This window comes from Myxococcus sp. MH1, from assembly GCF_059738865.1.
Window position 1 is genome coordinate 1,425,887 of sequence record NZ_AP026947.1, and the last position, 57,671, is coordinate 1,483,557.

A 57,671-nucleotide genomic window follows, 5' to 3' on the forward strand; every position below is an offset into this window, starting at 1 on the left:
CCATCGCAGTGACTTGGACTACCCGGACCGGGAGGCCATCTACGACCGGCCGCTCGAGGAGATGTGGCCGGAGGTCCAGGGATTCTTCACCCGCAACCAGCTGCCCTTCCGCGAGGACAAGGGCAGCCGGGTGCTGGAGACGGAGTGGCGGCAGGAGTTCGGAGGCTCGAAGATCTCCGGCTTCTTCCACCGCTACCTGGTGGTGGGCCGGCGCGAGACGCCCACGACGAGCAAGCTTCAAATCTTCCGCATCACCAAGAGCCGGAACAAGACGCTGCAGAACCCGGCCGTGCAGATCGACTGGGGGGTCAGCCGCAACCTGAACGGCGGGGCCGACTCGGAGACGCCCGGCCTGAGCTCGGAGGACTTCGAGGACCGGCTGGCGGAGCCTCGTGGGGAGAACGCCTTCTTCGCCGAGTCCGCGCAGGGCCAGCGCGACATGGTGATGGAGTGGCGGGTGTTCCGCGAGGTGGCGCCGCTCCTGTCGAAGGAAGAGAACGCGCCCAAGCAGGTGCAGGTGGCCAAGGCCCCCAACGCGAAGGAGGCGCCGTCGCAGATGGCGGTGGAGTGCGGCCTGCCCATCATCGGCCTGGGCAAGAAGGCGAAGCCCGGCACGGTGATGCTGCTGGGCGAGATGCACGGCACGCAGGAGGTGCCGCGCTTCGTGGCGCAGATGGCGTGTCAGGCGGTGGTCGCGGGGCTGCCGGTGACGGTGGGACTGGAGCTGCCGCTGGAGAACCAGGGCCGCGTGGACACGTTCCTGGATAGCCCGGGCGGCGAGGACGACTGGCTCAAGCTGATGGAGGCGCCGTTCTGGCGCAGCCCGTACCCGGATGGGCGCGGCAGCGCGGCCGTGGCGAACATGCTCGAGCACCTGCGCCAGCTGCGCTCGCAGGGCCTGGACGTGGATGTCTTCGTGTTCGACCACCCGAAGGCGAACGGGCAGCAGCGTGAGGACGCGATGGCGGCCACGGTGGCGCTCCAGGTGGAGGCGGGACCCAAGCGCTTCCACGTGGTGCTGTCGGGCAACATCCACTCGCGCACGAAGAAGGGCCTGCCGTGGAACAAGGACCACCGGCCCATGGGCTATCTCTTGAAGGAGAAGCTGGACGACGTGGTGGCGCTGGACATGGCGTACGACAGCGGCACGGCGTGGATCTGCTCGGTGGACAGCAAGGGCGTGCGAGACCGCCTGGACTGCGGCGTGCGCGACGCGAAGGGCAAGAACAACGGCGAGCGCTACTTCGTGCACACGTGGGACTCGGCGAACGCGGAGGGTTACCACGGCGTGTTCTACGTGGGCGCGGTGAATGCCTCCGCGCCGGCCATCCGCGTGGGTGACAGCGGCCCTGGCAAGGAGGGCAGCAAGAACCCCTTCACGCCCGAGGCGGGGAAGGTCGCGTCGTCGAGGTAGTGCCGGGCGATATGTCCGCCCTCCCGCTCGCGTTTCCCGCTCTGGAACGTGATGTCGGGAGGGTGGATGCGCTCGGTTCTTTACGCGGTGTTGTTGTTGTCGACGTGGGTGGGGCTGGGGTGCGCGGCCCACCGCAGTGACCTGGAGATTCCGGACCGGGAGGCCATCTACGACCGTCCACTGGACGAGATGTGGCCGGAGGTCCGGGAGTTCTTCACCCGCAACGAGCTGCCCTTCCGCGAGGACAAGGGCAGCCGGGTGCTGGAGACGGAGTGGCGGCAGGAATTCGGAGGCTCGAAGGTCGCGGGCTTCTTCCACCGCTACATGGTCGTCGGCCGGCGCGAGACGCCCACGACGAGCAAGCTTCAAATCTTCCGCATCACCAAGAGCCGGAACAAGGCGCTGCAGAACCCGGCGGTGCAGCTCGACTGGGGCGTCGGGCGTGGCGTGGGGCTCAAGGGCGGGGACGGTGACATGGGGGCCACGGACGGAGAGAGCTCGGTGCTGACCAGCACCGAGGACTGGGAGGAGGTCATCGCGGAGCCGCGTGGTGAGAACGCCTTCTTCGCCGAGTCGGGGCAGGCGCAGCGTGACCTCCTGATGGAGTGGCGGGTGTTCCGCGAGGTGGCGCCGAAGCTGGCGAAGGAAGAGAACGCGCCCAAGCCGGTGCAGGTGGCCAAGGCGCCCAAGGCGAAGGAAGCGCCGTCGCAGGTGGCCATCGAGTGCGGCCTGCCCATCATCGGCCTGGGCAAGCAGGCCAGGCCCGGCACGGTGATGATGCTGGGTGAGCTGCACGGCACGCAGGAGGTGCCGCGCTTCGTGGCCCAGACGTCCTGCCAGGTGACGGTGGCGGGAACGCCGGTGACGGTGGGATTGGAGCTGCCGCTGGAGAACCAGGGGCGCGTGGATGCGTTCCTCGACAGCCAGGGCGAGGAGGGTGACTGGCTCAAGCTGATGGAGGCGCCGTTCTGGCGCAGCCCGTATCCGGACGGGCGCGGCAGTGAGGCGATGGCGAACATGCTGGAGCAACTGCGTCAGCTGCGCTCGCAGGGACTGGACGTGGACGTCGTCGTGTTCGACCACCCGAAGGCGAACGGGCAGCAGCGCGAGGACGCGATGGCGGCCACTCTCATCCACCAGGTGGAGTCGGCGCCGAAGCGCTTCTATGTGGTGCTGTCGGGCAACATCCATTCGCGCACGAAGAAGGGTCTGCCGTGGAACAAGGACCACCGGCCGATGGGCTTGCTCCTGAAGGAGAAGCTGGACGACGTGGTGGCGCTGGACATGGCGTACGACAGCGGCACGGCGTGGATCTGCTCGGTGGACAGCCAGGGCAAGAGGGACCGGCTGGACTGCGGCGTGCGTGAGACGAAGGGCAAGAACAACGGCGAGCGCTACTTCGTGCACACGTGGGACTCGGTGAACTCGGAGGGCTACCACGGCGTGTTCTATGTGGGCTCGGTGAACGCCTCCGCGCCCGCCGTGCACCGGGGGCTGGGGCGTCCGGGCGCGGATGACAACTCGAATCATCCGGCTCCCGACGAAGGCTGGAAGCTGGCGGAGTTCGGGCGCTGACAGCGACGCGGGCGGACCGCGTCACGGCTGCTGCGTGGCCCGGTCCGCTGACGTACGCTCGGCGGGGTGAGCGACATCACTGTCTACCAGCCGGACTTCCTGTACGTGGGAGGCCGGCTCATCGAAGGGGGCGCCCTGGCCGTGGGCGCCGATGGCCGTATCCTCGATTCGACCGCCGTGCCCGCCGGGGCGAGCGTCGTGCGGCTGCGAGGCCGCGCGTTGTTGCCGGGGCTCGTCAATGGCCACTCCCACGCGTTCCAGCGGCTCATCCGCGGGCGCACCGAGTACGTGGTCGCCGGGCACGAGGCGGATGACTTCTGGAGCTGGCGCGAGGCCATGTATCGCGCCGCCGAGTCCCTGGGGCCCGACGACGTCTACGTGGCCTCCCGTCAGGTCTTCGTGGAGATGGCGCTCGCCGGCATCACCACCGTGGGCGAGTTCCACTACATCCACCACCAGCAGGACGGCACCCCGTACGCGGACCGGAACGTGCTGGCCAAGGCCGTCATCCGCGCCGCGCGGGACGCGGGCCTGCGCATCTGTCTGCTCCGCGTGGGCTATGCGCGCGCGGGCTTCCAGGTGGCACCCAATCCCCGGCAGCGGCGCTTCATCGACCCGGACGTGGACACGTTCCTCGCGTCGGCGGAGTCGCTCGCGAGCGAGGTGAAGGGGGACGCGGCGGTGAGCGTGGGGCTCGCGCCCCACAGCGTGCGCGCGGTGCCGAAGGGCTGGCTGTCCGCCGTCGCCAAGGCGCGAGGCTTCCCCGTGCACATGCACGTCGCCGAGCAGCCCAAGGAGATTGAAGCGAGCCTCGCGGAGTACGGCCGCCGGCCCGTGGAGCTGCTGTCGGACCTGGGGCTGTTGGGGGCGGGCTTCACCGCCGTGCACGGCGTGCACCTGACGGACGAAGAGGTGTCCATGCTGGGCGCCGCTGGCGCGACGGTGTGCGCGTGTCCCTCCACGGAGCGCAACCTGGGGGACGGCATCGTCCCCGCGGACGCGCTGGTGAAGGCGGGAGCGCACATCAGCCTGGGCTCCGACAGCCAGGCGCACGTGGACCTGCTGGACGAGGCCCGTCAGCTCGAGGGGCACCTGCGACTCTCCCGGCTGCGGCGCTCGGTCCTGGACCCGGGAGGTGGACAGGTCTCCGGCCTGGGCGCGCGGCTGCTGGACATGGCCACCTTGGAGGGCGCGCGCTGTCTGGGGCTGTCCACGGGGGCGCTGACGCCGGGTGCGCTGGCGGACTTCTTCACGGTGGACCTGGGCCATCCGTCGCTCGTGGGCGCGGGGCCGGAGTCGCTGCTCGTCTCCATCGTCCTGGGCGCGGAGAAGGCGGCGGTGCGCGAGGTGGCGGTGGCCGGGCGGCTGGTGGTTCGGGACGGCGTGCATCCGCTGGCGGAGGAGAGTGGACGCGCCTTCCAGACGCTCGCGCATTCGCTGTATCGCTGACGGGGGCTGGCGCCTGATGCCGGGCGATGGCATGACGCCACGACGGAGGAAGTCTTCATGAGCGACACGCTGCCCGCGCTGCGGGCCACCCTGGCGGAGCTGGTGGCGATGGACACCACGTCCGCGCGCCCCAACGCCCCGCTCATCGACTATGCGCAGGCGCGGCTGGAGAAGGCCGGGTTCAGCGCGGAGCGTCAGCGCTACACGGACGACGCGGGCGTGGAGAAGGTGAACCTGGTCGCGGTGAAGGGCGGCACGGGCCGGGCGACGCTCGCGCTGGTGGGGCACTCCGACTGCGTGCCGTATGACGCGGCGTGGACGGACGCGCTGAAGCTGACGGAGAAGGACGGCAAGCTCTACGCGCGCGGCGCCTGTGACACGAAGGGCTTCATCGCGTGCGCGCTGCACGCCGCCGAGCGGGCCGAGAAGCTCTCCGCGCCGCTGATGGTGGTGCTCACCGCGGACGAGGAGATTGGCCTCATCGGCGCGAAGAAGCTGGTGGCCGCGGGGCTGGGCCGCGCGCGGCACGCCATCGTCGGTGAGCCCACCAAGCTCACGCCAGTGCGCGCGAACAAGGGCTACTGCCTGGCGGAGGTGGAGGTGCTCGGCAAGGAAGGGCACAGCGCGTATCCGGACACGGGCGCGTCGGCCATCTTCCGCGCGGGCCGCTTCCTCAACCGACTGGAGCAGCTGGCCACCACGGTGTTGCGCGAGGAGCTCGACGAGGGCTTCCAGCCGCCCTTCACCACGGTGAACGTGGGCGTCATCCAGGGTGGCAAGGCGAAGAACATCCTGCCGGGCTCGTGCCGCTTCACGGTGGAGTGGCGGCCGATTCCAGGGCAGCCCACCGAGCGCGTGTCCGAGCTGCTGGAGTCCATCCGCCAGGAGCTGGTGCGCGACGAGCCCGCGTACGAGGCGCGCATCCGCGTGCTGCGCACGGACCGGGGTGTGAACACGCGCGCGGACGCGGAGGTGGTGCGCTTCCTGGCCGAGGCCAGCGGCAACGCGTCCACCACGGTGCCCTTCGGCACGGAGGCGCCGCAGATGACGGAGCTGGGCGCGGAGGCCGTGGTGTTCGGCCCCGGCGACATCCGCGTGGCCCACCAGACGGGCGAGCATGTCCCCATCGAGGACCTGATTCGCTGCGAGGCCGTGCTGGCCCGCGCCGTCGCGCACTTCTGCGGCAAGTGAGCCTGGGGCCCGTGCGAGGAGCGACCGCCTTCGTTATGAAGGCCCGGTCGCTCCTTCTCCTGGACCTCCGTCATGCACTCCCGTCGACTCCTCTTCCTGCTCTCCAGTGCCCGTGAGAACGGCAACGCGGAGCAGCTCGCCCGCAGGGCCGCGGAGTCCCTATCGCCCGGCACGGTGGCGGAGTGGGTGAACCTGGAGCGCTACCGAGGGGAGGTCTTCAAGGACCTGCGGCACTCACCCGGCGGCTACACGCAGCCCTTGAGTCCCGAGCTGTGGGACCTCGCCCAGCGCACGGTGTCCGCCGACGAGCTCGTCTTCGTGGCGCCGGTCTACTGGTATGGCCTGCCCGCCAACGCGGTGTCCTATCTGGAGCACTGGTCCCACTGGTTGAGAATCACCGAGCTGCGCTTCCGCGAGCGCATGCGCGGCAAGGTGCTCTCGCTGGTGACCTCCCACTCGTCCGAGGAGGACGACGCCGTCGCCCAGCCCCTGCTCCAGAGCCTCCAGCTCAGCGCGGACTACATGGAGATGCACTGGCGCGGCGCGCTCATCGGCCACGGCAACACGCCCGGTCAGGTGCTCCAGGACACACGCGCCGTCACGACCGCGCGCGACTTTCTCGTGCGTCCCGTGGTTGTCGCGAAAACCGAAGCTGCCTGAGTCTGTCCCCCGCACCGGCGCTGATTTGACGCGTGCTCCGACGCGCCGCTAGGTTGCCGCGCCTTTCGGCCCGGGAGGCCCGCCGCGCCTGTGCGTCGAGCCGCGCGCGGCATCGTCAGCCTCGCTGAGGCTTCACGTCCCTCCGGCCGATTGTGTCTGGAATCCCTGGAGGGGGAGCTCAATGCAGTGTCGACGTGGGTTGTTCGCGGTGGTGTTGCTGGTGGGAGTGAGCGCGTGGGCCCGGGCCCCCGAGCAGCAGGAGGCCGCCGAGGCGGCGGAGGTGGCGGCCCCGGCATTGCCCGAGCTGCACCCGCGCACCGGCGTGGTGGTGCTGGGCAACGGCCTGGCGAAGATGAACGTCCCCTCCAACTTCGGCTACCTGTCGCCCGAGGACGCGGAGAAGGTGCTCGTGGAGGTGTGGGGCAATCCTCCGGGCACGAAGACGCTGGGCATGCTGGTCCCCTCGGACGTGAGCGTGGACGCGCCGGAGGGCTGGGGCGTCGTCATCCAGTACGACGATGACGGCCACGTGGAGGACAAGGACGCGGCCAGCATCGACTACGCGGAGCTGCTCGAGGAGATGCAGGAGGGCACGCGCGAGGAGAACAAGGAGCGCACCCGCGCGGGCTTCGAGGCCGTGGACCTGGTCGGCTGGGCCGCCACCCCGCACTACGACGCCAGCACGCGCAAGCTGTATTGGGCGCAGGAGCTGGCCTTCGGTGGCTCCAAGGAGCACACGCTGAACTACGCCGTCCGCGTGCTGGGCAAGGAGGGCGTGCTGGTCCTCAACGCCGTCTCCAGCATGGTGGCGCTGCCCCAGGTGGAGACGGACATGAAGCAGGTGCTGGCCTTCACCGAGTTCCAGCAGGGCCACCGCTACGAGGACTTCGACCCCAGCACCGGCCGCGTCGCCGCGTACGGCGTCGCGGGCCTGGTGGCGGGCAAGGTCGCCGCCAAGGCGGGGCTCTTCAAGGGCCTGCTCGCCGTGCTGCTGGCCGGCAAGAAGGTCGTCATCGCCGGCGTGGTGATGCTGTTCGTCGCGCTGGGCAAGCTGTTCAAGCGCGGCGGCAACAGCGACGGCACGCCGTAGTCGGCTCCGCGAGATGAATCCAGGAGGCTCGGGACTTCGTGTCCCGAGCCTCTTCGCGTTCAGTTCCTCGGCAGCGAGCAGTGGTCCAGGTCTCGGAGCACCTTGCGCGCCTCGGCGATGAGGTCGTGCCCCTGGGTGCCCTGCGCCACGCGGGCGATGAGCTTCATGTCCGGCGTGAGGCGGTAGTATCCCTTCGAGCGCTGCACCAGCCCCGCGACCTTCGGTCCGTCGAGCAGCGCGTCCGCGCCCAGCGTCACCACCAGCCGCTGCGGCCCCACCTCCAGGCCGCGCAGCCGGAGGTCGCGCATGTCGATCTTCAGCAGCGTCAGCTCGGACAGGTGGTCCACCTCGTCCGGGGCCTCGCCGTAGCGGTCCACCAGCTCCGCGCGCAGGTCCGTGACCTCGTCCGGGTGGCTGGCCTGGCTGAAGCGCTTGTAGAAGACGAGCCGCTGGTGCACGTCCGCCACGTAGTCGTCCGGGATGAGCGCGGGCATGGGCAGCGTGACGTCCGGTTCAATCTGCACCTTGGGCGGCTGGCCCTGCAGCTCCGCGACGGCCTCCTCCAGGAGCTGCGCGTACATGTCGAAGCCAATCTCGGCGATGGCGCCGGACTGCTTCTCGCCCAGCAGGTTGCCCGCGCCGCGAATCTCCAGGTCGTGACTGGCGATGGAGAAGCCCGCGCCCAGCTCGGTGAAGTTCTGGAGCACCTCCAGCCGGCGCTGCGCGTCGCGCGTCACCGCCCGGCGCGTGGGCACCAGCAGGTACGCGTACGCGCGCTCCTTGGAGCGGCCCACGCGACCTCGCAGCTGGTAGAGCTGCGCCAGACCGAACTGGTCCGCCCGATTGACAATCATCGTGTTGGCGCTGGAGATGTCGATGCCGCTCTCGATGATGGCCGTGCACAGCAGCACCTGGTGCTTGCGCTCGGTGAACTCCAGCATGACCTTCTCGAGCTGCCCCTCGCCCATCTGGCCGTGCGCCACGCCGATGGACAGCTGAGGCACCAGCTCGCGCAGCTGCTGCTCCATGGAGGGCAGCGACTCGACGCGGTTGTGCACGAAGAACACCTGACCGCCGCGGGCAATCTCGCGCTCAATCGCCTCCTTCACCACCTGCGGGTCGTACTTCATCACGAAGGTGCGGATGGCGCGCCGGTCCTGCGGCGGCGTGGCGATGATGCTCATGTCGCGCACGCCCGACATGCTCATGTGCAGCGTGCGGGGGATGGGCGTCGCCGTCAGCGTCAGCACGTCGATCTGGGAGCGCCACTTCTTCAGCGACTCCTTCTGCTTCACGCCGAAGCGCTGCTCCTCGTCGACGATCATCAGCCCCAAATCCTTGAAGGCCACCTCGCCGCCCAACAGCTTGTGCGTGCCGATGAGGATGTCGACCTTGCCCTCCTTGGCGCGCTTGAGGATTTCGCGCACCTCCGGCGGCTTCTTCAGGCCGGAGATGACCTCCACCGTGACGGGGTAGTCCTTGAAGCGCTTCTTGAAGGAGAGGAAGTGCTGCTGCGCCAGCACGGTGGTGGGCACCAGCACCGCCACCTGCTTGCGGTCCAGAGTCGCCTTGAAGGCCGCGCGCATGGCGACCTCCGTCTTGCCGTAGCCCACGTCGCCGCAGACCAGCCGGTCCATGGGCTCCGGCTTCTGCATGTCGGAGAGCACGTCCTCAATCGCCTTGGCCTGGTCCGGCGTCTCCTCGAACTCGAAGTCCGCCTCGAACTGGGCGAAGTAGCGGTCAGGCGCGCTGAAGGCGTGTCCCGGGTGCGCGCGGCGCGAGGCGGCGATTTGCAGGAGCTCCGCCGCCATCTTGAGCAGCTGCTCCTTGACGCGCTTCTTCGTCTTCTCCCAGCTCGTCGTGCCCAGCTTGTCGAGCTGGACCGTCTCCGGGTTGCCTCCGGTGAACTTCTGGATGAGCCGCATGCGGCCCACCGGCAGGTAGATTTTGTCCCGGCCCGCGTACTCCAGGACGAGGAAGTCCCCGGGCACGCCGTTCACCTGCATCTTCGTCAGGCCCGAGTAGCGGCCGATGCCGAAGTCGGTGTGGACGATGAGGTCGCCTTCCTTCAGGTCCTTGAAGCCCGCGGCGAACGCGTCCAGCTTCTTGCCGCGCTTGACGCGCCGACGCGCGCGGACGCCGAAGATCTCCTCGTCCGACAGGAGCGCCAGCCCGCCCCCGCCGTCCACGAAGCCCTGGCTCACCTCGCCCGTGAAGAGGTGCGCCCAGACGGACGGCTCGTACAGCGCCGACGCGTCCTTCATGGGCTCGGTGTGCACCTTCACCATGACGTTGCGGTCGAGCAAGAGCCGCTTGAGCCGGTCCGCCTGGCTCAGCGTGCCGCACGCCACCGCGCACGCCACGCGCGAGTCGCGCCAGCGCTGCAGCCGCTCGACCAGCGGTTGCAGCGCGCCCTCCTCGCCATGGTGCGCGAGGATGGCCTCCCGCAGGTCCTGCGTGCCGCCGAACTGGAACAACACCGGCGGCTTCTCCGACTGCGTCAGCGACAGCCCACCGCCCTCGACGACGCGATAGGCGGACAGCTGCTGCTCCACCGCGTCGCGCGACAGGAAGTGCTCGGCTGGCGGGCACACCAGGTCCTTGCGCTCCTCGGCCTGGGCGAAGGTGCGCTCCAGCTCCTCCCACAGCGCGTCCGCCGCGCGCGACAGCTCCAGCGGATCGTCCAGGTAGAAGACGGGCCCCTCGGGGCTCCACGCGCGCAGGAAGTCGAACACCGTGGCCAGCCCACCCTCGAACAGCCCGGGGAGCAGCCCCTCCAGCCCGAAGCCGGGCAGGCCCTCGCGCAGCGCGTCCAGCCGCTCGCGCAGCTGGATGGTGGGCAGGTTGATGCGGTCGGCGACGGCGCGCGCGGCGGCCTCCGCGCGGGGGCGGGTGTCCTCGGTGAGCAGGAGCTCCCGCGCGGGCACCAGGTCCACTTCCTTCAGCGCGTCCACCGTGCGCTGCGACTCCGGGTCGAAGGCGCGGATGGAGTCGATGGTGTCACCGAAGAACTCCAGGCGCACCGGCGTGTCGTAGAGCGGGCTGAAGACGTCGAGCAGCCCTCCGCGCACGGAGAACGTCCCCACGTCCTCCACCATGGGGCTGTTCTGGTAGCCCATGCGCGAGAGCTTCCGCGCCAGCGCGTCGCGGTCGTACTCCTGGCCCACCGTCACCCGGTCCGTGAGCCGGGCCATGACGTCCGGGCGCAGCATGCGGCGGTACAGCGCGCGCAGGGACAGCACCAGCACCGGGAAGCGCGTGCCCCGCGCCAGGTGGTACAGCGCGCCGATGCGCTCGGTGACGACGGCCGCGTCCGGGGACAGCTCGTCGTAGGGGAGCACCTCGTCCGCGGGCAGCCGCAGCACCCCCGGCTCTCGCAGCGTGCCCGTTCCGCCCAGGAAGAAGGCCAGGTCGGAGGCCAGGCTGTCGGCCGCCTCCTCGTCCGCCGCCACGCACACCAGCGGCGCCTTCGCCTCGCGATGCAGCCGGGCGAGCACGTGGCCCCGGGCCGCGCCCTTCAGGCCCTGGGTGCGTGTGCGCTGGCCTGCGCGCAGCTCCCCGAGCAGCCGGGAGAAGGTGTCCGCGGCCACGAGAGGCACGCCACCGTCCCGCGCCGCCTCGCCATCCAACCTCTGTGTGTAAGGACTGTCCATGAGTGGACCCCTGAGGGCCCCGGGGTAATTAGGGGCGCGCCCCTGACAGGTCAACGACAGAGCGCGTCGCCTGTCGTGTGTCGGAGCCGACGCGGCCCGGAGTGCTGTGTCCGCCACGAATCAGCCGTACCGGGGCTGGGTTGGCCGCATGCCTGGGGCAGGGCCTACTCTTCCTCAAGGCATCGCTGGGGGGTGCCACACGCCAGCCATGCAATCCGGCCGTTGGAACAGGGTGATGAGCGGGGCGGGCGCGCCCCCCTCCGAAGCCGTGGTGGTGCTGCGCAGCGTCCGTTCCGCTGAGCAGGGCATCCTGGACTTCGAATGCGTCTCCGCGAACGTGCACGCGGAGCGCTGGTTGGGGCGCGAGGAGCGCTCCCTGGTGCGCCAGCGCCTGCTCGAGGAGGCCGCGTGGGTGGGCGAATGTGGCCTCTTCGCCGCGTGTGTCCGGGTGGCCGTGCGGCGCGAGCCGGAAATCATCCGCGTCTCGCGCCAGTCCTCCGTGGGGCCGGTGTGGCTGCTCGCCCGCGTGTCCCCGTGGGAGGACGGCGTCGTCGTCTTCCTGGAGGATTTGACCGAGCGGATGGCCGCCGAGGAGACGCTGCGAAGAGACCATGACCTGCTGCACGCGGTCATCGAGAGCGCCACCGACGCCATCTACGTGAAGGACGTGGACGCGCGCTACGTGCTCATCAACCCGGCCACGGCGCGCGCCTTCAACCGGGCGCCGCAGGACATCCTGGGGCGCACGGACCTGGAGCTCCTGGGCCAGGACATCGCCGGGCCCACGCTGGCGCACGACCGCGCGGTGATGGAGTCGGGCGTCACCGCCACGTACGAGGACTCCGAGGGCGGCCCGGGCAGCGACCGCATCTGGCAGACGACCAAGGGCGTGCTGCGCCGGGGCGACGGCACCGTCTACGGCCTGTTCGGCATCAGCCGGGACGTCACCGCGCGGCGCCGCCAGGAGCTGGAGCGGGACGAGGAGGCGCGCTTCCAGGAGCGCTTCATCGGCGTGCTGGGACACGATCTGGGCAACCCGCTGGCGGCGGTGCGCCTGTCCGCGGCGGCGCTGCTCGCCCAGCCGACGCTGACGCCGGAGGTGCGGCGGGTGGCGACGCGCATCGACGGGAGCGCCGAGCGCATGGCGCGGCTGGTGAAACAGCTGCTCGACTTCACCCGCGCGCGCATGGCGGGCGGAATCCCGTTGCGTCCGCGCGAGGTGTGCATGGAGTCGGTGTGCCGGCGCATCATCTCCGAGCTGGAGCCGGCCCATCCGGACCAGCGCGTGGACCTGGAGGTGGTGGGGGACTCGCGCGGCGTCTGGGACGAGGAGCGGCTGGGGCAGGTGCTCTCCAACCTGGTGGGCAACGCCCTGCAGCACAGCCCCGCGGGCACGTCCGTGCGCGTGCGGCTGGCGGCGAGCGAGCCGCTCTTCCAGCGGGTGGAGGTGCACAACGTGGGGCCGCCGATTCCGGAGTCGCTGCGCCCGCGCCTGTTCGCGCCCTTCCACCGCGGCACGCCCGAGCCGGGCATGCCCAGGCCGCATCGCCACGGGCTGGGGCTGGGGCTCTACATCGTGTCGCAGATCGTCACCGCCCACGGTGGGTGGGTGGACGTCGCGTCCTCGCAGGAGGCGGGCACGTGCTTCGCGGTGACGCTGCCCCGGGTGGCCCAGTCCCAGGACGAGGCCCAGACGCGCTGGGCCTGAGGGACGAGGCCCAGACGCGCGGTGGTGTCGGTCAGTACCGGGCGTAGCGCGCCGCGGCGCGCAGGCGCAGCATGTCGTTGAGCGCGCCCGGGTCCACCAGCTCCAGCGCCGCCGCCCCGCGGAGGCCGCGGTAGCGGTAGTCCTCCTCGTCCTCTTCGCCCTTGTCCTTGTCCTTGTCCTTCCCGTCGCCCTTGTCCTTGCCGTCATCGGGGCGCAGGGACAGAGGCTCGGGCCGGGAGAGTCCCGGCTCGATGCGCGGGGTGCTCAGCGCGTGGGCCTGCACGGAGGTGAAGACGCCCGCGAGGGCCAGGCAGAAAACGAAGAGGGTCGAAAGGGTCTTCATGAGGGGGCTCCGTTTCTCTTCTCGGCAAGACGCGAGCCCGAAACGGTTATTCAGCCCCGAGGCCCGTCCCTATTTGGCCTTCATGGTGCGGATGTATCCCACCAGCGCGTCGATCTGCGCGGCGGTGAGCTTGTCCTTGAAGGCCTTCATCTTCGTGTTGCGCGGCGAGCCGTCGGCGATGGCCACGCGGATGTCCGCGTCGGACTGGGCCGCCTGCCAGGCAGGCTGGCTCATGTCGGTGATGGACTCCTTCTTGCCCATCTTCGTGTCCGCCTTGCCGGTGTCGCCGTGACAGGACTTGCACTTGGCCTTCCACACCTCGACGACGTCGTCGGCCGCGTGGGCGGCGGGGGCCAGACACAGGCTCATCATCAGGGCGAACCGCTTCATCATCGTCACTGCCTCCTTGGGAGGCCCTGACTGTGACACGGAACGCTGGCTTCAGGGAGTGCACCCGGCGGCGGTGGGCTGAAGCTCGCAGTCCATCAAGGTCGGGTTCCCGGTGAGTGCGTCCACCTGGAGCACGCGGTCCGGCACGGCCGGGTCCTGAGGCCCGCGCTTGCGCAGGATGCGCAGCGAGCCCGTCACCGGCGCCGTCCCGTCCGGGTCGCACATGGTGGCGCCCCGCGCAGCGACGGGGCGCGCGGTCTCTCCGAGCCAGCACAGGCCGTGCAGGCTGGAGACGTCCAGCTCGGGGGACACCGCGAACGCGTCCCCCACCTGCGCGCAGGTGCAGCCGGACGTGCCGCACGCGGCGGTGAGGCACTCGGTCCGGGGGCACTGGGAGCCCCAGGTGTCCCCGGGCGCGCAGTCGGGCTTCTCCCAGCGCAGGGCGGGCTGGCTGACGCCGTTCTCCACCGTGGTGGTGCGCATGAGCCGCACCGCCTGCCGCGTGCTCCGGGCCTGCTGCCGGGCCTCCTGCGCGGCCAGGAGGATGGAGCGCGAGGCGGCGCCGGCGCGTTGGTTGCGCGTGAGCGCCTGGTAGCCCGTGGTGGCCAGGGCCGTGAGCAAGCCGAGGATACCGAGCGCGACCATCAGCTCGATCAACGTCATGCCGTGTCGTCGTCGTGTGACTTGCATGGTGGTGTCAGCCCCCGGCGTAGCCGAAGTTGCGCGGCGTCACGCGGATGAGGAAGTGGCGTCGCTTGTAGCCGTCGTCGGGGTTGCCCTCGTCGTCGTCGGGGAGCGTCCCCGCGTCGGGCGACCCGCGCGCGGCCTCCCGGTCCGGCCGCGCGGAGCGCGCGGTGATGAGCAGCTCCACCACGCGCACGCGTCGCATCAGCTCGTCCCGCGCGCTGCCCGGTCCGTGGTCCAGCGCGCCCATGGTGCCCGCGTCGCCGGGGATGAGGCCCCAGCACCGGGTGTTGGTGCACTGGTCGATGGGCGGACGCTCGGTGTCCGGGTCCGGGAAGTAGCGCAGCGGGTCGCTCGGGTTCTCCAGCGTGGCGACCCCCAGGCGGACACGGAGCTGTTCAATCTCCTCCGACAGCACCCGGAACTCCTCGGGGCCCAGCGAGCCGTCCGGGTCCAGCTCCAGGGCGGGCCGCCCCTGGCGCCAGTTGACGCGGTAGATGCGCGAGGTCACCGGCATGAGCATCGCGTCGTCGTCGTTGCCGACCAGCCACAGCGGCGCGCTGTTCCCCGCCGTGGCGGTGCAGTAGCTGTTGACGTCGAACGCCGTGGCCCCAGGGGCTCCAGGGAGCCAGGCGATGTTCTTGGCCTCGGTGTCGGGAAGGACGAGGAGGTTGCGCTGGGCCTGTGCCACTCCCACGCATGCGCCTCGGGCAGACGGATCCGCCGCGACGAGCGCGCTCCCCGTGGGGATGCCCGCGTCGGTGCCGGGGGGCGCGGCCACCACCAGGCATACCTGCGTGGTGGCCGTCAGGCGGGCGTCCGTATTGCCGCCGGCGCAGCCCCTCATCCTCAAGGAGCGCGCGCTGTCCGCCTCGAAGATCTCCAGCACATCCGAGCGGAGGGTCGCGTAGGCGCCACTGGGCGGCACGTATCCGGCGGAGGCGCCCGCCGCGCTGGTCACGTTGATGGCGTAGCGCAGCTCCCCGGGGGCTCCGCCCAGGTAGAGCGGTGAGCTGCCGAAGCCCTCTCCAGCGCGCTGGAGCGAGGGGGTGAACAAGTCCCGCGCCGCGCGGGCGGCGTTCTGCGTCTCCATGGTGCGCTCCTCAAGGAAGCCGCGCCGCTGGAGATAGGTGCCCGCGGACACCGCGCCGGCGATGACCACCAGCGCGATGGTGCTGGCCATCATCAGCTCGATGAGGCTGAAGCCACGAGTGTGGGGCGCGCGGCTCATGGCGTCATCCGGGTCTGCAGGGCCACCGCGCGCAGGACCTTGTCCGGGTCCTGCCAGCTCACGGTGACACGCACGTTGACGACGTTGGGCAGCCTGACGCCAGGGATGAGGTCGCGGGCCAGCACGGGCGTCCCCGCCTCTTCGCCCTCCATGGGCGGGTCCACGTCCACCGCGACGTCGTACTTCATCCGCACGGGCTCGCCCGCGGCGGGCGCCAGGTAGCGCGGCGTGCCGTTGGCGCTCCACCACACCTCATGCCGGTCCCGGTCCAGCGCCTCGATGTTCTGGCAGGGGCGGCCGGGCGCGGGGGTGACACACCTCATCGCGGTGATGCGCTCCAGCTCCTGCTCCGCGATGAGGCCCGCCTGGGCCTGGATGAGGTTGCGGCGGTTCTGCTTCGCGGCGGCGAGCACCGCGAGCGCGATGCCGAGGATGCCGAACACCACCACCACCATGGTGGCCATTGCCTCCAGCAGCGTGGCCCCCCGGTGAGCGCGACGAAGGGCCCTCATGGGACCACCCCCTGGATGTTGCCGGTGGTCTTCACGTCCCAGATGAGCGTGCGCGCCGTGCTCCCCTGGCCGTTGCCTGTCTCGTTGTTGAAGACATCCGAGCCGTTGTTCATGAGCTTGAAGCCGTTGTTGGTCTGGATGACGACCTTCTTGTCGAAGATGAGCGGCTGGGTGAGGCTGTGTCCCTCCAGGCTGGCGTCGCTCGAGGGCTGGGGCGCGCCGTTGCTCCCGTTGAAGGCGTAGACCCGGCCGCTCTCGTCGGCGTCGAGGCTGCACTGGTTGGCGGAGGTGCCCACGGCGGTGGCCGTGTGGACGACGCCGTCTTCGTCCACGGAGACGCCGCCCCAGACCACCTGCCTGGGTCCGAGCTTCTGCACCCAGGCGACGCTCCGCCCCGAGCACCCGGAGGCCAGCGGGTTTGCGTCGACGAAGGCCATCACGTGGTAGCGGGGACGCGGGTCTCGGTCCACGTCCTCGTTGTCCAGGTCCGGGTTGTTGCCGGTGCCCATGTAGATGCGCACGGAGGTGCCGGAGCCGGAGCGCTCCTGGCTCACCGCTATCTGCGAATAGAGGCCCTGCTTCGCCGCGTCGTCGATCACCTGATTGGTCGCGGGGTCCCGGTCGTTGCGTGCGTCGGCGATGATGCACGATGGGACGACCGACCCCATGGGGCGGGTCGCGTCGACGTCACGCAGGTTGACGCGGAACACGCGGGCCTTCGTCGTGGGGACGTAGACGACGTCGTAGTTGCTGTCGCCGTCCACGTCGATGGCCACGGGCGCGCCACCGACGCCCTCGCCCTCGTCACCCAGCACCACCACGCCCGCCAGCTTCCGCTTGAGCGCGGTCTGCCCGGCATGGGCCACCTGGATGGGCAGCCCCGTCTTCACGTCGATGAGATACAGCGTGGCGCGGCCGCCCGCGTTCCTGGGTGAGTAGTCGGACGCGAACGCCGCCACCCACTTCTTGCCTCCGCGCGTGCCGAAGTCCATGCGCACCAGGAGCGGGTTGTGCCGCGAACCGCTGGTGTCGGGGCGCAGGGAGAAGTGCTCCTCCAGGAGCTTGCAGGTGCTGCTGGTGCTGGTGCACGGGTCTCCCGAGGTGTTGAAGCGATCTCTCTGGACGTCCAGTTCCCAGAGGACGCCGGGGTAGTTGGCCGCGGTCTCCGTGGGACGCGTGACGTCCAGCGCGAAGAAGACGCTCTGCTGGGGGCCGGTGGGGCTGACGAGCACCGTCTTCGCGTCGGTGCGCTCGTTGGGCTGGGTGCTCAAGCGCCACTGGGTGCCCGTGGCGGGGTTGTGGCCGGTGTCGGGCTGGTACTCGTTGCCCGAGCGCAGGTCCACCACCGTCACGGCCGGAGACGCGTCCACGGAGGCGCGCTTCGCCTTGTCGTTGCCGCGCACGTAGTTCTCCGCGAAGAAGCGCAGCAGCTTGCCGGGTATGTAGGCGTACAGTTCGCCGCCCGTGCCATACTCGCGGCCCGCGGAGCAGCCCGAGTCGTGGGCGAAGTACCCTCGGAAGTCCCGGAAGGACGTGCAGGAGTCATCTCCGGCGCGCAGCTCACCGAGCGACAGGGCGTGCAGGAAGCCCGAGGTGCTGCCGATGAAGGCCGCCGCGCCACGGGTCTTCATCACCGTGTTGCCGATGAAGCTGTTGCTGCGGTACGCCGCCTGCTCGCTGAGCGACGCCCGCTTCACCCAGGTGGGCTCGCTGGCGGGGCCGACGATGGCCGCCGTGGACAGGTTGATGCCGCCCATGGGCCAGGTGCGCCGGGTGACGGGGCCGGAGGCGAGGCTGTTGTCCTCCCACCCGTACAGCCAGTTGCGCAGGGCGTTTCGGTCCAGCTTGTCGCACAGGCCATCCTGGTTCAGGTCATACCGGCGGCCCAGGGTGGATGCGCAGTAGTTGCGAGCCTCGTCGTTGGTGTTGGCGACGGTGGGGAACAGGGGGCTGTTGTTGTCGTCCTGTCCGGCCTGGGAGGCCACCGTGACGCGCGAGGTGGGCGTCGTCGCGGGGGCGCTGGTGAAGAGCTGGCGGTCATTGGGCGAGGCCGTGCGAATCAGGCGGTTGAGCTGCTCGCCTCCGTCCCACTGGTTCCAGTCGTCCGCCTCCGTGTTGGCGCGGTTGGGCTGGTCCGGTTCGTACAGTCGCCGCAGGTAGACGTGGCCCCGCTCGGCCACGTCCAGTCGCTGGTCGTAGACGCGCTTGGAGGGATAGAGCGGGTTGCCGGAGGACTGCTCGTACCAGGGCTCGGGCGTGTACCAGGTCCGCCCCGGCGTCTCCGACACCCCGAGGATGACGGTGTTGGCCACGCCCAGGCTCGCGGCGCGGCCGTACTGGCCCGCCTTCTGCGCCTTGTAGGAGATGTTCACGTTGGCGATGGTGGGCTGGCACGACTCGCCGGGGCTCTCGAAGACCGCGCGCCAGCACAGCTGCGAGCCGGTGAAGCCCTGCTCCAGGAAGTCGTTCACCGTCCGGGTGATGTTCACCCGAGTCCCCGGATTGGCCGTGGCGTCCGGGAAGGGCATCGTCACCCAATGGGGCGCGGGGTTGAGCTGGAAGTCTGGGTCGGTCGTGTTGCACCGGTCCACGCACACCTTGCAGTCCAGCGACACCTGATAGGTGATTTGCGGCTTGGGCTGCACGTAGCCGTCGGGTATCGGGTTGGGCGCTGGCGGCTGGCAGTCACTGGTCTGGTTGTTGAACCGGTAGTAGGGCTGGTCGTCGATGGTCATCTCGACGGAGGTGATGGTGTAGTCCTGGGCGACATCGAGCGGGATGCTCGACACCAGGTCCGACTTGTAGATGCCGTTGTTCTGCTTGTTGATGAGGATGACGGTGTCGTCGTAGGTCCGGTTGCCGCCGGAGTTCTGGTCCTCCCACCCGAGAATCCAGACGCGGGGGTTGTCCACGGGCGCGCCCACCAGCGTGTGCGCGGCCCGCCGGAAGTAGGATTTGACCTCCTGGTTCTGGTTCGTGTTGAAGCGGACCTGGCCGTAGGTGGGGGAGCGCAGGCGGTCATAGGCGACGCCGTCGAGCCAGCCGTTGCGCAGCTCCTTCACGGTGACGATGTCGTCCTTCGTCTGATGCAGGTCCAGGTTGAGCAGTGTCTTGGTGAAGAAGACGTTGATGTCACCGTGGCCCCACAGGTCGCACTGCAGCCGCGCGCCGCCGCCCTGGGACGCGGGCCAGGTCGTCATCTTGGTGATGAAGCAGGTGTCGGTGCCGTCGTAGATCTGCTCCACGTACGTGACGAGGAAGAAGACGATCTCCCGCTGTCCCTGGATGACGCCCATCTTCTTGCGGCGGTCCTCCTCGTTGGGGGCATCGAGGGGATTCCTGCCGGGGATGAGCACGCCCCGGTCATCGAAGGCGCTGGCCTTGTAGTCGGGCAGACCATCCTGTCCCGTGGCCAGGCGGCTGTCCCAGACGGGCCCCACGGCGGTGCGCACGCCGTTGACCTCGCGCCATGCCATGCGCGGCTGGAAGCACTCCGAGGTGGGTGAATCGCCGGAGATGTTGCCCGTGGGGCAGTGGTTGTCATCGTCGTCCGTGGCGAGGAAGACGAGGTGCCCGATGCCCCGGTTGCCATTCTCCTGGGACCTGGGCTCGAGCAGGTTGGGGATGTGTGGGAAGAGCCCCCGGTCGCTGAAGTAGCTGTCGACGTTCGTGGGGTTGGTCTGCATGTTGTCTTCGCCGTTCAACACACCCGCGGGGTGGTCCATCACCCGGGCGCCCACCACGCCGCCGCTGGGCTTGGTGCCATAGGCGTCCTGCCAGCGGCGCGGTCCCGCCGTGGCGCTGTAGGTGCTGGCGGCGTTGCAGGGGCCGGTGAGCAGGTCCGGTTCGCGCAACGTCACCGTGGTGTTGTCGGCGCGCTTGTGTTGGAAGGTCTTCGCTTGGTTTCCGCAGCGGGGCCCGTCGCCGATATAGGTCTGCGGGTCGAGGTTGTAGAGATGCTCGTGGAAGTCCGGCACGCCGTTGCCGTTCTTGTCGAGCAGGACGTCGTCGTTGGGGTTGTCCACGTCCTTCGGGTCGATGTACCCGCCGGCGATGAGGTCGTCGTAATAGAACCAGCCCAGCGTGTTGGAGGCGCCGCCGCCGGCCTGGTCATGGACGAGGAGCGCCTCCAACTCCTGGTCGAAGGGCAGGATGATGCGTTCGGGGTCCAGGATGCTGCGGTTGGTGTTGAGGCGCAGCTTGTTGTCGGGCGTGAGGATGACAGCGGTGGGGTAGCCGGCATCGGCGGTGAAGGGCGGCTGCTTGTCCTTGCCCGTCTCGTCGATGCAGGGGTTGTAGGAGACGGAGGGGGTTCCTCCGTCCTGTTGGGCGAGCGCCGGGAGCGCGGTGACGAGCGCCAGCGCGGCGATGAGCAGAGGTCGTGCGTACGGCATGGGGAGTCCTGGGGTGGGGTGCGGGAAAGGACAGACAGGAGGTCAGCACTCGCCGTTGTTGGCGGCGCCGTTGGTGTCTTCGGTGCTGCAGGCGCCGCCAGGGACCGCGCCGCTGGTGATGAGGGCCCGGATGATGACGCGCTGGGGTTGGGTGCCGTCGCGGCCCCGGACCTCACCCACGGAGACGAGCCAGACGCGGTTGTTGGAGTCCACGGTCCGGTCGTCGGTGTCGTTGTCGTCGACGAGGAAGACCCGGTAGAGGACGCGCTCCTGGGCGGGGAAGTCCAGGATGCGGCGGCCGGCCGCGCCGTTCATCTCCAGGAAGGCGGTGGTGACGTCCGAGTCGACGGCCGTCCCAGAGGACGCCGCCGCGAGGGTATAGGGCGTCCAGGGGATGGCCTCGTACCAGGGGAACACGTTCCCATTGGGAGGACCGCTGGGCAGTCCTGGCTCACCCTGGACGTAGCCATTGGCAGGAGCCTGCCCGTTGTACTGCTTGCTCAACTTCTCGATGACCTTGTTGAAGTTGGTGTTTCCTTCCTCACGCAGCACCCGCGTGAGCTCGCGCGCCTCCGCCAGCCCCGCCTCCGCGGCGAAGTGGGCCTCGCGCTTCCTGCGCTCCTGCGCCTGCAGCGCGCTCTCCGCGGCCACCTTGCGCAGGGACACGACGACGGCCGCGGCGATGAACGCGATGATGCCGATGGCCATCAACAGCGCCATGCCCCGCGGGGCAGGTGGGCGGATTCCAGACGGACGACGGGTGCATGAGGGACGCGACACCAGCGGCTCCTTGCCGATGAACGGAGGAACGAGAGCAGCCGGAGTGATGAGCAATCCCCGGACCCGCCGCTGCGGGCTTCCGGACTTCAATGCTTCCAGGGTCTTGGGTCGCACCCTGGGTGAAGTCCGACACTGACAAGCTTTTGCGAGCCTCGCAAAACTTGCGAGGTGTCAGGCGTGTCTTGGAATGTGTTTGTGATTCATCGAATTCGCGATGAATCCGAAAATGTATGAAGTCTCAGCGACCCGGGAGGGGCCAGAAGGACACGCGACTTTGGGGAGGTGCGAGCCACACTGACTCCAGGAAGCGCGTGGCGTTCTGGTCCGCGGTGTCGTGCTCGGTGGAGGCGTGGTGCAGGGTGGCCAGCACGAGCAGCGTGGCCACCCCGGCGCCGCAGGCCCCCACGCCCGGCGCGCGCCGCCCCGGAGGCGTGGCCAGGGACAGGAAGACCCAGCACGTCACGGCGATGAGCACGGCGAGCAACACCCCGCCGGCCGCGGGCTGGGGGAGCCCCAGGAAGGAGAGCACCGAGGGCGGGAAGTAGCCGTCGGACAACAGCGGGAGCGTCAGCCCTCCCAGCACGTTGGAGACATCGTCTGGGATGTAATTGACGAAGGTGGCCAGCCCCGTGGTGAGGATGGCCGCCCCGCACAGCATGGCGGCGAGCCCCAGGGCCACCGGACGGGGCGCGGCGCGCAGTCGCGCAAGCCAGAGCCCCGCGGGCAGCAGCAGGAAGGGCACCAGCCCGGTCAGGTGACGAGGGCCCGTCGTCCATCCCCAGGAGTCGTAGGAGAACGACGACGTGAAGTAGAGGTAGCCGGCGACGAGCGCCGCCGTCATCCACGCGGTGGCGCGGGCCTCGGCGCTCGCGCCGCGCCGGAACGTCAGCCGCGACACGCCAGGGATGGCCAGGAGCAGGAAGGGCGCCAGGGTGAACAACCCCCGCAGCGGCGAGACGAGCGACAGGGTGAAGGCGCGCGGGTCCGGCGTGCGGATGCCCAGGAAGCCGCCCAGGTGCCACGGCTGATAGCCCGCGTCGTTGAGGTGCTTGTAGCCGCTCGTCAGCGGGTGGCCGAAGGCGGCCTGGTGATACAGCATCAGCGCCACCACGAAGGGCAGCGCCCCCAGCGTGGCGAGCCCCGCGGCGCGCCCCAGGCCCTTCCAGCGCTCGCGCGCGGGGGCCTCCTGGAGCAGGAAGGTGAGCACGCCGTACAGCACCAGCCCCAGCATGCCGAGCGCGCCGGTGTACTCCGCCGCCACGGTGGCGCCCGCGCACACGCCCGCGAGCACGTAGCCCCGCTCCCGCCAGTCGCCGCGAGCGCAGCGCCACAGCGCATAGAAGCCCGCGAAGAGGAGCACCGCCACCGTCTGGTGGCTCATGAACAGCAACGAATAGCTGAACGCCAGCGAGCCCAGGCCATACGTCACCGTGAGCGCGTCCGAGACGAGCGGTGACAGGTGCTCGCGCAGATACCGTCGCACCAGCCACAGCATCCACAGCGTGGGCAGCACCGTGAGGAACAGGCGCGAGAAGAAGACCAGTGGCACTTCCGGCACCGGGCCCGGGCGGGCCACCGCGCGCAGCGCCGCGTAGAGGGGCGTGGCGGCGAACGACAGCAGCGGGGCCTTGCTGGGGTAGTACTTCCCGTCCTTCACGGACAGGTCACCCACGTAGCCGCGCTCGCGCAGCACCTCGTTGATGACGAGCGTGCCGTGGTCCACCAGCGAGATGGTCTGCCACAGCCGGCACAGCTCGTTGGGCGAGCGCAGCTTCGGGTGGTAGGGGAACAGCAGGAGGTACAGCGCCGCGAGGCTGGCCCAGACCCAGCGCGGAGCACCCCGCGAGGCCGCGATGGGGGCGGGGGGCGTCGCGGTCGCTGACACCTCGGCGCCGGGGCTCGTCGCCGTCGCGCCAGAGACCGTCTCGTCGCGCTGCGCTCCCGCGGTGCCGGGGTCGGCCGGGCTCACGGCGCCGGGTCCTCCGGGCGCGGGCGGCACGGCCCGCTCACGCCTCGCCACCGGTGACGCGGGCCACGGCGAAGAGGCTCATGCCCACCGGCAGCTTCACGTGGGCCTCGGCGCGGGCGAACAGCGGGGCCAGCGTGTCGTAGAGCTTGAGCTGGAGCTTGGGCACCGAGCGGCGGCGGAACAGGCGGCTGTTGACGAACCAGCCGGGCATGCCCACCAGGTTCATCCACTCCAGCTTCTCCACCTCGAACCCGTTCTCCTCCAGCACCGCGCGCAGCGTGGCGGGCGTGTAGCGACGGTAGTGCCCCACCGCCTCGTCGATGCTGCCGAAGAGCTGCTCCAGCGCCGGCACCAGGATGAGCACGCGGCCCCCGGGCGCCAGGATCTGCCGGAAGCGGCGCACCGCCGAGCCGTCATCCGGGATGTGCTCGAGCACGTTGGACAGCACGATGGTGTCCAGCTGCTCCTTCTTCAGTGACTCCCAATCCGCCAGCGCCACGTCCGACAGATACGGGCGCACGTGCGGACGGCCGCGGAAGAGGTTCTTGAGCCGGTCCACGTAGAAGCGGTCCACCTCCAGCGCGATGAGCAGCTCCGCGCCGGACTCCAGCTCGCGGGTAATCGTGCCGATGCCCGCGCCGATCTCCAGCACGCGGCGGCCCAGGTGCTCACGGAAGCGGCGGCCCAGCCACTGGTTGTAGTGCGTGGCCCCGTCCATGCGCTCCAGCGTGGTGTAGCCCTCGTGCTGGTTGTCCGCGTCGTCGCGCACGGTGGCGTAGCGCATCAGGGTGCGCAGCTGGGACAGGCGCGCGGCGCGCGGACGGCGCGGCACCGCCTGCAGCGGAGGCAGGGAGACCTCGGTGAGCCGGTACAGCTGCGCGGCCAGCTTCACCACCAGCTCCGCGTCCACCGCGTCGTCGTCGCTGGTGAGGGTGACGGAGCGCAGCGCCTCCGTGCGGAACGCGCGCACGCCGCTGAGCGGGTCCGTCACCGCCACGTCGGTGACGAAGCGGGTGACCTGTCCCATCGCGCGCTCGGCCCACAGCTCGGGCGACAGCCCCGTCGCGGCGCGGTGGCCGAACACGGCGTCCGCGGTGTCGTCGCGCAGGGGCCCCATCAGGGCCTCGTAGGCGTCCGCGGCGTAGGCGGCGTCCGGGTCCTGGAGCACCGTCACCGGGCTCGTCACGTGCGCGAGCGCCGCCCGGATGGCCGCGCCCTTGCCTCCCTGCACGTCCAGCACCCGCAGGCTGGGGCTCGACGCCACGTCGGGCCGTCCGGCGCCGGCGAGGACAACCTCGGCGCGGCCCGACAGCTCCCGGGCGAAGCGGGCGGCGGCATCCGCGGTGGAGGGGTCGAAGGGGATGATGACCGAATGCTGGAAGCTCACGTCGGGCTCACTAGCACAGGCGCCCCGGATGCGCGCGGCCCCGCCTCGAAGAAGGGTGGGATGGGGGGCTTCCAGGCGGCGGCGGAACGATGGACAACCCGGGGCGGACGCGGCACGCTCGACGGTGATTTCCATGGGTGTGGGTGAAGGTCGGGGCCGGCGGGTGCCGGGTGCCGCCGCACCGCGCGGCGCCCCAGGGCTCCAGGAGAGACGAGACGTGGATGGAACGGTGTTCGACCCGGCCGGTGGCACCGGCGGCCCGACGTCCGCGGGGTTGATGCTCCGCGCGCGGGCGCTGTGGCGGCGCAAGTGGGTCGTGCTCGGCGTGGCGGTGGTGGTGGCGGCGCTGTCGGCCGTCTACACGCTGCGCCAGCCCAAGGTCTTCTCCGCCAGCACCTCCCTCATCATCGACGTGACGGCGCCGCGCTTCCTCGACGGCGAGGTCAAGGAGGTGATGGGCGAGGAGCGCAGCAACTACTGGTTCAACAAGGAGTACTACGCCACCCAGAGCGAGATCATCACCTCGCGCGCGGTGGCCAGCCGCGTGGTGGACAAGCTGGGCCTGTCCACGGACGCCAGCTACCTGGGCGTCGCGCACATCTCGGATGAGAAGACGCGCGTGCAGGCGATGCAGGGCGCGGACGCGGTGGGGCTGCTCCAGTCGCGCATCCGGGTGTTGCCCGCCAAGGACTCGCGGGTGATGAACATCGCGGTGGATGACCTGGACGCGGCGCGCGCGGCGCTGCTCGCCAACGAGGTCGCCAACGCGTACATGGCGGAGAACCTGGCGCTCAAGCTGCGCATGACGGACGACGCGCGCAGCTGGCTGGAGAGCCGGCTGGAGGACCTGGAGAACACGTCCAAGGCGAGCGAGCTGGCCGTCTACGACTTCAAGAAGGACGCGGACATGCTGTCCACGTCGCTCGAGTCGCGGATGAGCATCGTCAGCGACCGCATCAACAGCTACAACCTGAACCTCACCCAGGTGAGCACGCGCATCGCCGCGCTGCAGGCGCGCGTGGAGGCCATCCAGAAGCTGCGCAAGGCGTCCCCCGACGACGAGACGTGGGCGGAGGCGCTGCCGGGCGCGAAGGACGGGCCCATCCAGGACTTGCGCAAGAGCTACACCGACGCGCGCGTCGCGTGCGCGGAGCTGGCCGAGCGCTACCTGCCCGAGCACCCCAAGCTCCTGGAGTGCCAGGGCAAGCTCGCGGTGATTCAAGCCGACTTCCTCAAGAGCCTGCGCAACGTGGTGCGCCTGGCGGAGACGGAGCTGTCGGAGGCGGAGGCGCAGCGCAAGAACCTGGTGAAGCTGCTCGACGAGGCCAAGGCCGAGGCCTTCCAGGTGAACAAGAAGTCCATCGAGTACGACCGGCTCAAGCGCGAGTCGGACAACAACCAGCGCCTGTACGAGCTGGTGCTCAAGCGGCTCAAGGACATCGAGCTGTCGGGCCTGCTTCGCACCAGCAACGTGCGCGTGCTGGACCCGGCGCGTCCGCAGTTCGCGCCGGTCAAGCCCCACGTGAAGCGCAACCTGATGGTGGGCGTGGTGCTCGGCCTCTTGACGGGGCTGGGCGTGGCGCTGCTCTTGGACCTCCTGGCGAACACGGTGGCCTCGCAGGAGGACGTGGAGGGGCGGCTGGGGCTGGCCTTCCTGGGCGTGATGCCGCGCATCGAGGGCAACCGTCCGCCCAAGGACCGCGACCTCTTCGTGCACCGCGAGCCCAAGTCGTCGGTGGCCGAATGCTGTCGGGCCATCCGCACCAACCTGCTCTTCATGTCGCCGGACACGCCCTTCAAGACGCTGGTCGTCACGTCCAGCGGGCCGCAGGAGGGCAAGTCCACCACGACCATCAGCCTGGGCGTGGCCATGGCCCAGAGCGGCAACCGGGTGCTGCTGCTGGACACGGACATGCGCAGGCCCCGGCTGCACCGGGCCTTCGGCGTGCCGAACGACCTGGGCATCTCCTCGCTGGTGGTGGGCGAGGGGACGCTGGAGGCCGCGGTGAAGAGCACCGAGGTCCCCGGGCTCTTCCTGCTCCCGTGTGGCCCCTTGCCGCCGAACCCGGCGGAGCTGCTGCACACGCGCGCGTTCGCGGACCTGCTCAAGCTGGTGGCGGGGAAGTTCGACCGCGTCCTGTTGGACAGCCCGCCGCTCAACGCGGTGGCGGACGCGGCGGTGCTGGCCACGCAGTGTGACGGCGTGGTGCTGGTGCTCAAGGCGGGCAAGACGAACCGGGACTCGGCGCAGCGCGCGCTGCGCTCGCTGGCGGACGTGCAGGCGCGCATGTACGGCGCCGTCCTCAACGACGTGGACCTCAAGGCCCCGGGCTATGGCGGCACGTACATCGCCTACCAGGGCTACGGGCAGTACGCCGAGGACCCCAAGGACCGGGTGGCGCAGTCGTGAGCGGCACGCTGACGGGAGCGGGCCTCCGGGTGTTGCACCTGGGCAAGTTCTATCCGCCGGCGTCCGGCGGCATCGAGAGCCATGTCCAGACGCTGGCGCGCGCGCAGGCGGCGCAGGGTGCGCGGGTGGAGGTGCTGTGCGCCAACCACTCGCGCGACTCGGGGAACACCAGCCACGAGTTCCACGGGAAGAGCCCCACGCTCGAGGAGTGGGACGGGCTGGTGCGGGTGGTGAGGCTGGGGCGGCGCGCGTCGGTGGCGCGCATGGACGTGCTGCCGGAGCTGCCCGGGACGCTGCGGCGGATGCTCGCCCAGGGCGTGGATGTGGTGCACCTGCACGCGCCGAACCCGACGATGCTGCTGGCGCTGGACATGATGCCCCGGCTGCCGGCCGTGTTCGTCACGCACCACAGCGACGTCATCCGGCAGAAGGTCGCGGGCGCGCTGTTCCGGCCGCTGGAGCTCCTGCTCTACACGCGCGCGCTGCGAATCTTCTCGGACAGCGAGGCGTACATCGAGGGCTCCTCGCTGCTGAAGCTGTTCCGGAGCAAGGTGCGGGCGTTGCCGCTCGGCATCGACGTGGAGCCGTACCTGCGGCCGTCCGCGGAGGTGCTCGCCGCCGAGGCGCGCTGGCGTCAGGACTTCGCGGGGACGCCGCTGTGGCTGATGGTGGGGCGGCTCGTCTACTACAAGGGACTGTTCACCGCGCTGGAGGCCCTGGCGAAGGCGCCGGGGCGGCTGGTGGTGGTGGGCGTGGGGCCGCTGGAGGCGGAGGGCCGCGCCCGGGCGAAGGCGCTCGGCGTGGAGTCCCGCGTGACGTGGGCGGGCTATCTGCCGCCGGCCTCGCTGATGGGGGCCTATCGCGCCGCCACCGCGCTCTGGTTCCCGAGCAACGCGCGCAGCGAGGCCTATGGCCTGTCGCAGGCGGAGGCGATGGCCAGCGGCCTGCCGGTGTTGAACACGGCGATTCCGCACTCGGGCGTCGCGTGGGTGAGCCGCCACGAGGAGACGGGCCTGACGGTGCCGGTGGGGGACGCGGACGCGCTGGCGCGTGCGGCGAGGCGGCTCGTGGAGGAGCCGGGGCTGGCGGAGCGGCTGGGCCGTGGGGCCAGGGAGCGCGCGGAGGCGGAGCTGCGGCACGACGTGATGGCGACGCGCAGCCTGAAGCTCTACGCGGAGGCGCTCGGTCGTCCCGTGCCGGAGATGACGGAGGCCCCGAGCGAGGTCCCCGCGCTCACGGGTACGGGGAGGGCCTGAGACGCCCGCATGCGCGCGCTGCACGTCTACAGCGGCAACCTCTACGGAGGCATCGAGTCCTTCCTCGTCGCGCTGGCGCGGGCGTCCTCGCGCCACGCGGAGGGCACGGCGCATGAGTATGCGCTGTGCTTCGAGGGGCGGCTGTCGACGGAGCTGCGCGAGGCGGGCGCCGCGGTCCACCTCTTGGGGAGCGTGCGGGTGGCGCGGCCCTGGACGGTGTGGCGCGCACGGCGGGCGCTGGGCGCGTTGCTGAGGACCGGCGGGTACGCGGTGGTCGTCTGCCACGCGGCGTGGCCGCAGGCGGTGTTCGGTCCCGTGGCGCGCGCGGCCGGTGTGCCGTTGGTCTTCTACCAGCACGATGCCTTGACGGGTGCGCACTGGGTGGAGCGCTGGGCCGGTGTCACCTCGCCGGACCTGGTGCTCGCCAACAGCGCGTACTCCGCCCGTTCACTTGGCAGCGTGTATCCCCGGGCTCCGCATCGGGTGCGCCATCCCCTGGTGCAGGCACCAGCGCGGGTTCCGGAGCCCTCGGAGCGCGCGGCGCTGCGAGCCGAACTCGGCGCCAGTGACGATGACGTGGTCATCCTCCAGGCCTGCCGGATGGAGGCGTGGAAGGGACACCGGCTGCTGCTCGAGGCCCTGGGCCGCATGCGCGAGGCGCGGGGCTGGCGACTGTGGGTGGCGGGGGGCGCTCAGCGCGAGGAGGAGTCGCGCTACCTGGAGGGATTGGTCGCGCAGACGCGAGCGCTCGGCTTGGATGGACGGGTGCGCTTCCTGGGGCAGCGTGCGGACGTGCCCCGGTTGATGCGCGCGGCGGACGTGCACTGCCAGCCCAACACGTCGCCGGAGCCCTTCGGTCTGGCCTTCGTGGAGGCGCTCCAGGCGGGGCTGCCCGTGGTGACGACGGCGCAGGGCGGGCCGCTGGAAATCGTGGACGAGACGTGTGGTCGGCTCGTCGCGCCCGAGGCCGGCGCGCTGTCCTCCGCGCTCCTGCGACTGGTGGTGGACGCGGAGGCGCGGCGCAAGCTGGGCGCGGGTGGGCCCGCTCGCGCGGCGGCGCTCTGTGCGCCGGAGGTCTTCTTGCGCGGCCTGGACGAGGACCTGCGCGTGGCCGTGTCGGGAGTCGGGGCGTGAGCGCGCCACGTCCGTCCTCCCGGCCTCAGCTCCAGGGGCCTGGTGTGCTCGGGCGCAGGTACGTGCGCCGCGCGCCGGGCGCGCCCCTGGAGGTGGCGACGCCACGGCAAGCACAGGCGCCAACGAAGGAGGCCCCGCCCGCGGCGCCTCGCACGGGCTTCTTGTCCTCGAGCCGGCTGGTGCCGCTGTTCATCGGCGTGCTCGTCGCGTGTCAGCTCGCGCTGCTGGTGGAGGCCATCGCGCCGCTGCGGGTGCTGGTGCGCATCCTGGCGTTCGGGTTGAGCCTGGCGCTGCTGGTGCTCGTCCCCGGACGCGGGGCGAGACATCCGGCGGTGCCCTTCGTGGTGGGCTCGCTGGCCATCACCACGCTCAACTTCTTCCACCCGGGCACCGTCAGCCCGATGGCCGGCGTGGTGCAACTGGGCATCCAGTTGTCCATCATCGCGCCGCTGTTCTGGGTGACGCGGCTGTCCATCGACTCGCGCGTCTTCCGGCTCACCCTCACGCTGTTGTTCCTCTTCAACACGGCCAGCGCCTCGGTGGGGGTGCTCCAGGTCTACTTCCCGGGCCGCTTCCAGCCGGCGATGTCGGCCGCGGTGCAGGCGCAGGGCGATTCCTACCTGCGCAGCCTGGAGTTCGAGACCGCCAGCGGCGCGCGCGTCTTCCGCCCCATGGGCCTGACGGACATGCCGGGCGGCGCGGCGACGGGAGGCTTCTACGCGGTGCTGCTCGGCAGCGGCTTCCTCTTGTCCTCGCGCAAGGGCCTGTCGCGCGCGCTGAGCGTCGTGGGCATCCTGGTGGGGCTGCTCTGCCTCTACCTGTGCCAGGTGCGCGCGATTGCGCTGACGCTGGGCGTCTGTCTGGCGGCGATGGCGGGCATGCTCGTGCTCACCGGCCGCGTGGCGCGGCTGGCGAAGCTGATGGCGGTGGTGGGAATGGCGAGCGTGTTCGCCTTCGGCTGGGCCGTGGCCGTGGGCGGCGACGCGGTGCAGAAGCGCTGGGACAGCCTGTTCGAGGCGAAGCCGGAGGAGGTCTATCACAGCAACCGGGGCCGCTTCCTCGAGGGCACCTTCGAGTACTTCCTCCCGGAGTATCCGCTGGGCGCGGGCCTGGGGCGCTACGGCATGGCCAACGCGTACTTCGGGGACAACTCCGACCCGGCGCAGCCGCCCCTGTGGGCCGAAATCCAGTGGACGGCGTGGGTCTACGACGGCGGCATCGTGGTGGTGGTGCTCTACCCCCTGGCGCTCCTGGCGACGATGGCGTGGGTGCTCCAGATGGCCCGGCGGCGCCAGGACTCCGGCGACGAGTTCTGGCTGTGGGGAAGCGTCATCTTCGCCTACAACCTGGGCGCGCTGGCCCTGACCTTCAGCTATCCGTTCTTCATGAGCCAGGTGGGCATGGAGTTCTGGTTGCTCAACGCGGCGCTCTTCGGCGCCTGGACGCATGCGAAGACCCTACACGCTCATCGCCGGTGATTTCGTCGCCACGGGTGGAATGGACCGCGCCAACCTGGCGCTCGCGCACTGGCTGGCGAAGCAGGGCGGTCCCGTGCGGCTGGTGGCCCACCGCGTGGCGGACGAGCTGCTCGGCTTCCCCAACGTGCGCTTCGTGAAGGTGCCCAAGCCCGCGAACTCCTATCTGCTCGGCGAGCCGCTGCTGGCCGCGATGGGCAAGGCGTGGGCGCTGCGCACGCGCGCCGAGGGCGGTCGGGTGCTGGCCAACGGCGGCAACTGCGTCGTGCCTGGCGCCAACTGGGTGCACTACGTGCATGGGGCCTATGTCTCGGAGCACGTCGGCGGCGTGCTGCGTCAGGTGAAGGGCCGGGTGGGGCACGCGCGCTTCGTGAGCGAGGAGCGCAAGGCGCTGTGGCGCTCGAACGTCATCCTGGCCAACTCGAAGCGGACACGCGCGGACCTGGTGGCGGCCACGGGGGTTCCCGAGGCGCGGGTGCACGTCGTCTATTACGGCAACGACTCGGAGCGCTTCCATCCGGTGTCGCCCGAGGCCCGACGCGCGGCGCGCGCGGAGCTGGGCTGGCCGGAGGCGCGGCGCGTGGCGCTCTTCGTGGGCGCGCTGGGAGACCGTCGCAAGGGCTTCGACTCCCTGTTCCACGCGTGGGCGCGGCTGCACGCGCACGGTGACTGGGGCGTGGACCTGAAGGTGGTGGGCGTGGGCGCGCAGCGCGAGGCCTGGGAGCAGGAGGCGCGCACGCGAGGGCTGGAGCGGCGCATCGAGTTCCTCGGCTTCCGACGGGATGTGCCCGCGCTGCTGTCCGCGGCGGACCTGCTGGTGTCCCCGACGCGGTACGAGGCCTACGGGCTGGGCGTCCACGAGGCGCTGTGCTCGGGACTGCCCGCGCTGGTGAGCCGCTCGGCGGGCGTGGCCGAGCGCTATCCGGCGGAGCTCGACGGCCTGCTCCTGGATGACCCTGATGACGTGGACGGGCTGGTGCGCGCGCTGGAGTCATGGCGCGAGCACGAGGCGGCGTGGGCGCCCCACGTGGCGGCCTTCTCGGAGCGGCTGCGCGCGTGGACGTGGGATGACATGGCCGCCGGCATCGTCCAGGTGATGGAGCGCGAGGGCTGAACGCCTCAGCGTCGCTCGAGCAGCGCCTCGAAGAAGTCCAGGTGCGCGCGAGCGACGACGGGCCAGGAGAAGCGCCGCACGGCCCACTCGCGGCCGCGTGAGGACAGCTCGCGTCGGAGCTCGGGGCTCTCCAGCACGTCCGAGAGCGCGCGAGCCCACGCGGAGTCATCCGCCTCCGGCAGCAGCCGTCCCGCGTCGCCCACGGTGTGGGGGATTTCGCCGGAGGTGCTCGCGAGCACGGGCACGCCGCACGCGAAGGCCTCCGCGAGCATGCGGCCGAACTGCTCCTTCCACCGAGGCATGGTCTGGCTCGGGCCGCAGAGCACATCCATGGCGTTGAGCACGCGCGGCACGCCCTCGTGGGGCACGCCGGTGAGGACGCGCACGCGGTCCTCGTGACGCGCGGCCCAGGCGCGCAGCTCCGCCTCCATGGGGCCGCCTCCGGCGAACAGCGCGCGCCAGGGTGTGCGGAGCTGCTCCAGCACGCGCATCAGCAGCGACACGCCCTTCTCGGGGACGAAGCGCCCCAGGTAGCCGATGACGGGAGGACCGTCCGCGCTCCACCCGAGTTCGCGTCGCACGGCCTCGCCCGAGGCGCGGTCCGGTCGGAACAGCTCCGTGTCCACGCCCATGGGGATGATGCAGGAGCGGCGCGCGGCATAGCCCGGTCGGCCGAGCAGGTTGTCTTTCACCGTCTGGCCGCCCGCGACCCACCCGGTGCTGCGCCCGACGACGAAGCGCTCCGTCTGTGCGAAGGGCGGCGGGTAGCGCTTGGAGAGGTTCTGGAAGGTGCTGAAGACGAGGGGCACGCGGCGCGGGGTGAGCAGGGCCACCTCGAGCCCCGCGAGGACGAAGGGCTCCTCCCAGGCATGGACCAGGTCCACGCCGCGCCGCAGGTGCTCGCGCAGCTCGGGGCCGTAGACGAATGCGTGGGGTGAGCGGCTGAGGAAGGCTCGCACTCCCTCCACCTTCGCGGGCTCGTCGGAGTCCGGCTGGAGGTGGATGGGGCGCAGGTCACCGTGGAAGAAGCGAGGCGCGACGGCGGTGACGTCCCAAGCGCCGCCTCCGACGCGGGCCATCTCGTTGGCGAGGCGCCGGTTGAGGGTGACGACGTATGAGTGCGAGACGGTGACGAGTCTGCGAGGCCGCTGCACGGAAGCTCCAGTGAGCGGCGGACGAAACCAGAGCCCCCCAGGGTGGTCAACCCGCGCGAGAGGCGGGCTGTCCGCCCAGCAGCGAGCGGTACACGGCGAGAATCTCGCGGGCGTAGCGCTGGCGGGAGAAGCGCTCCACGGCGGTGCTCCGGGCCGCGGCGCCCAACCGGGCACGCAGGGACGCATCGGTCAGCAGCCGACGCAGCGCCTCCGCCAGGGCAGGGGCATCGTTTGGTGTCAGCGTGAGCGCGTCCACGCCATCGGTGAGGGCCTCGGCGGCGCCGCTCGCGCGCGAGACGATGGAGGGACGCGCGCAGGCCAGGGCCTCCGCGATGGTGAGACCGAAGGGCTCGCGTCGCGTGCTGGCGTGCACGAAGACGTCCAGCGCGCGGTAGACGGGCGCGGAGTCGGGCTGGAAGGGCACCAGCCCAACGCGTCCGGTGAGGTTGCGCCGCGCGATGAGGCGACGCAGCTCGTCCTCAGAGAACTGCGAGCCCGCCGTCTGGTACAGCGGCGAGCCGACGACATAGAAGCGCACGGGCAGCGACGGCTCCACGCGCGTCAGCGCCTCGGCGGCCTCCAGGAAGAGGTCCTGGCCCTTCCAGCGTGCATAGGTGGCGACGAGTCCCACGCGCGACGTCCCCACCGGGGCGGGAGGCAGGCCCGCGAGCGCGTCCAGGTCGGCGGTGTCTCCCGTGTCCGGCGCGAAGCGGCTCACGTCCACGCCGTTGTAGACGACCTGCACGGGCACCTTGGGGAGCACCTCACGGGTGTCGTCTCCCACGGCTCGCGAGTTGGCGATGGCCGCCGAGGCCAGCGGTGCGAGGGCGCCCATCGCACGTCGCACCAGGGGACGCTCACCGAGGAAGTCGTGGACGTGCCAGACGCGCCGGAGCGGCAGGCCCGCGGTGACGGCACTCAGCAGGTGGGACTTGATGCCGTTGGAGTGGATGAGGTCCGGGCGCAGGCGAGAGACCTCGCGTCGCAGCACGTGTCCGTGGCTCGCGAGCAGGGCGGGCACCGGGAGCAGCTTGCTCGCGAAGCGCAGCGTATCTCCCAGGTTCTGTCCGCGCAGCGCGCTGTCCCCCAGGCTCGACAGGCGCGAGGGCAGTGGCAGGCAGCGCGCGTCCACGCCCAGCCGACGGGCCTGCTCCAGCAGCGGCCCCTCTGTCCCCGAGAACAGGTGGAGCGACAGCCCCGCGTCCAGCTCGCGCAGGCAGGACATCAAATCGAGCAACGCGCGCTCCGCGCCGCCGACAATACCTACAGGATTGAGGAAGAGGACGCGCACGCCTGATGGACCGAAGCAGAGCCCTTCGAGGGCGTCAATGAGGGTTCATGAAGTCGTGCGGGACCGCACCCCTGGGTCACAGTCCGTCAAGGACTCATGGGGATGCCGCGATGTCTTGGAAATGAAATCAAGCCAGAGAAGTGAATCCAGAAAAGTGTTTTCCGAGCCGTTGGGAGACCCGCGGGTGAGATGGCTTCCGGCCTGCTTGCCGGGCCATGATGCGAGCGACGATGAGTCCTGCGCGTAAATGTCCTCGCTGTGGTGCGAACCACAGGCCGGGAGTGACGGTGTGCCCGCGCGAGGTTTTTCGTGCGGGTGTCGCCGCTGGCGCGGGGGCGTACCGCTCCGAGTCGCGTGACGACACGGATGAGGCCACGTTCAAGCGAGGCCGGCAGACGCGCACGGAGGTCGTGCGGCCGCTGGTGGCGAAGGCTCCCGCGGGCGACATGACGTGGGAGGACTCCGTCACGCGCGACGTGCTCGTGGGCACGAAGGTGGGCGACTACCTCATCAAGCGCCGCATCGGCCACGGCGGCATGGGCATCGTCTACGAGGGCGAGCACGCCGTCATCGGTCGCCGGGTGGCCGTGAAGGTGATCCGCCCGGACTACGTCGAGGGGGGGCGCGCGAGGGATTTGGCCACGGAGGCGCGCTCGGCGGCGGCCGTCCGTCATCGCGGCATCATCGACATCTTCGGCTTCGGCTCCATCCCCGACGTGGGCCAGTACCTGGTGATGGAGTACCTGGACGGTGCGCCGTTGGATGAGGTGCTCCTGCAGCGCGCGCCGATGCTGGAGGTGGAGGTCATCCGCATTCTCGATGCGCTGTTGAGCGCGCTGGGCGCGGCGCACGGCGTGGGCGTCATCCACCGCGACCTCAAGCCCGGCAACGTGTTCCTGGTGCGTGAGGGGGATGGCTCGGAGTCGGTGAAGGTGCTCGACTTCGGCATCGCGAAGCGCAGCGAGGCGCCGTACGGGAGCACGCCGCAGACGCACGCCAACGCGTTGGTGGGGACGCCGGAGTACATCGCGCCGGAGCAGGCCTGTGGTCAGCAGGTGAGTCCGCAGACGGACCTGTACGCGGTGGGGGTGATGGCCTTCGAGATGCTCACGAAGCGGCTGCCCTTCGAGGGGGAGTCGGCGATGGGCATCGTGCTGCAGCATGTCCGCACGCCGCCTCCGCCCGTGTCGCGTTATCGGGAGGTGAATGCCTCGCTGGCGGCGCTGGTGGCGCGGCTCTTGGAGAAGGCTCCCTCGGCGCGGCCCACGTCGGCGGAGGCGGTGCGTCGGGAACTGAAGGGCATCCTCGCGAGCTTCTCGGAAGGGGCCACGCGGCTCTCCATGGCGCCGTTGCAGGCGCCTCCCAAGGCGAAGGTGCGGCGGGCGAGGATGCCTGAGCGCCGCGCCCCGGCTGCGGATTCGGACCAGCGGACGAATGTGGAAGCGCCCACGATGTTGCTGGAGCAGACGGCGTTGGACCACCGCACGGTGCGTCCTCGGCGTTCGCGCAAGTGGTGGATGGGCGGAGCGCTTGCGCTGGTGCTGGTGGTCGGAGGCTGGGCGTTCCTGTCACAGGCGCGAGCGGCCTCCATGCGTCGCCAGTCGACTCCGGCGCTGGTGAGCGAGGTGCCAGGGACGGGCACCGTGGTGCTCAGGGTGAGCGGGCCTCCGCTGAGGGAGGTGCTCGTGAACGGGAAGAGTCACGGGGAGCGCTACGTGCTCGAGCTGCCCGAGGGCATCCATCGGCTGGAGGTGCGGGGCCGGGATGCCGCGACGACGTACAGCGGCTCGCTGGAGATTCACGCGGGCGCGTTCATCGAGCACCACGTCACGCTGTGAGCCGTGTGTCGGTTTCAGCGCAAGAGGTGCTGATACGCGTCCAGGATGGTTCGACCGTGAGCCTTCCACGTGAAGCGCGCCGCGCGAGCGAGGCGGGCGTCTAGTGGAGGCGGGGACAGCTTCCCCGAGAGAAGCGCGTCAACGGTCATCGTCCACGCAGCGAGGTCGCCGACAGGGCAGTAGAGACACGTGTCCGCGCCCACTTCGCGCAGCACGGGCAAGTCACTCGCCACCACTGGGACGCCGCAGGCGAGGGCCTCAATGAGGGGCAGGCCGAAGCCCTCGGCCTCGCTCGTGATGAGCACGGCCTGGGCGTGTCGGTACAGTCCCGCGAGCGTGGCGCGAGGCTGGAAGGGGGGCTGCACGAGCGCATCGCCGAGCCCCAGACGAGCGACCTGCTCTCGCTGCGCCGCATTCAGCGCGCCACCTTGCTGAACGAGCCGCAGGTCTGGATGCCGTGCACGCAGCGCGGCGAACAATTCGAAGAGGACATCCAGTCGCTTGCGCGGAATCGCGCTCCCGACGTGCAACAGGTACGGACGGCCCTCGAGGGACGCGAGCACCTGTTCGCTCTGGTCGCCGGGAACGGGCTCGGGCCTGTACTCCGGCGAGGTTCCGAGAGGCGCCCAGACCAGGCGCGCGGGGTCGACGAGTCCGTGGGCGAGGAGCTCATCACGAACGGCCTGGGAGTTGTGGAAGACGATGGCGGCGCGCTCGAGACCACGGAGCTGTGCCCGTGCCAGGAGTCGGAACCACGCGGGCCGCTGCTCACGGTGTGGCTCCACGACGGAGCGAAACGCATCCAGGTCGTGACAGTAGACCCCCGTGCGCGAAGCCGGGAGCGCGTGGACGAGCTGGGCATAGCTGTGGTCCACGACATGGAAGGCGTCGAACCAGGGCCGCGAGAGCAGCGCCCGAGCCGGGTAGAGACCGAAGCGGGTCAGCAGCCGGTCCACATTGAACGCGGCATTCCGCGCGCCCACTCCAGGCACCCGTCGCGCCACGGAGGGGATGGGGGGACGAAGCGCATGCGCGGAGACTTCGGAAGGGTGTGCAGCGAGCTCCTCCAGGAGCGCCTCGCCCACCAGGTCCATGCTGTGCCAGCCCTCCTCACGAGGGTCCATCAGCACCGCGAGCTCGAGTGACGTCTTCACGAGCGACTCCCGATATCCGAGAGGAGCGTCTCCACGGTGTGCTCCAGCGCGAAGCGCTCCCGATACAGCCGAGCCGCGCGCTCACCGAGCGCCACGGGTTCCTCCGGCCGAGCGAGGAGCCGTTCGGCGACTTCAATCATCGCACCGGGGCTCGTGTCACCCGCAAGGGCGACGGCGTGCGACTCACGCCAGAGCGGCTCCGTCAGGAGTCCCGTCTGCGTGACGAGCGCGCGGCCCAGCGCAAGTCCCGCCATGGCGGACGTGCGTCGGGTGCTGACCCCATCCGGGTAGGGCTGGATCAACGCGTCCATCGCGGACAGATGGGCCGCAAGCTCCAAAGGCGCGAGGTCCTCGCGCGCGACGATTCGCGCGGTGAGCCCGGGATGTTGCTCGCCCAGCTCCCGCGCGACGTGACGACTGCCTCGGCCCAACAGCAGGAACCGCCGCCGCTCGTCCGCGCGCAGCAGCGACACGAGCACCGTCTCGAGCGGCCCGCGAATCGCGGCTCCATAGGTTCCGAAGTGGCCCAGCCAGAGGCCCGCGTCCAACTCCTCGCGCACCGCGCGCACGAGGTCCTCGGGCACCTCCGTGGGCAGCGTGCTGGGAACCGGTCTCCATTCCGCGCGTCCGCGAAGCGCGGAGGGCAGATGGTCCGCCCAGGTGGGAATGGAGACGAACATGCGCCGAGCGTCCCGGGCCACCAGTCGCGCCATCACACGGGTGACGCCCGCGAGCACCTGGTGCCGCACGGGCGAAGCCAGACTCCACGGGTAGACAATCTCGTGGAAGAACACCCAGCGCTCGTCCTGCACCCGTGAGGAGAACCAGGCGCAGAATGGCACGTTCATCGCCTTCATCCCGAAGGCATGCGGCACATACTGGAGCAGCAACCGCCGAGGTCCGGGACACCGGTCCAGCTCACGCGTCAGCCGGACCAGGCCCGGTGGAGTGAAGGTCCCGGGGATGCGGTGGACCGTGACGCCCTGCTCGTCGAGCGTGCCCGTGTCACCGGGAGCCCAGACGTGGACCCGCTGACCTCGGAGCGCGAGCCCCCGGGCGACGAGGGCCGTGTAGTCACTGACGCCGCCGGGCTGGGGCGGATACTCACCCGTGAGCAGATGCCACGTGGGGGCCTCCACGGCTCAGGAGGCCTCCATGTCGCGGACGGCGAAGAGCTGGAAGGCGAGCTGCGGAACACGCGTCGCCAGCGGCTCGGTGAGGATGGACAGGCGGCTGCCCAGGCGCGCGGGCCGGATGCGCGGCAGCGCGAAGTCTCCGCGCAGCGGCTTCAGGCCGCTCATGCCGGTGACACGGTAGCCGCGCAGCTCGAAGTCATAGACCTCCCAACCCGAGCGGTGCACCTGGTGCACGTTGTTGTCCCACTCGTCCTGCGGCAGGAAGCCGTTGGGCGTGAAGATGACGACGCGCTTGCGTGCGAGCGACTCCATCATCTCCAGCAGCCGATAGCCCTCGGGCTTGTCGAAGTGCTCGATGACGTCGAGCGCGATGACCGCGTCGAAGCTCTTGGGCGCGAAGTGCTGCCCCACCTGGAGCAGGTCCAACTGGTGGTATTCCTGATGGATGCCCGCGGCGCGGCTGCGCTCGATGCTCGCGGTGTAGCCATCGACGCCCACGGTGCGCGAGAACTCGTGGGAGATGTGCTTCAAGGGAGAGCCCGAGCCACAGCCGATGTCGAGCACGCTGTCGCAGGTGCCCACGAGCGTCTCTCTCAGCGTGCGGTGGAACACCTCGTGCTCGGCGACGAGGACCTCGCGCTTGAGGAACTGGAAGAGGGATGGGCTCGGTGACATGGCGGGCGGACCGTAGCCTCGCGCCTTCCTGGGTGGCAACCACGAGTGCGGCACCCTGGCGGCCGAGCGGGCCCTGGTCCTCTGGTGACCCACGCGGCACACGCGCGTGTCGCTTGTGAGGGGAGAGGTGCCTCGCTAGCATCGAGCCCTCATTCGAGCCTCGAGCGCGGGTGGGTGCCGTCCACGCAGGCCGGCCTTCTCACCGCGGCCCGGAAGCAGTCAGCCCCCATTGCGATGAATGCGACCGCGGCACCCCAGGTGGACACCGGCGAGGTCAAGGCCCGTGCCCTGAAGGGCATGGTCGTCCTCGTGCTGCGCACCGTGGCCTCGCAAGGGCTGCGGGTCATCAGCGCGCTGGCGCTCTCCCGGCTGCTGTTCCCCTCGGACTACGGCCTGTTCGGCATCGTCGCCTACGCCAGCTCGCTGGGTGTGTTCCTGGGCGACCTGGGCCTGAGCGCCGCGCTGGTGCGTCAGTCGCACGAGCCCACCCAGGACGAGACCTTCACCATCTTCTGGAGCCACCAGGCCCTCACCGCCGTCATCGTGGCCGCGGTGTGCGCGATGGCGCCCGTGCTCACCGAGGGCTACGCGCTGGGCGCGGAAGCCGTGCCCATGGTGTGGGCCATGGCGCTGGGGTTGTTCCTGTCCTCGCTGCGCGTGATTCCGTTGATGGCGTTGGAGCGGAAGCTCGCGTTCCCGACCATCGCGCGAGCGGAGCTGGTGGAGAACGTGGCGCAGGTGGCCGCCACCCTGGCCCTGGCGGCGGCGGGGATGGGGGCCTGGGCCTTGGTGGTGGGCTCGCTCGTCCGAGGCGCGGTGGGGCTGGTCTGCATCGCGTGGGCGTCCCCGTGGCGTCCGAGCGGGACTTTCCAGCGGGACGTGTTGAAGCGGCTGTTGGGATACGGGCTGGCGTTCCAACTGCCTCCGCTGGTGGCGGCGCTGGTCGCGGGCTGGGTGCCCTTGGTGGTGGGGCAGGTGCTGGGCAAGGACGTGGTGGGGTTGGTGAACTGGGCCTGGGCGCTCGCCTCCACGCCGATGATGCTGAGCGTGGTCCTCAACCGTGTGGCCTTCCCCGCGTACTGCCGGATGCAGGACGACCCGAGCGGGTTCGCGGAGTATCTCAAGACGTCGCTCCGGCGGCTGTCCGCGGCGCTGCTCCTGACGTTGCCGGTGGCGGTGCTGGGGATGCCGGTGCTGGTGCCGCTGTTCTTCGGCCAGCGCTGGATTGCCGCGGTGCCGCTGGTGCAGTGGTTCACGCTGGAGTGCCTGCTCATCACGCTCACGGGGCTGTTGGCCACGGCGCAGAACGCGGGCGGGCGGCCCTGGGAGCGCTTCGCGGTGGTGGTGGGCGTGGGCGTGGCGAAGTGGAGTCTCGGCACCTGGGCCATCCATCGCTGGGGGCTGGAGGGAATCGGACCGGTGGGCCTGGTGGTGTCGATGCTGGAGGTCGGGGTGACGGCGTGGCGCGTGTCGCACCTGAACCCGGGGCTGCGAGGGTTGATGTGGCAGGTCGTGGAGCCGCTGGTCTCGGTGGGCTTCCTGCTGGCGGTGTCGGCGCTGGTGGCCTGGAGGTGGGGCCCCGAGGGGGATTGGGCGCGGTGGGGCGTGGGCGGGGTGTTGTTCCTGTTGCTCGTCCTCGCGCGGGAGTTGCTGCCGGGGCTGCGCTCCATGGTGGGCGAGGTGCGAGACATCATCGAGTTCGTCCGGGCGCGACGCGCGGCCCGGTCCGCGCCGGCGAGCCCGGCGTCATGAAGGACGTGAGGCATTCGATGTCGAAGCCCGACCTGGTCATCTCCATCGTCAACCACAGCAACCCGGAGCTGCTGCACGACTGCCTGCGGACGCTGTACGCGACGACGCGCGAGTGCACCTTCGAGGTGTGGGTGGTGGACAACGCCACGGATGGACGGGGCGTGGAGGCGATGCGGCGCGACTTCCCGCAGGTGCGCTGGCTCTTCAACACCGCGCGCAAGGGGTTCTCCGCCAATCACAACCAGGTGCTGCGGCAGGCCTCGGGGCGCTACTTCTGCATCTTCAATGACGACACCATCGTGCACGAGGGGGCGTTCGACTCGCTCGTGCGGTTCATGGATGAGAACCCGCGGGTGGGGATGGCGGGCGCGCGGCTGTTGAACGCGGATGGCACCATCCAGAACTGCACCTTCCGGCCGATGTCGTTGTCGGGGCAGTTGTTCGACCTGGTGTTCCTGCCGCGTCCGTTGCACTTCTTGAAACGCAAGGACATCGACCCGGCGCAGTACGGGCACGAGGAGGCCCGAGTGAACTGGGTACTCGGCGCGTGCATCGTGGTGCGCGAGGAGACGCTGGCGGAGGTGGGGCTGCTCGACGAGGCAATGTCGCCCCTGGGGAACACGGAGGACACGGACTGGTGTGTCCGGGCGTGGAAGGCGGGCTGGGAGGTGGCCTTCTGTCCCGAGGCGGTGATTACGCACCTGACGAGCCGCTCGTTCCGTCCCTCGGCCACGGGTCCGGACAAGGTGCGCGTGGAGCTGTGGCGCACGCGGGTGGCGTACTTCCGCAAGCATCACGGTCGGATGCGCGAGTGGATGCTGCGCGCCATCTTGGTGGGGACGCTGCCGTACAACTCGCTGGTGCTGACGCAGACGTTGCTGCGAGGGCGCATGGAGTTGAGGGAGTATCGGCGGCAGCTCGCCACGTTCCTGCGCATCTCCGAGATGGGGCTGCGGACGCGGGTCTGAGGACATGCCCTTCTTCTCCATCGTCATCCCCACGTACAACCGGGCACGGCTGTTGGAGCGGACGCTGGCGTCGGTGTTCGCGCAGGAGGAGCGGGACTACGAGGTGCTCGTCGTGGACGACGGCTCCACGGACGACACGCTGGAGGTCCTGTCGCGGCTGGGCGAGCGCGTGAGGGTGCTCCAGCAGGTGAACGCGGGACCGGGAGTCGCGCGCAACCGGGGCATCGAGGCGGCCCGGGGCGAGTACGTGGTGTTCCTGGACAGTGACGACCTGTGGTTCCCGTGGACGCTGTCGTCGTATCGGCAGGTGATCGAGGAGCACGGGAGTCCGACGGTGGTGATGGGCACGTCGGTGACCTTCCGTGACGAGTCGGAGCTGGCGCGGGTGGTCCGTGAGCCCGTGCGCGCGTCACCGTTCGCGGACTATCTGGCGAGCGCCCTGGACCGGACGCCGCGCACGGCCTGTGTGCTGGCGGTGCGGACGGAGGCGCTGCGAAAGGTGGAGGGCTTCACGCCGCTGCGCATCGTCGCGGAGGACTACGACCTGCTGTTCCGGTTGGGGACGGAGCGGGGCTTCGCGTGGGTGCGCTCGCCGGTGATGGTGGGCTATCGCCAGCACCACGGCTCCGAGTCGACGATGCTGGAGGCGGCGCATCAGGGCATGGCGTACCAGTTGATGCAGGAGCGACTGGGCCGCTATCCCGGAGGCCCTGAGCGCAGGCGCGAGCGGCTGGAGATGTTGCTGTACGCCACGCGGCACGTGTCACACGTGATGGTGGACCACCAGCGGATGGACCTCGCGCTGGACTTGTACTGGCGGGGGCTGCCGTTCCATCGGGAGGTTCCCCGGTGGCGCTATCTGTTGGGGTTCCTGCCCAAGGTGGCGGTGAGGCGGCTGGCGCACGTCATGCGCCGTCGCTGAGTCCGGCCGAGCGGCCAGGGCCTTGTCCGTCTTGAGTCTCTCCACAGCAGGCGGCCCTACGGGCTGCCGGACGGAGCGAGGTCTGCGCATCTTCCGAGGGACGTTTGTGTGGCCCTTGCTCGGAGGCTGGACATGGATCGGGTCCGCTCGAAGAGGACGGTGGCGTCTCGCAGGTCGCGAACTCCGCGACGCGGGAAGGTGTGGGGAGGCATCGACCTGGGCGGGACGAAGATCGAAGCCGTGGTCATCGACGGGCACGGCAAGCCGATAGGTCACGCGAGGCATCCGACGCCCACGCAGGGCGAGCCGGAGGACGTGGTGCGCGAGATGTACGGCGCGCTGGAGGACGCGGTGCAGACGGCGGGGCTGCGGCTGACGCGATTGGGAGGCGTCGGCGTGGGGGCGCCTGGGGCGGTGGATGCGAACGCGGGGACGCTGGCGCGGGTGAGCAACGTGGGGCGTGGATGGACGGCTCCGTTTCCGCTGGCGGGGAGTCTGTCCGAGCTGACCCGAGGTGAGGTGGTGTTGGGCAACGACGTCCAGGTGGCGGTGGCGGCGGAGTATCGGCTGGGGGCGGGGCGTCCCTATCGCTCGGTGCTGGGGGTGTGGTGGGGCACCGGGGTGGGGGGAGGATTGGTGTTGGACGGTGTTCCCTGGCGAGGCCGAGGGGCGGCCGGAGAGATTGGCCACATGGTGGTGAAGCCCGGAGGGGCGCGGTGTGGATGTGGCCGGCGGGGTTGCATGGAGGCGTACGCCGGACGCGGAAACCTGGAGCGTGACGCGCGTAAAGCGGAGGAGAAGGGCGAGAAGACGCAGTTGTTCGAGCTGATGCGCAAGAAGCAGCGCACTCGGTTGACGAGCAGCATCTGGAAGAAGGCGTTGGAGGAGGAGGACGCGCTGGCCACGAAGCTCATCGAGCGCGCGGTGCACATGCTGGGTGTCGGAATCGCGTCGGCCATCAACCTGCTGGATGTGGAGGCGGTCATCCTGGGCGGAGGATTGGGCTCACGACTGGGTGTCGAGTATGCCGGGCGGATTCATGAGGCCATGAGCCCCCATGTCTTCATGACGGAGCGACAGCCCCCGGTGCTGGTCGCGGAACTGGGTGAGCTCTCAGGCGCGATTGGCGCGGCGCTGCTGGTCGAGCCTGACGTGACGTAGTCCGTGCCACTCGTTCTTGGGTCGAGCGGCACAGGTCCGACGAGAGCGCCGCGGGTGTGTGGACACTGCTCCGCTGCGCCGGGCAGAATCATGTCACGTGGACAGTCCGCGTGAACGCTCGACGCGAGGGGACCGTGTACACCAAGGACGCCTTCTCGACGGTCGCTCTTTCAGGCGGGGTGCTGCTCGGATTGATTGGGATTCTGGGGATGCGCGTGTTTGTAGGGGCCGCCGTCATGGGGCGATTACCCCTGGGGTGGCGGGAGTGGGGGCAGTTCATGCTCCTGCTCGGGGGCATCAAGTCTCGCCGCTTCCAGTTGTTAGGCATCGCGTGGTTCTTCGTGTGCGGGGCCCTCGCGTTCGGGTTCATCATCGCGGTGATGCTCTACGGCCAGCGGACATACGGTTGGCCGTTAAGACCGATGACGCAAGAGTGTGAGGCGAAATGGATGCCAGAACCCTGGTGACCTTTCTTGCGTTCTCTGGCGGGACTGCAATCGGTCTGATGGGAATCTTGGGGATGCGTGTCTTGGCCGCGGTCGCGGTCACGGGCCAATGGCCGCAGAAGCGCAGCGACTGGGTGGAGTATGTGGTTTTCGTGACGGGCCCGGTTCGGCGTCCGCGCTTCCAGCTCTACTCGATACTCTGGTTCCTGGGATGCGGCGCGGCCTCGATGGTCTTCACCGTGGGCGTGATGCTGTTGGGGCGATGGCTGGGTTAGACCGGCCTTGATTGAACCCGAGGCTCCACGTGGGGCTTCACGGGTTTGAGCCGGATGCAGGGGTGCTCGACGAGTCGCCAGGACAAGACGGCGAGCAGGAGCGTGGGGAGGAACGCCAGGGTTGCGTTCAACCACCACGGCGTGGCGCCGTTCATCAGCGCCGCCACCGCCTGCTGCACCGGAAACGCGTAGATGTAGAGCCCGTACGAGAAGTCCCCGTAGCGCCCGAAGCTCGCGAGCCGGCTCGGGAGGAATGCGAGGTAGACCACCAGGTACGCGCCACAGGAGCCCATGGCGATGGACAGCCCCTTGCCCAGCAGTGACGTGGCCACGAGCACCAGCACACAGCCCGCGGCGATCCACGGGCTCATTCTCACGCGCTCGCGCCAGAGATAGAGCACCAGCCCGCCCCCGAAGGCGAGCCCCAGGTTCGGCCAGAACCCCAGCCGCCCGATGTGCAGCAGCGACAACCCCGCCGTGACACACCACCCGACCAGCGCCAATTCCTTGCGCAACAACCCCGTGACGCCCAGGCCCAGCACGAGCAGGTAGAAGCCCACCTCGTACTTCAGCGTCCACAGCGAGCCGTTGACGGCTCCTGGGTACACGTTCCCCTCGAACACCCCGGGCAACATCCACTGCGGCTCCACCAGGGTGAAGTTGCGCAGGATGAACGTGTACGTGTCCTTCGACGTGAAGTACTCCGCCAGCGGGGACGCGGTGAACACGGCGCCGAGCACGAAGACAGTCAGTAACAGCGACACCGCGAGCCCGGGGAAGATTCGCAGCGTGCGCGCCAGGAGGTACGCTCGAACGTCGGGCCTGCGCTCCCAGCTCCGTGTGATGAGCACGCCGCTGATGACCAGGAACACCGCCACACAGACCAGCCCGAGCGAGAGCTGTCCGCGCGTGAAGTCCATCAATGGCTCGGGAGCCTTCGCGGCGCCTTCGCCCAATGGGAACGCATGGCTGACGATGACGCCCGTGGCCGCGGCGAAGCGCAGGAAGTCCAGGTTGTTCCCCCGGCCTTCGAGACACTCACCCAAGGTGCGACGTGACCGGAGCGCCATGAGCGTCAATCAGCGCGACTCGTGCAGTTGCGCATACGGGCCCTGCACCTGCGCCCAGCGGCTCGCCAGCACGAACAACACCTCGCGCACCGAGTCTCCCCGGAGCGCCAGCGCCGGACTCGCGAGTCCCGCTCCCACCAGCCGCGCGCACTCCTTGAGTCGGGATAGCGCTCCCATGCGTCGTCCCAGGTAGCGGGCCTCGAGTGTCTTCTCGCTGCGCACCACGCCCATGATGAGCCGGATGAAGTAGCGCGTCTCGAAGCGGCTGCTCGGGATGACGTGCCAGACCTTCAGCGTGGGCCCGTAGATGCGACGATGGCCCGCCTTGCCCAGCAGGTACCCGAGCTCGATGTCCTCCCCACTCACCATCAGCTTCCCCAGCCGGCCCGGCATGAGTCGCTCGGGCGTGCGCCAAGGGACCGCGTCCAATATCGCCGAGCGGCGCATCCACAGCCCCGCGCCAATCGTCGGCGCGAGCGTCGCCTCCGCTCCGAAGTCGATGAGCGCATCCCCCATCCGGTGGTTGATGGCCAGCAGGTGCTCGCGCCGCGAGATGCTCGGCGGAGGCGGCGTCTCGTACCGGGGATAGATGCGCGACACCACCATGCCGACGCCCGCGTCCTCGAAGTGCGCCAGCCCGTCGGCGATGAAGTTCGGCTCGGGGATGTTGTCGTCATCCAGGAAGCAGATGACCTCGCGCCGCGCGTTGTGGATTCCGCACAGGCGCGCGAAGAGCAACCCCTGGCGAGGCTCGGGGACCACGCGCACGTCCACGCCCCGGCGACGCAGCTCCGCGACGGACGCGCTCTCCTCCACCACGCGCGCCGTGCCGTCCGAGGAGTTGTTGTCCACCACCACCACCTCGAAGCACCCGCTCGGCGCCTGCTGCTCGACCAGGGCCTGCAGCGGCGCCTCCACGCGCCGGGCTCCGTTGTACGTGGGGATGACCACCGTCGCGCCCGGCGAACTCATGGACGCGCCTCGGCCTCACGAGGACGCGCCCAGAGCAGCCCGTTCACCTCGCTGCTCCAGATGCCTTGCGTGACTTCGTAGCCCAGCGCCGCGAGCCGCTGCTCGCACCAGACCTTGCCGTCCGGCCGCTCCCGGGTGCGATGCCACTCCATGATGAGCGTGCGGATCTTCAGGCGCGCGAACCGAGGGTCCTCCAGCAGCGCGTACTCCCCGCCCTCGATGTCCATCTTGAGCAGGTCGATGGGCTCGTCGCCGATGGCCTCGAAGAAGTCGACCAGCGGCACGCGCAGCGAGCGCCCCTCGCTCGCATCCACGATGGTGGACGCGCTCTCCGCGTCGAGCAGGCCCACCTCACCGGCGCTCACACCCGCCGCCGCTCGGTGCAGGGACACTCGCGGCGTCAGTGCGTTGAGCGCCAGGTTGCGCTCCAGCATCGCCAGATGGACGGGGTGCGGCTCGAAGGCGACGACGTGCGCGCGTGGGTAGTGCTTCGCCCAGAACAGCAGCGAGTGTCCGCAGTTCGCTCCGACATCGACGATGCGCAGCGTGGTGTCCGTCCGCACGGAGAACGGGGGACGGTAGACCTCCGCGACGAACATCTCGTACGCCGTGGCCAGGTCCTCGGCGGGAGGCGGCCTCAGGGAGAGCTTCTCCCCCGAGCGCAGCTTCACCGTCACCTCACGCCCCAGCGGCATCGCCCGCCAGGCGAGATACCGGAGCTGGCTCAGCGGCGTCAGGTGATCCCTCAGTCGTTGCATGGCATTCCTACGGAGACAAGACGCCGGGCGGGAGCGCCCCTCGGGTCAACAGCCAGTCTCGCAGCTTGAGGCACGGCTTCTCCACCGCGACGTAGGTCACCCACGAAACGCCCAACGTCAGGGCGAGGTACGCGAGGAGGTCCAGCCCCCACGCGCCCAGGCGGAGGTCCAGCCGCTCCACTATTCGCAGCACGAGCCCGTGCCAGAGATACGCGCCATAGGACAGCAGCGCGATTTGATAGATGGCCCAACGCGGAACCCGGGGGAGCTGGAGCGACTCGATACCCACGAGCACCCCGCCGAAGCCCACCGCCAGTCCAGCGAACAGCCAGACGTGGTTCGTCGTCGTCACGATGGCGCCGTGGTGCCCCACCGTCAGCGCCAGCACGCCCACGCCCACGAGGCCACACAGCATCCGCCCTCGCGGCGACCAGCTCCTCCACGTGGGCGCGGTCTTCGCCAGGAACACGCCGATGCCCAGCCCATCCAGGTGCAGCTCGGTGGACCAGGGCGCGAGCGTGTCCAGGCTCGACATCGTGACGTCCGCCGGCAGGCCGCGCGAGAAGAGCCAGCGCGCCGTGACGCTCAAGGCCACCGAGCCCAGCCATGCCCACGCGGGCCAGCGTCGCCCACCCAGCGCGAAGGCGAGCAGCGGCAGCACCAGGTAGAAGTGCTCCTCCACGCACAAGGACCAGCTCTGCACGAAGTCGCGCGGGTGGCCGAAGTTCTGGAGGAACAGGGCGTAGTGCCAGCCGCCTCCCACGAACGGCGTGCCCACCAGCCACGGCTTGAGCGCGTAGAGCGCGAGCACCACGAAGTACAGCGGCAGGGTGCGCATCCAGCGCTTCAGCCAGAAGGTGCGCAGCTGCGCACCCAGCGTGGGCCCCTCTTCCGTGGCGAAGACCTGCCGACCCACGAGGTAGCCCGAGAGCACGAAGAACAGGTCCACGCCCATCCACCCGTGCGCGAACGCGAAGCGCACCGCGTACGGCACGGCGTCATGCACCGCCGCGGGCGCATGGAACACCAGCACCCCGAGGATGGCGAAGGCCCGCAGCACATCCAGCCCATCCATGCGCCGCGGAGACGCGAGCTCGCCACTCAACGGGTTGCTCCCAGCGGCAGTGGCCCGTGGGCTTGTAGGCGGATGGATGTCCTGGGAGGCATGCGCAAGAGGTGGGCGCATTGTGTCCCCCGAAGCGAAGGCGTCAACAGCGGACGACGAAGGGCCTGCCAGCAGGGCCGGCCTCTCGCATTCTCCGCCGACGAGGAATCGGTTCCGTTCGAGGTCAACAATGACACGCCGCAGCCCGCATGGTTGCTCGGCGAGGGACGACTCGTGCGACATCGGGGTGTCGCACAACGACATTCATTGACGCGCCGTGACGCTCACCGTCAGCATGACGAAGGCGGCCCATCTCGATGATCACCTTCTTCGTTGCCTTCCTCGTTTCGCTGATGGTCGCCCTGGGGCTCACGTACGTCGTGCGCAACCAGGCCCTGGCGTGGGGCTGGCTCGACCAGGCCAATTCCAGTCGCAAGGTCCACGTGCGGCCCATTCCCCGGCTCGGGGGAATCGGAATCGTCGCGGGCTTCTTCGCGCCCCTGTGCGCGCTGTTCCTGGTGGACTCGGGCGTGGGGCACAACTTCCGCTCCCACACCGACCTCGTGATGGGCCTGTTCGTCGGCGGTGGCGTCATCGCCGCGCTGGGGCTCTACGACGACCTGCGGGGCGCGAACGCGCGGCTGAAGTTCAGCGTGCAGTTCGCGGTGGCGCTCGGCCTGTATGCGCTGGGCTTCCGCATCGAGGTCATCGCCAATCCCTTCGGCCCCGAATTGACGCTGGGCGCGCTGAGCCTGCCCTTTACCGTGCTGTGGATGGTGGGCGTGGTCAACGCGCTCAACCTCATCGACGGGCTGGATGGGCTCGCGGGCGGCGTGGCGTTCTTCGGCGTGAGCACCAACTTCATCCTCGCACTGTCGCGAGGCGACGTGCTGCTGTGCCTGCTGATGGCGGCGCTCGCGGGGGCCATCCTCGGGTTCCTCGTCTTCAACTTCAACCCGGCCTCCATCTTCATGGGGGACACGGGCAGCATGTTCCTGGGCTTCGTGCTCGCGGCGGTCTCCATCAAGACGAGCACCAAGAGCGGCACCGCGGTGGCCATGCTCGTGCCCATCATGGCCCTGGGCCTGCCCATCATGGACACGCTGCTCGCGGTGATTCGCCGCTCGCTGTTGGGCCGGCCCCTGTTCAGCGCGGACAAGGAGCACATCCATCACCGGGTGATGAGCCGCATGGTGCTCAGCCACCGCTCCACCGTGCTGGTGCTGTATGCCCTGTGCGGCCTGTTCATGCTCACCGCGCTGGGCCTGAACTTCGCCAACAGCGCGCAGAGCGCCCTGCTCCTGTGCGGCATGGGCGTGGTCATCGCGGTGATGATGCGCAAGCTGGGCTACCTGGACCTGGGCCGGGCCGGGGACATGCAGCAGCGCCGTCAGCGAAACCTCCGGCTGCGCTCGGTGGTGAAGCAGGTCATCGGCTCGGTGCGTGAGGCTCGCTCGCCGCAGGAGGTCTGGAGCTCCGTGCGCCCGCTGGCGGACGTGCTGGGCGTGTCGCGCCAGGAGCTGCGCTTCCAGCAGGCCCACGACGAGCTCGTGGAGGGCATCGTCTTCGAGACCGAGCGCGCTGCGGGGCTGTCGCTGCCCTTCGAGCGGAGGCTGGAGGTGAAGGACGAGGACCAGGTGCTCGGCTCGCTGTTGCTCATCTGGCGCGATGGCCGCGACGCCATCGACCGGGACGAGGAGCTGGCGCTGGAGCTGGTGGCGGATGCCATCGCCGAGCGCGCCGTGAAGTTCCTGTCCGTCGCGGACGCTGAACCCGGGCGCGTCATCGCGCTGCGCCGATGACGACCCGCCCAGGCCCGAGCCCCCTCGTCGGGCTGCTGCGCGCCTGGCCGGAGCCCCCGGAGATTCGCGCTCCCCAGGGCGCCGACGCGGACACCTTCGTGCGAAGCGCCGTTCGCCACGGGCTCGCCGGGTTCGTGGCCCACGCGGTGGGACAGGCGGGGTGGCAGCTCCCCTCGGAGTCGAGCGCGCTGCTGCGCCGGGAGTCACTCGCCGGCGCGGCCCGCTCGCTCCAGGTCAAGGCGCTGTTGCTCAAGAGCCTGGAGGCGCTGTCCCGCGAGGGAATCACGCCGGTGTCTCTCAAGGGCTACGGCCTGGCGCTCAGGCTGTACCCGGATCCGCTCCAGCGCGCCACGCGCGACGTGGACCTGCTCGTGTCCCGCACCGAGGTGGCGACGGCGGTGCACCAGCTCACCAGCCTGGGGCTGACGGTGCGCCCGTCGCGCGATGGGCGCCACGCGCACGTGGACTCGCACCACCTGGAGCTGGAGGGGAAGGCGGGGCTCGTGGAGCTGCACTTCCGCGCGCTGGCGGGCTGGGGCAGGGCGCTCGAGGGCGATGCGCTGCTGGCGCGCGCGGTGGAAGGGACGGTGGACGGCCACCGGGTGCGGTGGCTTGGCCCCGAGGACGAGGCCGTCTACCTGGCCCTCCACGCCAGCCACCACCTGCTGCAGCGGCTGGCGTGGCTGTTCGACCTGAAGCTCCTGGCGGCGCGGGGCCTGGACTGGGACCGCGTCATCGAGGGGGCTCGGGACTCGGGGCTGCCCCAGCTCGTCTTCCACGGCTGGGAGGTCGCACGGCGGCTATTGGGCGCGCCGGTGCCGGAGGACGTCCTCGCCGCGCTCGCGCCTTCGGGGTGGCGCAGGCGCCTGGGGCGGAGGTTCTTCTCCGAGTCTCGCCTGGTGGCGACCGAGCTGGTGCACAGCCGTCCGCGCTGGATGGCGGCGAAGCTGCTCCTGTCGCCCGAGCCCGTGGCGATGGTCCGCTATTCGCTGCGGCGCCTGGACACCCTGCTGCGCGGCCCGCCGGACAGGTGAGCGGGTGGGGGCTCGCCCTGGGGGACGGGCCGGATGTCCGCTGTCCACCACGGTCTCGTCCCGAGGGGCGCAGGCAGTGATTGCAGGGCATGCGGTGGGCCCGTTAAAGGGGGCCACCATGCCGCTCAGCCTGCTCGACACCTTCCGCGTCCTCGCCTCGTTCGACCCACCGCGAGGTGCCCTCAAGGGCGCGCCCTGGGAGGAGTACGTGGACTGGGCCATCGCCCAGGGCCTGGCGCCGCTGGCGGCCTACAACCTGGAGTACCGCCTGGGCGCCAGCGCCGCGCCCGAGTGGGCCCGCGACAGGCTGCTCTCCGTCTACCAGGGCTCCGTCAACGACAACGTGATGAAGCTCGTCAACTTCAAGCAGGTCGTCGACGAGCTGGAGGGACGCAAGCTGGTCCTCATGGGCTCGGCCGCCTTCGCCGAGGCGCTCTATCCGCACATCGGCTTCCGCCCCGTGCTCGAGCTGCAGCTGCTCCTGCGCCGCATGGACGTGGATGGCTTCGCCGGCTTCCTCTCCAACCACGAGTTCAAGCCGGAGGCCGACGCCTCCCACAGCGGCGCCACCAAGGTCGTCACCGACGGCCGCACCGCCATCCACCTCTACTCCGACATCCTGGGTCCCCAGCGCCGCGAGCAGACCGCCGGCATCATCGAGCGTGCCAAGCCGATGAAGGTCTACGGCCCCTCCATGTACCGGGCCGACCTGGAGGATTCGGTCCTCCTGGTCTGCCTGGAGCACGCGCGTCAGGGGTACGACGTACCCTGGCTGTCCTTCATCGACCTCCGCGAGCTCGTCACGGGCGCCAAGTGGATGGGCGGTGTCTACTCGCGCCCGCTGGATGTGCCCGCGCTGCTCGCCCGGGCCGCCGACTGGCGCCTGGAGCGCGCCCTGTACACGTCGCTGTCCATCATCGCCCGCCTCTTCCCGGAGGCCGCGGCCGATGCCACCGCCGCGCTGCCGCCCCTGCGCCGGGCGACGCGCGAGCTGTTGGACCGCACGGTGGTGGGTCCAGTCAGCACCCCCGGGCGGACCTCGGCTCTCAGGGGCTTGGAAAGAGTGCGGCGCCTGCTCACCGGGCAGTGAGCCCGCCCGGTTGCTGAACTGCCCCAGGGACGGGCTTCCTTTCCGAGCGCGTCCCGGCGTATGAGTTCTGGTCAAGACACCTCCCCACTGGGACTCCTTCAATGCGTATTGCCATCATCGGAACGGGCTACGTCGGCCTGGTCGCGGGCACCTGCTTCGCGGACTCGGGCAACGACGTCACGTGCGTGGACATCGACGAGCGGAAGATTCGCATGCTCCAGGCGGGCGAGGTGCCCATCTACGAGCCCGGGCTCGAGGAGCTCATCAAGAAGAACGTGCGCGAGAAGCGCCTGTTCTTCACGCGCGACCTGGCCGAGGCCGTCTCCAACGCGCACGTGGTGTTCATCGCGGTGGGCACGCCCGAGGGTGAGACGGGCGACGCCGACCTCCAGTACGTGCTGGCCGCCGCCGAGCAGATCGGCAAGGCGATGAAGCAGTACACGGTGGTGGTGGACAAGAGCACCGTGCCGGTGGGCACCGCGGACAAGGTGCGCGAGGCCATCCGCAAGGTGACGAGCGTGGAGTTCGACGTCGTCTCCAACCCGGAGTTCCTCAAGGAGGGCGCCGCGCTGGACGACTTCCTCAAGCCGGACCGCGTGGTCATCGGCGTGGACTCCGAGCGCGGCCGCAAGGTGATGGGCGAGCTGTACGCGCCCTTCGTGCGCACCGAGAACCCGGTGCTCTTCATGGACACGCGCTCGGCGGAGCTGACCAAGTACGCCGCCAACGCGATGCTCGCCACGCGCATCTCGTTCATGAATGACATCTCCGCGCTCTGCGAGAAGGTGGGCGCGGACGTGGACTTCGTGCGCAAGGGCCTGGGCTCCGACAAGCGCATCGGCTACCCGTTCCTCTTCCCGGGCGTGGGCTACGGCGGCTCGTGCTTCCCCAAGGACGTGAAGGCGCTGGGCGCCACCGCGCGCGAGTTCGGCCTGGAGCTGGACCTGCTGCGCGCCGTGGAGCGCACCAACGAGCGGCAGAAGAAGCTCCTGGTGAACAAGGCGGCCAAGCACTTCGGCGGCTCGCTGGAGGGCAAGAAGTTCGGCGTGTGGGGTCTGGCCTTCAAGCCGAAGACGGACGACATGCGCGAGGCGCCGTCCATCGAGGTCATCGAGGGCCTCATCGGCAAGGGCGCCTCGGTGGTGGCGCACGACCCGGTGGCCACGCACACGGCGAGGCGCGTCTTCGGTGACCGCATCCGCTACGCCAGCGTGCCCTACGAGGCGCTGGAGGGCGTGGACGCGCTCTTCGTCGTCACGGAGTGGAACGAGTTCCGTCACCCGGACTTCGAGCGCATGAAGTCGCTGATGAAGGCGCCGGTCATCTTCGACGGCCGCAACGTGTTCGACCCCGTGCGCATGCGCGAGCTGGGCTTCACGTACTACGGCATCGGCCGGCGGTGAGCCGGGGCGGTTCACTCGATGCGTTGACGGGGCTGCGCTTCTTCGCGGCCCTGCATGTCGTGCTGTTCCACTTCGCGCGTCCGGCCCTGGCGCCGGCGCCGGAGTGGCTGCAGAACCTGGTGGGCGCGGGCTTCTCGGCCGTGGGCGTGTTCTTCGTCCTGTCCGGCTTCGTGCTCGCCTGGAACTACCTGGACGCGGACGGGCGCATGGAGACGGGCACGCGCGCCTTCCTCGCGGCCCGCGTGGCCCGCGTCTATCCCGTGTATCTGCTCACCTTCCTGCTGTCCGCGCCGCCCACCATGCTCGCCTCGTTCGCGAGCAACGCGTGGCACGTGGCCTTGGTGAAGCTCGCGGTGGCGGCGGTGGCGACGCTGGCCCTGGTGCAGGCGTGGGTGCCGCTGCTCGCGCTGTACTGGAACCCGCCGGGCTGGTCCGTGGCGGTGGAGGCGTTCTTCTACGCGCTGTTCCCGAAGCTCGCGCGCGGGCTGTCGCGCCTGAAGCCGTCCTTGTTGCCCGTGGCGCTGGGCGCGACGTGGGTGCTGGGGCTCGTGCCGCCGGTGCTCTACCTCGCGCTGCGACCCGATGGGCTGGACACGGTGGATGCGCACTCGTGGGGCGCGTGGCTGGCGGTGCTCAAGTTCGCGCCGCTCTCGCGCCTGCCGGAGTTCCTCTTCGGCGTGCTCCTGGGCTGGTGCTTCGTGCGTGAGCGGCAGGCGGGTGCGGCGAAGGGCTCGGGCGCGGTGCTGGCGGCCTTGGGCGCGGCGATGCTGGTGGCGGCGGGCGCGGCGGGCGAGCGCATTCCGTACGTGCTGATGCACAACGCGCTGTTGGCGCCCGCCTCGGGGCTGCTCGTGTACGGGCTGGCGCGGGGTGGGGGCCTGCTGGGCCGGGTGCTGTCACGCCCGTGGGCGGTGCACCTGGGCTCGGCGAGCTACGCGCTGTACCTGCTCCAGTACCCCGCGGGCGAGGCGGCGATGAAGCTGGAGCGCGTGCTGTCGCCGTGGGTGGACCTCAACACGCCGTGGGGCTGGCTGGGCTCGGTGCTGCTGTTGGCGCTGCCCGCGTCCGTGCTGGTGCACCGGTACGTGGAGACGCCGATGCGCTCCCGGGTGCGCAAGGCGCTGCAGCCGTGGGTGGACGCGGAGGGTGCATCCACGCGCGCGCGGCCGGTGGCGCCGGGGGCCTGAGGGCTACCGCCTCCTCAGTCGATGCCGCCCTCGCGGGCGATGCCGCACTCGCGCTTGCCCTCGGCGGTTTCAATCTTCTTGCAGTCGCAGCCGGCGAGCTTCGTCTCGCAGACGGCCTCCTGCTCGGGGGTGGGCTCCACCCGGCTCTCCTCGCGCGAGGCGTTCTGGAGGCAGAGTTCCTTCTCCACCGAGTTGATGGAGCAGTCGCACAGCTTCTCGGACAGCTCGCGGCAGGGCCCCTTGCAGCCGGCGAGGCCGGACAGGGTGGCGCAGAGGAGGGCGGTGGCGAGCAGGAAGCGGCGCATGGGTGCGGGCGAAGATGCCAGAAGGTCTTCGGGATGCAAGCCCACTCGGGGGCCGTAGGGGTTTTCAACGCCGGACAGGGAGGGAGGGGCTCCGCGCCTGCCGGCCCTGTCAGCCGCCGAGCAGGACGTGCGGGCCGGAAAGCAGAGGGTTGCGGAGCCCATGCCATACTCGCAAGCCCTCTCGCATGGCCCCCTCGCAACGCAGCAGCTCCCGGTACACCCGGCTCGCCGAAGTGGCCCTGGCCATGCTCGTCGTCGTGTGTCCGCTGGCGCTCGGCGGCGCGGCGAAGTGGGTGCTCGTCCCGCTGGGCCTCCTCTCCGGCGCGGCGGCCCTGCTGGCGTGCATCGGCGCGCGGCGACACGGTCAGTCGCTGCGCTTCCCGCTCATGGCCGCGCCCCTGGCCGCGGGCGCGGCGCTGTGCGCGGTGCAGCTCGTCCCCCTGCCCTCGGGCGTGCTGGGGTGGGTGAGCCCGGAGGCCGCGGCGCTGCGGGAGTTCGCGCTGGAGCCCCTGGGCCTCGGTGGCGCGCGGCCCGTGTCGCTGGACCCGCCGGCCACGTGGCGTGAGCTGTCGAAGCACCTGGCGTACCTGCTCGTCTTCCTCGCCACGGTCCAGGTGTCGCGCTCGAAGGACAGCCGTCGCAGGCTGCTCGCGGTGGTGACCTTCACGGGCGCGGCGGTGACGCTGGTGGGGCTGGGCCACGCGCTCATGGGCGTGACGTCGCTGTTCGGCCTGCGCTCCTGGGTGCACGCGCATCCGACGCTGGTGACGTTCTTCGGCAACCCCAATCACCTGGCGGGCTTCCTCGGACTGGGGGCGTCGGTGGGCGTGGGGCTGGCGCTCACGATGCGGCCTCCCATGAAGGCGCTGCCGTATGCGCTGGCGGCGGGCGCGTGTGGGCTGGGCGTGGTGCTGACGCTGTCACGGGGCGGCATCGTGTTCCTCGTCCTCGGTCAGGGACTGCTCGCGCTGTGGCTCGCGCGAAGGCGCCAGGAGGACCGGCGCGGCGTCACGTCCGCGCGGAGCTTCGTCCCGGTGCTGGGGCTCGTGGCGGTGCTGGCCGTGGGCGCGTACGCGGTGGCGGAGCCGCTCTGGGCCGAGGCCCGCTCGGCGGACAGCCTGGAGAAGCTGGGCCAGTCCAAGGTGTCCCTGTGGCCGATGATGGCGAGGGCAGCCGCGTCCTTCCCGGCGCTGGGCATGGGGCGCGGCGCGTTCGAGGCGGCCTTCCCGCGCTACCAGTCCGAGCTCAACCCGAACACGCTCACGCACCCGGAGAACGCCGTGCTCCAGCTGGCGGCGGAGCTGGGCCTGCCCGGGTTGCTGCTGCTGGTCCTGGCCGTCTGGGGCTTCGCGCGGCTGGCGCGACGTGAAGGGCTGGACGCGCTGGAGGTGTCCGCGCTCGCGGGCGTGGCGGCGCTGGCCCTGCACAACCTCTTCGACTTCAGCCTGGAGCTGCCGGCCTGCGCGGTGGCGGCGCTGGTGGTGCTCGGCACGGTGGCGCGCCCTCGCGAGCGCGACACCGCGGACGCGTGGGCGCTGCCTTCGTCCCTCGTCTCGCTGGGCGCCAGTGGTGCGCTGATGGCGGTGGCGTTGGTGGCCTTGCTGCCCGGTGCCTCGCGACTCTCGGACGCGGAGACCGAGCTGGCGGAGCAGGTCCGCGCGCGGGCGCCGGTGGAGACGGTGCATGCGCGGGGGCTCGCGCTCATCGACCGGCACCCGGCCGACTACCTGCTGTATCGACTGGTGGCCTCCGCGCACGCGGCGCGAGGGGTCGAGGGCGCGAGCCAGACGCTGGCCTTCGTGAATCGCGCGCTGTACCTGGCGCCGCTGGACGCGGTGTCTCATCGGGTCGCGGCGCATGCGCTGCTGGCGATGGGGCACCGCTCGCAGGCCTTCCTGGAGTACCGGCTGGCGTACGAGGCGGGCGAGAAGGGCGCGCTCGTGGGCGACGCGGTCCGACGGGCTCGCACGGTGGAGGACCTGGTGGCGATGACGCCGGACTCGCCCGACATCGCCGGGGCGCTGCTGGACGCGCTGTCCTGGCATCTGAATCGTTCGGACCTCGCGCTGGCCTATGGTGCCTGGGCGCGAGAGCACTTCGAGGGCCGCCCGGGTGTCACGGCCCTGTGGGCCCGGGAGGCGCGGCTGCGGCTGACGCGCAAGGAGCTGCCCGAGGCGGAGGCGGCCTGCGTGCAGGTCGAGCGTCGAGCGCCGGGTGAGCGTGACACCGCGCTCCTGCGCGCCGAGGTGCTCCGGGGGCGAGGAGAGAGCGACGCCGCGTTGAGGGACATCGAGGCCCTGCGCTCACGTCACCCCGAGGACCTGGAGCTGGCCCTCATCCTGGCCTCCTGGCAG

At 70.2% G+C, this 57,671-nt stretch carries 45 protein-coding genes (2 of these 45 running past the window's edge); 25 read left to right on the forward strand and 20 right to left on the reverse strand.

The genetic code is table 11. The features are described from left to right. The 6 genes from AC6JA9_RS05860 to AC6JA9_RS05885 all read left to right on the forward strand — a co-directional run. Positions 1-1,414 carry the 3' portion of a TraB/GumN family protein gene (locus AC6JA9_RS05860; RefSeq protein ID WP_223746471.1) on the forward strand. The gene continues 56 nt to the left of window position 1, outside the view, so only the last 1,414 of its 1,470 coding nucleotides appear in the window; its start codon lies off the left edge, out of view; the stop codon is at positions 1,412-1,414. Positions 1,415-1,480: 66 nt separating this feature from the next. Beyond that, positions 1,481-2,989: a TraB/GumN family protein gene (locus AC6JA9_RS05865; protein ID WP_223783489.1), complete on the forward strand. Its 1,509-nt coding sequence runs from the start codon at positions 1,481-1,483 to the stop codon at positions 2,987-2,989. A gap of 66 nt (positions 2,990-3,055) precedes the next feature. Further along, positions 3,056-4,438, forward strand: a complete 1,383-nt coding sequence (gene hutF / locus AC6JA9_RS05870) for a formimidoylglutamate deiminase (RefSeq protein ID WP_223783488.1) — start codon at positions 3,056-3,058, stop codon at positions 4,436-4,438. Between the two features lie 57 nt (positions 4,439-4,495). After that, positions 4,496-5,629 carry an acetylornithine deacetylase gene (gene argE, locus AC6JA9_RS05875; protein WP_497959234.1) on the forward strand — a complete coding sequence of 378 codons (1,134 nt, stop codon included), beginning with the start codon at positions 4,496-4,498 and terminating at the stop codon, positions 5,627-5,629. Between the two features lie 72 nt (positions 5,630-5,701). Continuing rightward, positions 5,702-6,289, forward strand: a complete 588-nt coding sequence (locus AC6JA9_RS05880; protein WP_497959235.1) for a flavodoxin family protein — start codon at positions 5,702-5,704, stop codon at positions 6,287-6,289. A 181-nt stretch (positions 6,290-6,470) separates the two neighbouring features. After that, positions 6,471-7,379, forward strand: coding sequence for a DUF2167 domain-containing protein (locus AC6JA9_RS05885; protein WP_426748036.1), 909 nt, complete (start codon positions 6,471-6,473; stop codon positions 7,377-7,379). 59 nt (positions 7,380-7,438) lie between these two features. On the opposite strand, the gene mfd is transcribed toward AC6JA9_RS05885, so the two are convergent. Next, positions 7,439-11,032 carry a transcription-repair coupling factor gene (gene mfd / locus AC6JA9_RS05890; RefSeq protein WP_497959236.1) on the reverse strand — a complete coding sequence of 1,198 codons (3,594 nt, stop codon included), beginning with the start codon at positions 11,030-11,032 and terminating at the stop codon, positions 7,439-7,441. Between the two features lie 235 nt (positions 11,033-11,267). Between mfd and AC6JA9_RS05895 the strand changes: the two genes are divergently transcribed. Beyond that, complete coding sequence (locus tag AC6JA9_RS05895) at positions 11,268-12,740, forward strand: PAS domain-containing sensor histidine kinase (protein ID WP_223746106.1); 1,473 nt, start codon at positions 11,268-11,270, stop codon at positions 12,738-12,740. A gap of 31 nt (positions 12,741-12,771) precedes the next feature. Here AC6JA9_RS05895 and AC6JA9_RS05900 read toward each other — a convergent pair whose 3' ends face one another. From AC6JA9_RS05900 to AC6JA9_RS05940, 9 genes are all read right to left on the reverse strand, one after another. Then, on the reverse strand, positions 12,772-13,083 hold the full coding sequence (locus AC6JA9_RS05900) for a hypothetical protein (protein WP_223746107.1): 312 nt from the start codon (positions 13,081-13,083) through the stop codon (positions 12,772-12,774). A gap of 69 nt (positions 13,084-13,152) precedes the next feature. Then, a complete protein-coding gene (locus tag AC6JA9_RS05905; RefSeq protein ID WP_046711179.1) occupies positions 13,153-13,476 on the reverse strand; it encodes a c-type cytochrome in 324 nt (107 codons plus the stop codon). 48 nt (positions 13,477-13,524) lie between these two features. Continuing rightward, on the reverse strand, positions 13,525-14,163 hold the full coding sequence (locus AC6JA9_RS05910) for a prepilin-type N-terminal cleavage/methylation domain-containing protein (protein ID WP_497959237.1): 639 nt from the start codon (positions 14,161-14,163) through the stop codon (positions 13,525-13,527). 7 nt (positions 14,164-14,170) lie between these two features. After that, positions 14,171-15,388: a PilW family protein gene (locus AC6JA9_RS05915; protein ID WP_223783483.1), complete on the reverse strand. Its 1,218-nt coding sequence runs from the start codon at positions 15,386-15,388 to the stop codon at positions 14,171-14,173. Beyond that, positions 15,385-15,900, reverse strand: a complete 516-nt coding sequence (locus AC6JA9_RS05920) for a type IV pilus modification PilV family protein (RefSeq protein ID WP_223783482.1) — start codon at positions 15,898-15,900, stop codon at positions 15,385-15,387. The genes AC6JA9_RS05915 and AC6JA9_RS05920 overlap by 4 nt, the downstream gene beginning before the upstream one ends. Next, positions 15,897-20,294, reverse strand: a complete 4,398-nt coding sequence (locus tag AC6JA9_RS05925; protein ID WP_483577063.1) for a pilus assembly protein — start codon at positions 20,292-20,294, stop codon at positions 15,897-15,899. The genes AC6JA9_RS05920 and AC6JA9_RS05925 overlap by 4 nt, the downstream gene beginning before the upstream one ends. Before the next feature lie 42 nt (positions 20,295-20,336). After that, a complete protein-coding gene (locus AC6JA9_RS05930) occupies positions 20,337-21,074 on the reverse strand; it encodes a hypothetical protein (RefSeq protein WP_267697964.1) in 738 nt (245 codons plus the stop codon). A gap of 238 nt (positions 21,075-21,312) precedes the next feature. Continuing rightward, on the reverse strand, positions 21,313-22,959 hold the full coding sequence (locus tag AC6JA9_RS05935) for a hypothetical protein (RefSeq protein WP_223783615.1): 1,647 nt from the start codon (positions 22,957-22,959) through the stop codon (positions 21,313-21,315). A 121-nt stretch (positions 22,960-23,080) separates the two neighbouring features. Then, a complete protein-coding gene (locus tag AC6JA9_RS05940; RefSeq protein ID WP_497959238.1) occupies positions 23,081-24,430 on the reverse strand; it encodes a methyltransferase domain-containing protein in 1,350 nt (449 codons plus the stop codon). A 217-nt stretch (positions 24,431-24,647) separates the two neighbouring features. Here AC6JA9_RS05940 and AC6JA9_RS05945 point away from each other — a divergent pair, with 217 nt between their 5' ends. Genes AC6JA9_RS05945 through AC6JA9_RS05965 form a run of 5 tightly spaced genes read left to right on the forward strand, consistent with a single transcriptional unit; the run spans position 24,648 to position 31,819 of the window. Next, on the forward strand, positions 24,648-26,840 hold the full coding sequence (locus AC6JA9_RS05945; protein WP_497959239.1) for a GumC family protein: 2,193 nt from the start codon (positions 24,648-24,650) through the stop codon (positions 26,838-26,840). Beyond that, on the forward strand, positions 26,837-28,096 hold the full coding sequence (locus AC6JA9_RS05950; protein WP_223783477.1) for a glycosyltransferase: 1,260 nt from the start codon (positions 26,837-26,839) through the stop codon (positions 28,094-28,096). The genes AC6JA9_RS05945 and AC6JA9_RS05950 overlap by 4 nt, the downstream gene beginning before the upstream one ends. Before the next feature lie 9 nt (positions 28,097-28,105). Then, a complete protein-coding gene (locus tag AC6JA9_RS05955; RefSeq protein WP_497959240.1) occupies positions 28,106-29,230 on the forward strand; it encodes a glycosyltransferase in 1,125 nt (374 codons plus the stop codon). Then, positions 29,227-30,708, forward strand: coding sequence for an O-antigen ligase family protein (locus AC6JA9_RS05960; protein ID WP_223746116.1), 1,482 nt, complete (start codon positions 29,227-29,229; stop codon positions 30,706-30,708). The genes AC6JA9_RS05955 and AC6JA9_RS05960 overlap by 4 nt, the downstream gene beginning before the upstream one ends. Continuing rightward, positions 30,677-31,819 (forward strand): glycosyltransferase family 4 protein, encoded by a 1,143-nt coding sequence (locus AC6JA9_RS05965; RefSeq protein WP_497959241.1) that lies wholly within the window; start codon positions 30,677-30,679, stop codon positions 31,817-31,819. The genes AC6JA9_RS05960 and AC6JA9_RS05965 overlap by 32 nt, the downstream gene beginning before the upstream one ends. Positions 31,820-31,824: 5 nt before the next feature. On the opposite strand, the gene AC6JA9_RS05970 is transcribed toward AC6JA9_RS05965, so the two are convergent. Both AC6JA9_RS05970 and AC6JA9_RS05975 read right to left on the reverse strand, forming a co-directional pair. Then, the gene (locus tag AC6JA9_RS05970; RefSeq protein ID WP_223783474.1) at positions 31,825-32,973 is read right to left on the reverse strand and encodes a glycosyltransferase family 4 protein; all 1,149 of its coding nucleotides are present in this window, start codon (positions 32,971-32,973) and stop codon (positions 31,825-31,827) included. Between the two features lie 46 nt (positions 32,974-33,019). Next, a complete protein-coding gene (locus AC6JA9_RS05975) occupies positions 33,020-34,264 on the reverse strand; it encodes a glycosyltransferase family 4 protein (RefSeq protein WP_497959242.1) in 1,245 nt (414 codons plus the stop codon). Between the two features lie 287 nt (positions 34,265-34,551). Here AC6JA9_RS05975 and AC6JA9_RS05980 point away from each other — a divergent pair, with 287 nt between their 5' ends. Further along, positions 34,552-36,102, forward strand: a complete 1,551-nt coding sequence (locus tag AC6JA9_RS05980; RefSeq protein ID WP_223746120.1) for a serine/threonine-protein kinase — start codon at positions 34,552-34,554, stop codon at positions 36,100-36,102. A 14-nt stretch (positions 36,103-36,116) separates the two neighbouring features. On the opposite strand, the gene AC6JA9_RS05985 is transcribed toward AC6JA9_RS05980, so the two are convergent. From AC6JA9_RS05985 to AC6JA9_RS05995, 3 genes are read right to left on the reverse strand one after another with little or no spacing between them, the layout of a single operon-like run. After that, positions 36,117-37,226, reverse strand: a complete 1,110-nt coding sequence (locus tag AC6JA9_RS05985) for a glycosyltransferase family 4 protein (protein WP_497960634.1) — start codon at positions 37,224-37,226, stop codon at positions 36,117-36,119. A gap of 26 nt (positions 37,227-37,252) precedes the next feature. Continuing rightward, positions 37,253-38,395 (reverse strand): glycosyltransferase, encoded by a 1,143-nt coding sequence (locus tag AC6JA9_RS05990; protein WP_408888047.1) that lies wholly within the window; start codon positions 38,393-38,395, stop codon positions 37,253-37,255. 3 nt (positions 38,396-38,398) lie between these two features. Beyond that, positions 38,399-39,067, reverse strand: a complete 669-nt coding sequence (locus tag AC6JA9_RS05995) for a class I SAM-dependent methyltransferase (RefSeq protein WP_223746122.1) — start codon at positions 39,065-39,067, stop codon at positions 38,399-38,401. 234 nt (positions 39,068-39,301) lie between these two features. On the opposite strand from AC6JA9_RS05995, the gene AC6JA9_RS06000 reads away from it, so the two are divergent. The 6 genes from AC6JA9_RS06000 to AC6JA9_RS06025 all read left to right on the forward strand — a co-directional run bounded on the left by AC6JA9_RS06000 (position 39,302) and on the right by AC6JA9_RS06025 (position 44,591). Next, the gene (locus AC6JA9_RS06000) at positions 39,302-40,819 is read left to right on the forward strand and encodes an oligosaccharide flippase family protein (RefSeq protein WP_497959244.1); all 1,518 of its coding nucleotides are present in this window, start codon (positions 39,302-39,304) and stop codon (positions 40,817-40,819) included. Between the two features lie 17 nt (positions 40,820-40,836). Next, entirely contained in the window at positions 40,837-41,787 is a 951-nt protein-coding gene (locus AC6JA9_RS06005; protein WP_426748025.1) for a glycosyltransferase family 2 protein, read from the forward strand. 4 nt (positions 41,788-41,791) lie between these two features. Then, positions 41,792-42,709 carry a glycosyltransferase family 2 protein gene (locus AC6JA9_RS06010; RefSeq protein ID WP_497959245.1) on the forward strand — a complete coding sequence of 306 codons (918 nt, stop codon included), beginning with the start codon at positions 41,792-41,794 and terminating at the stop codon, positions 42,707-42,709. Between the two features lie 132 nt (positions 42,710-42,841). Next, a complete protein-coding gene (locus tag AC6JA9_RS06015; protein WP_497959246.1) occupies positions 42,842-43,870 on the forward strand; it encodes an ROK family protein in 1,029 nt (342 codons plus the stop codon). A 134-nt stretch (positions 43,871-44,004) separates the two neighbouring features. Further along, a complete protein-coding gene (locus AC6JA9_RS06020) occupies positions 44,005-44,337 on the forward strand; it encodes a hypothetical protein (RefSeq protein ID WP_497959248.1) in 333 nt (110 codons plus the stop codon). 131 nt (positions 44,338-44,468) lie between these two features. Beyond that, entirely contained in the window at positions 44,469-44,591 is a 123-nt protein-coding gene (locus tag AC6JA9_RS06025; RefSeq protein WP_255665753.1) for a hypothetical protein, read from the forward strand. On the opposite strand, the gene AC6JA9_RS06030 is transcribed toward AC6JA9_RS06025, so the two are convergent. Genes AC6JA9_RS06030 through AC6JA9_RS06045 form a run of 4 tightly spaced genes read right to left on the reverse strand, consistent with a single transcriptional unit; the run spans position 44,588 to position 48,496 of the window. Then, entirely contained in the window at positions 44,588-45,661 is a 1,074-nt protein-coding gene (locus tag AC6JA9_RS06030; RefSeq protein ID WP_223783465.1) for an acyltransferase family protein, read from the reverse strand. The two genes, AC6JA9_RS06025 and AC6JA9_RS06030, sit on opposite strands and share 4 nt — an antisense overlap. Before the next feature lie 9 nt (positions 45,662-45,670). Next, positions 45,671-46,633 carry a glycosyltransferase gene (locus tag AC6JA9_RS06035; RefSeq protein ID WP_408888044.1) on the reverse strand — a complete coding sequence of 321 codons (963 nt, stop codon included), beginning with the start codon at positions 46,631-46,633 and terminating at the stop codon, positions 45,671-45,673. After that, positions 46,630-47,391 (reverse strand): FkbM family methyltransferase, encoded by a 762-nt coding sequence (locus AC6JA9_RS06040; protein WP_408888043.1) that lies wholly within the window; start codon positions 47,389-47,391, stop codon positions 46,630-46,632. The genes AC6JA9_RS06035 and AC6JA9_RS06040 overlap by 4 nt, the downstream gene beginning before the upstream one ends. 7 nt (positions 47,392-47,398) lie before the next feature. Continuing rightward, a complete protein-coding gene (locus tag AC6JA9_RS06045) occupies positions 47,399-48,496 on the reverse strand; it encodes an acyltransferase family protein (protein ID WP_497959249.1) in 1,098 nt (365 codons plus the stop codon). A gap of 317 nt (positions 48,497-48,813) precedes the next feature. On the opposite strand from AC6JA9_RS06045, the gene AC6JA9_RS06050 reads away from it, so the two are divergent. From AC6JA9_RS06050 to AC6JA9_RS06070, 5 genes are all read left to right on the forward strand, one after another. Further along, a complete protein-coding gene (locus AC6JA9_RS06050; RefSeq protein WP_223746132.1) occupies positions 48,814-50,298 on the forward strand; it encodes an MraY family glycosyltransferase in 1,485 nt (494 codons plus the stop codon). Beyond that, positions 50,295-51,332 carry a nucleotidyltransferase domain-containing protein gene (locus tag AC6JA9_RS06055; protein WP_497959251.1) on the forward strand — a complete coding sequence of 346 codons (1,038 nt, stop codon included), beginning with the start codon at positions 50,295-50,297 and terminating at the stop codon, positions 51,330-51,332. The genes AC6JA9_RS06050 and AC6JA9_RS06055 overlap by 4 nt, the downstream gene beginning before the upstream one ends. A 118-nt stretch (positions 51,333-51,450) precedes the next feature. Next, positions 51,451-52,422 carry a nucleotidyltransferase family protein gene (locus tag AC6JA9_RS06060; RefSeq protein WP_223746134.1) on the forward strand — a complete coding sequence of 324 codons (972 nt, stop codon included), beginning with the start codon at positions 51,451-51,453 and terminating at the stop codon, positions 52,420-52,422. A 101-nt stretch (positions 52,423-52,523) separates the two neighbouring features. Further along, positions 52,524-53,825 carry a UDP-glucose dehydrogenase family protein gene (locus tag AC6JA9_RS06065; protein WP_267697944.1) on the forward strand — a complete coding sequence of 434 codons (1,302 nt, stop codon included), beginning with the start codon at positions 52,524-52,526 and terminating at the stop codon, positions 53,823-53,825. Beyond that, positions 53,822-55,012: an acyltransferase family protein gene (locus AC6JA9_RS06070; RefSeq protein ID WP_408888040.1), complete on the forward strand. Its 1,191-nt coding sequence runs from the start codon at positions 53,822-53,824 to the stop codon at positions 55,010-55,012. The genes AC6JA9_RS06065 and AC6JA9_RS06070 overlap by 4 nt, the downstream gene beginning before the upstream one ends. Before the next feature lie 14 nt (positions 55,013-55,026). On the opposite strand, the gene AC6JA9_RS06075 is transcribed toward AC6JA9_RS06070, so the two are convergent. Next, on the reverse strand, positions 55,027-55,317 hold the full coding sequence (locus tag AC6JA9_RS06075; protein WP_141324650.1) for a hypothetical protein: 291 nt from the start codon (positions 55,315-55,317) through the stop codon (positions 55,027-55,029). Between the two features lie 185 nt (positions 55,318-55,502). Between AC6JA9_RS06075 and AC6JA9_RS06080 the strand changes: the two genes are divergently transcribed. Continuing rightward, positions 55,503-57,671, forward strand: the 5' portion of a protein-coding gene (locus tag AC6JA9_RS06080) for an O-antigen ligase family protein (protein ID WP_223783456.1). The gene runs 432 nt beyond the window's last position; only the first 2,169 of its 2,601 coding nucleotides appear in the window; its start codon is at positions 55,503-55,505; its stop codon lies off the right edge, out of view.

Coding starts and splice junctions, on each gene's coding strand:
- AC6JA9_RS05865 (WP_223783489.1), top strand. CDS start 1,481: ATGCGCTCGGTTCTTTACGCGGTGTTGTTGTTGTCGACGTGGGTGGGG.
- argE (WP_497959234.1), top strand. CDS start 4,496: ATGAGCGACACGCTGCCCGCGCTGCGGGCCACCCTGGCGGAGCTGGTG.
- AC6JA9_RS05880 (WP_497959235.1), top strand. CDS start 5,702: ATGCACTCCCGTCGACTCCTCTTCCTGCTCTCCAGTGCCCGTGAGAAC.
- AC6JA9_RS05885 (WP_426748036.1), top strand. CDS start 6,471: ATGCAGTGTCGACGTGGGTTGTTCGCGGTGGTGTTGCTGGTGGGAGTG.
- mfd (WP_497959236.1), bottom strand. CDS start 11,032: ATGGACAGTCCTTACACACAGAGGTTGGATGGCGAGGCGGCGCGGGAC.
- AC6JA9_RS05895 (WP_223746106.1), top strand. CDS start 11,268: ATGAGCGGGGCGGGCGCGCCCCCCTCCGAAGCCGTGGTGGTGCTGCGC.
- AC6JA9_RS05900 (WP_223746107.1), bottom strand. CDS start 13,083: ATGAAGACCCTTTCGACCCTCTTCGTTTTCTGCCTGGCCCTCGCGGGC.
- AC6JA9_RS05905 (WP_046711179.1), bottom strand. CDS start 13,476: ATGATGAAGCGGTTCGCCCTGATGATGAGCCTGTGTCTGGCCCCCGCC.
- AC6JA9_RS05910 (WP_497959237.1), bottom strand. CDS start 14,163: ATGCAAGTCACACGACGACGACACGGCATGACGTTGATCGAGCTGATG.
- AC6JA9_RS05915 (WP_223783483.1), bottom strand. CDS start 15,388: ATGAGCCGCGCGCCCCACACTCGTGGCTTCAGCCTCATCGAGCTGATG.
- AC6JA9_RS05920 (WP_223783482.1), bottom strand. CDS start 15,900: ATGAGGGCCCTTCGTCGCGCTCACCGGGGGGCCACGCTGCTGGAGGCA.
- AC6JA9_RS05925 (WP_483577063.1), bottom strand. CDS start 20,294: ATGCCGTACGCACGACCTCTGCTCATCGCCGCGCTGGCGCTCGTCACC.
- AC6JA9_RS05955 (WP_497959240.1), top strand. CDS start 28,106: ATGCGCGCGCTGCACGTCTACAGCGGCAACCTCTACGGAGGCATCGAG.
- AC6JA9_RS05965 (WP_497959241.1), top strand. CDS start 30,677: ATGCGAAGACCCTACACGCTCATCGCCGGTGATTTCGTCGCCACGGGT.
- AC6JA9_RS05985 (WP_497960634.1), bottom strand. CDS start 37,226: ATGGACCCTCGTGAGGAGGGCTGGCACAGCATGGACCTGGTGGGCGAG.
- AC6JA9_RS05995 (WP_223746122.1), bottom strand. CDS start 39,067: ATGTCACCGAGCCCATCCCTCTTCCAGTTCCTCAAGCGCGAGGTCCTC.
- AC6JA9_RS06000 (WP_497959244.1), top strand. CDS start 39,302: ATGAATGCGACCGCGGCACCCCAGGTGGACACCGGCGAGGTCAAGGCC.
- AC6JA9_RS06005 (WP_426748025.1), top strand. CDS start 40,837: ATGTCGAAGCCCGACCTGGTCATCTCCATCGTCAACCACAGCAACCCG.
- AC6JA9_RS06010 (WP_497959245.1), top strand. CDS start 41,792: ATGCCCTTCTTCTCCATCGTCATCCCCACGTACAACCGGGCACGGCTG.
- AC6JA9_RS06015 (WP_497959246.1), top strand. CDS start 42,842: ATGGATCGGGTCCGCTCGAAGAGGACGGTGGCGTCTCGCAGGTCGCGA.
- AC6JA9_RS06030 (WP_223783465.1), bottom strand. CDS start 45,661: ATGGCGCTCCGGTCACGTCGCACCTTGGGTGAGTGTCTCGAAGGCCGG.
- AC6JA9_RS06035 (WP_408888044.1), bottom strand. CDS start 46,633: ATGAGTTCGCCGGGCGCGACGGTGGTCATCCCCACGTACAACGGAGCC.
- AC6JA9_RS06040 (WP_408888043.1), bottom strand. CDS start 47,391: ATGCAACGACTGAGGGATCACCTGACGCCGCTGAGCCAGCTCCGGTAT.
- AC6JA9_RS06050 (WP_223746132.1), top strand. CDS start 48,814: ATGATCACCTTCTTCGTTGCCTTCCTCGTTTCGCTGATGGTCGCCCTG.
- AC6JA9_RS06055 (WP_497959251.1), top strand. CDS start 50,295: ATGACGACCCGCCCAGGCCCGAGCCCCCTCGTCGGGCTGCTGCGCGCC.
- AC6JA9_RS06060 (WP_223746134.1), top strand. CDS start 51,451: ATGCCGCTCAGCCTGCTCGACACCTTCCGCGTCCTCGCCTCGTTCGAC.
- AC6JA9_RS06065 (WP_267697944.1), top strand. CDS start 52,524: ATGCGTATTGCCATCATCGGAACGGGCTACGTCGGCCTGGTCGCGGGC.
- AC6JA9_RS06075 (WP_141324650.1), bottom strand. CDS start 55,317: ATGCGCCGCTTCCTGCTCGCCACCGCCCTCCTCTGCGCCACCCTGTCC.